The sequence below is a fragment of the Asticcacaulis sp. genome (genome assembly GCF_035497195.1).
Taxonomy (GTDB): Bacteria; Pseudomonadota; Alphaproteobacteria; order Caulobacterales; family Caulobacteraceae; genus Asticcacaulis.
In genome coordinates this window covers 1-57671 of record NZ_DATJDZ010000031.1, presented here as the reverse complement: position 1 = coordinate 57671, position 57671 = coordinate 1, and the positions used below count along the sequence as shown (strand labels likewise).

Below are 57671 nucleotides of genomic sequence, written 5' to 3'. Positions count from 1 at the left end.
CGCTGACGGAGGGGGCGAAAGGACGGCAGTGTTGCCCCCTCCGTCGCGGACTACGCCGCGCCACCTCCCCCGCTTCGCAGGGGAGGAGAATAGTTTACCCCTTCAAACTCGTTGGGCGGCGCTTCTTCCACGACCCTTCGATATGGTCGCGCATGGCCTTGGCCGCTGCATCACCGTCATGTTTCAGGATCGCCTGGTAGACCTCCGTATGCGCGGCATGGGTCTCCTTGATATGCTCGACATTTAGCTTGCCGGAATAGTTCAGGTTTTTCAGCGCCTTGCCCTGAATACTGTTGATAATGGCTTCGCTCAGCCGGTCACCCGAAATCCGCATAATGATGTCGTGGAACTTCACGTCTTCATGGACATAGCCGGCCGGCGTCTGGATCAGGCTTTCCAGTATCTCCATCTGCGTCGTCAGTTCGGCGACCTCTTCAGGCGTCGCCTTCCTGGCCGCCTTGGACGCCATCGAGGCTTCCAGCGTCACACGGATTTCGATCAGGTTGTCGAGATAGCTCAGGCCGTCGTCACGCTGGAAAAGCGCGCCGAGCACCATCGGATCAAGCAGGCTCCAGTGCGACGAATCCTGCACGATCGTGCCGCGCCCCTGCTGCGAGATCACCAGGCCCTTTTCCGTCATGGCGGTGGTCGCCTCGCGGATGACCGTGCGGCTGACCTCGAACATATCGCACAACACATTTTCCGGCGGCAGGGCCGAACCGGCGGGATAGACCTCCGTCACGATGGCGGTCACCAGGTCTTCAACAACGGCCACGGCGAGGCGCGGACGACGGCGGGCATTGCGGGCGGAAAAGGCTACGGTGGTATTCAAGCGTCTTAACCTCAAGAGTCGATTCTGGATGAGCTTATCACGGAATACGGAAAACCGGCATGGCTTTCAATTTTGCCGCGACCCTTCTTAATTGAGAATATGTCATATATTTTCCAGCCTTCTGCAAGTCCTATTACAGCGCTTTTTCAAAGACTTACCTTTTCAAAGGCCTGCCCCCGTCAATTCATCGCTTGCCAAGTGAAAACACCAGTGTTAGATTTCATCATACATATTATAACTTCACATTGCGGGAAGATACCGCTTGTGGAGGCGTTGACGAGAAAGACCCCAGATGAAGATTACCGGCTATCGCAGCCTCACTACGGTTCATGATTGGGGTCGGCCGATCGGCGATGTCAACGGGCTGGTGCGTTCCGGCATTACCGATGTGCCCATCCTTTTACTCGAAACCGACGAAGGCATCACTGGCGTGGGCCTGGGCGCGCACGCCGATATCGCCCGCGTGTTTCCGGCGATCGAAGGCGAAGATCCGCGTGCGGTTTCAGCACTTTACGACCGGATGCTCGCCCATGTGTTCAAGAGCGGCCACGCCGGCGCCACCTATGGCGCCATCGGCGCCGTCGATATGGCCCTGTGGGACCTGAAGGCCAAGATGGCCAATGAACCGCTGTGGCGGACGCTTGGTGGACGCGACCGCTTCGTACCCGGCTATGCCTCCGGCCTGTGCATGGGCCTGGAAGACGACGACCTCTATAAGTTATACGGCGAATGGGCCGATCGCGGCTATACTTCGGCCAAGATCAAGGGGGGGCGCGACATCGACCACGATATCCGCCGGATGCTCGGCGTTCGTGAGGTGCTGAAACGCAATACGCCACGCCCCGCCATCATGTTTGATGTCAACGAGTCGTGGTCGCGCAAACAGGCCGTACGCCATATCGCCGAGATCGAACAGCATCTTGACCTGACCTGGATCGAGGAACCCGTGCGCCGCTGGGATGCCGAAGGCCACGCGGTCATCACCCGCACCAGCAAGTGCGCAGTGGCGACCGGCGAAAACCTGACCGGTCTTGATCAATACCTGCCGCTTTTCACCGCCGGTGCGGTCGATGTGGTCCAGGCCGGCATGGTGTGGGGCATCACCCATTTCAACCGTGTCGCCATGGCGGCTCATGCGCATAATCTGCCCGTTTCGCCGGTCGGCTATAATGGCAATCCGGTGGCCCACGCCGCCGCGGCCGTGCCCAACCTGCTGACCGTCGAGGTCCAGGACTGGAAAATTCCCTATGGCCTGACCGTCGATCAGGAAATCGCTGACGGTGGCATCATACTTGGCGACAAGCCCGGTCTCGGCATTGAGGTCGATGAAACGGCGATTGCCGCCAAACGCCAGTCCGGCCAATGGAATGTCGCCGGCGGCCCGCATGTTCGCCCAAGCCGCGCTGGTCTGCGACTGGTGCCTGAAAGCTAATTCTTCGCTGGCTTCAATAAATATATAAATTTGCAGGACATTATGGAAACCACTCCCCTCGGAACAAACGGTCCGGCCATATCCGCGCTTGCCCTTGGCGCGGCGTCGCTCGGCAGCGTCTATTCCGAAGTCTCACAAACCAATGCCGATGAAACCGTCCAAACGGCGCTGGAACTGGGCGTCAACTTCATCGACGTCGCCCCCTATTACGGCCTGACCAAGGCGGAGACCGCGCTCGGCCATGCCCTGCAAGGCGTACCGCGCGACACCTATGTGCTGGCCACCAAGATCGGCCGTTACGGCGACAAGGACTGGGATTTTTCGCGCGAAGCCACCTTGCGCAGCCTGGATGAAAGCCTTGGCCGTCTGAAATCCGGCCGCATCGATGTGCTGCAATGTCACGATATCGAAATGGGCGACTATCAACAGTTGATCGATGAGGCCATCCCCACCCTGCATGACCTGAAACGCCAGGGCGTTATCGGTTTTGTCGGCATCACCGGCTATGACCTCGCCTTGCTGGAAAAGGTCGCCGTCGAGCAACAGGTCGATACGGTCATGGCCTATTGCACCTACACCTTGCAGGACCAGCGCCTGGCGCCGGTCGCCAAACGCCTGCAAGGCCACGGCATCAGCGTCTTCAATGCCTCGCCGCTCGGCATGGGATTGTTGACGCGCCGCGGTCCGCCTGACTGGCATCCCGGTCATCCATCGGTTCATGCCGCCGCGGCGGAAGCGGCACGAATCTGCGTCGAAGCCGGCACCGACATCTCGAAACTGGCCCTGCAATTTGCCCTGCAAGGGGCGGTGAAAAACGGCATGGCGACGACCGTGATCGGCTCGTCCAGCCCCGCCAATATGCGCGATAACGCCGCTGCGCTCGAAGCCCTGATTGATCAAGAACTTCTGGCGCGGGTCGAGGCCATTCTCGCGCCAGTGCTGGACAAGGGCTGGGATGTGTTGCCCGGAAATGGCGGCAAGGCCGGCAAATGATCGACGCGCATCTGCATTTCTGGAACCCGGAACACCTGACCTACGACTGGCTGCAATATGTGCCGTCGATCAGTGGTCGCATGGGACCGGCAGAATTGGCGGGCGCTGGCGTCGATATTGAAAGCGCGATCTTCATTCAGGCCGATTGCGCCGAGGCACTGGCAGAGGTTGACTGGATCAACAGCCTCAATTTTCCCATTCTCGGTATCGTCGCCTATGCCCCGCTGGAAATAGGGGACACACCGCATATCACGGCACTGAAAGCCAAACCCAATGTCGTCGGCATCCGTCGAAATGCGCAAAATGAACCGGACGGCTTCATGACCTCCGAAGGCTATCTGGCCGGTATGATCGCCGCAGCGCAGGCTGGCTTCAGCCTCGATATGTGCATCCGGGCGCGGCAATTACCGGAATTACGCCAGGCGCTCACGCATCTGTTCGGGGCCGTTCCCGATGCCCGTGTAATTCTGGATCATCTTGGCAAACCAGACATCAGGACGCATCGCGTGGATATTCAGTCCAATGATTGGGCAAATGAAATCAATGCCCTGTCGGACATGCCTAATGTGTTCTGCAAACTCTCCGGCCTGCCGACCGAGGCCGATTGGGAAAACTGGACACCCGAACAGCTCCGTCCCTGGCTCGACCACGCCCTGAAAGCCTTTGGCCCATCGCGCTGCCTGTTCGGCGGCGACTGGCCGGTGGTCGATCTGGCCGGTGGCTATTCACGCTGGCAAGCCGTTGTGACGGCAGCGCTCAGTCATCTGACGGCAGACGAACAAGAACAGGTGTGGTCACGGACCGCCCGGCGCGTTTACTGCGTATAAGAATAACAATAAGAGGAACACATGGATCAGCAACCAACCTTAACCGAAGCACCCGCCGTGGCCTTATCCGGCATTCCTCATGTCGAAGGCGGTCGTCGCTGGCTGCTGCTAATCTCGTTGTTCGTCTGCTTCTTCATGCTGCTGGCGCTCTATTGCGGCGTTCTGGCCGTGCTGCTGCCGAACCAGATCGCCACGCTCGATCCGGCGCACAAGGTCGAGAACCTCGGCCTGATGTTCTTCGTCACCTCGATCTTCTCAACATTGACGACACCGATCGCCGGCGCTTTCTCGGACCGCACCCGTTCGAAATGGGGCCGCCGCACCCCGTGGATCGTCACCGGTTCGGTGATCGGCGCGATTGCCCTGGCCAGCGTGGCCTATATGCCGACCTTCTGGACCATCACCGCCGTCTGGGTCATCGCCGCCATCGCGCTCAATTCGATGCAGCCGGCCCTGACCACCGTGGTCGCCGACCGCTTCCCCGAACACGCGCGTGGCACGGCGTCGGGCTTTGTCGGCGCAGGCATGACGGCGGGCGGCACGGTCGGCATGATCGTCGCCGGCCGGCTGGCTCATAACATGCCACTGGCCTATGCCGTGTTCGCCGCCGCCATCGCCATCTGCTGCATCGCCTTCGTTGTTCTCAATCACGACACCTCATCGAAAGGCGAACCGCTGGCCAAATTCCGCGCCGGTGATTTCGCCAAGGGTTTCTGGATTGATCCCAAGGCCTATCCGGACTTCTGGTGGGCCTTCGCCGGCCGCTTCACCATCTATATGGGCTACCAGGCCATCGTTACCTACCTGCTTTACATCCTCCAGGACTATATTGGCCTCGGCACCGACCAGGCCAATATAGTCATCGGCACAGTCTCGGCCATCACCTTTGTCTGCGTCATGACCTCCTCCTTCCTGTCGGGCGTGCTGTCCGACTGGATCAAGCGCCGCAAACCGTTCGTCTTCGCCTCAAGCCTCATCATGGGCGCCGCCCTGATCGTGCCGCTCATCATGCCGAATCTCGAAGGGATGTATGGCTATGCCGCCCTGATCGGCATCGGGTACGGCGCCTTCATGTCGATCGACATGGCGCTAATGACCCAGGTGCTGCCGAAAGACACCGGCGAGGCCGGCAAAGACCTCGGCCTGCTGACCACCGCCGTCAATATCCCGCAGATCATTTCACCGGTCATGGCGGCGCAACTGCTCAAATATTTCGATGCCGACTATCGCGTCCTGTTCATCGCCGCCCTGGTTTTCGTCTTCGCCGGATCGTTCTTTGTCCTGCCGATCAAGTCAGTGAAATAGCTCTTCTCCCCGCCCTGCTTCCTTGGCCGCTGTCGTTTCACAACAACAGCGGCTTCTTTTTTGCATGACAGATATGCAATTACTCAGACAATAAAATCACCTATAGATCATTTTACATCAATAAATGATGTTTTTTTTAATTTCAAATCACAGATGTGATCATTAAGCCACAATTGCTTTTGAATTCAGATTTGCCACCAGCCTGCGTGCAGCAACACTCGCCATCAATCCGAACCGCCTTATTTACCTGCCCTGCAAGCACATACCCATGTCAGCCCGGACTGGCTTTCAATACCTCTTTTTCAGTCGCCACAATGATGCAAATACGATAATACGAAATGGATCGAACATCGGACCTCTCAGTTACCTGCACCTGACACCACCAGATGCTCACGGTACAGGCGATACAAATCGTCGGAGGCCCGGTTCCAAAATCGATCACACACAACCACCTGGACATAGATCCGGGGCGCAGGGACACGAAAAAGGCTATGTTTCACAACCCATCGACCGCCACACATAAAGGCCCCGTTTTCTTCCGGGCATATTCATGTATATTTAAGGCCGTATTGTCAGACATATGATGATCATTTGACACACGTATTATGATGAAATAGTGTCACGACATCAGCCTCTACATAAGGAGGCGACTAAGGAAGGAAATCATGTCCAGGAAACTCGTATTATTGGCCGCCACAGCCCTCTCCGCCGCCGCGATGATCGCGCCGGCCTTCGCCTTTGCGCAGGACACGGCGCCTGCCGCTGCACCGGCCGTCGATGAATCGCAGGTCGTCGTCGTCCGCGGTATCCGCAAATCGATGAAGGCCGCCATCGATATCAAGAAGGCCGCCATCAATACCGTCGATTCGATCGCCGCCGAGGATCTCGGCAAGCTGCCCGATCAGAACGTCGCCGAATCCCTCCAGCGCATCCCCGGCGTCACCATCGAGCGTAACCGTGGCGAAGGCCGTTATGTCTCGGTTCGCGGCTTCGGACCCAAGTTCAATGCCGTCACCGTCAATGGCCGGACACTCGCCACCGACAACAACGGTCGTGAATTCTCGTTCGACGTCCTGCCGTCCGAGCTGATCGCCGGCGCCGACGTCTACAAGTCGCCCCAGGCCAATATCAACGGCGCGTCGATCGGCGCCACGGTCGATGTCCGCACCCTGCGCCCGCTCGACCAGTCCAAGCCTTTCAGCATCGCCGGTTCGATCGGCAGCCAGCACGCGGAACTCGCCGACAGCAACAATCCGGAAGCTTCAGGCGTCATGACCTGGCGCAATGACGCCCGCACCTTCGGTGTCGCCCTCTCCGCCTCCTATATGGACCAGGAAGTCCGCGACGACGAGTTCACAATCGGCGCGGGTCACGTCTATCGCTCTTCGGGCGACAGCTATTACAATGCCGGCGGCGTCGCCGGCGCGCGCATCGGGCCGGATGTCGCCCCCTTTACCCACATCTCCATGCCGTCGAACCTGTCGCCGTTCTTCTTCGTCCGCAACAAGAAGATGACCGGCCTCAATGGCTCGGTGCAATGGAAGCCCGTCGAAAACCTGACCCTGACCCTCGACACCCTCTATTCCAAGGCGGATATCACCGAAGCTCAGACCGGCCTGGCCTATGACTTCTCCGGCGGCACGCTGGTCGAGCAGGTCGTCCAGGGCAATGAAGCCGTCTACCAGCGCTATACCGGCGGTACGGTCGATGAAATCCTGCAATACGACACCCGCGATGTCACCACCACCATGGTCGGCTTCAACGCCAACTGGAAGGCGACGGACACCCTGACCCTCAGCTTCGACGCCTCGACCTCCAAGGCCCAGCGCCGCGGCAAGGAAAACAGCTATTTCACTACCGTTCGCCGCAAGAACATGGACCTGTGGTTCGACCGCCGCAGCGGCAGCCCGATCTATGATTACGGCTTCTCCTCGCCGACCTACGATAACGCCGCGACCAACCCGCAGGGCATTACCGCCCACTATTACATCTGGGGCGGCGGTTCGGATATCGACGACAAGACCAATGAGTTCAAGATCGATGGCAAGTGGGCGCCGGAAGGTGTTGTCACGCTTTATGCCGGCATCGCCAGCGAACAACGCACCAAGACCATCAACTCGAATTCAACCCCCGGCGGCGAACAATGCGCCTATTGCGGTTCCGATCGTGTTCTGCCGGAATCGCTGTTCAGCAACACCAGCATGGACTTCTTCTCCAGCCACAGCGGCAATATTATCCGCGATTGGGTGAGCTATGATCCGCTGGCCCTCCTCCAGCAGGTCAAGACCTTCGCTGACGCAGACGGCAAGCCCTTCGCACCGGGTCGCTTCGATCCGGCCGGTTCCTCGGTCGTCGAAGAAAAGGTCACCATCGGCTACCTGATGAGCGATATCCGCACCGAAATCGGCGGTATGCCGCTGGCGATCAACGCCGGCGTCCGCGTCGAGGACACTGACTACACCTCTACCGGCGCCTCCCGTACCATCCTGTCCGCCGTCCCCAACGGCGCCGGCCAGAATATCATCACCCTGTCCGATGTTGTGCCAGTCAGCTTCGATGGCCACTATACTGACATCCTGCCGTCGCTGAACGCCAGGCTGAACCTGACGGATGAACTGATCGCCCGCTTCTCCGCTTCCCGCGTCATGACCCGCCCAACGCTTTCCGACTTGTCGCCGAAGCTGTCGATCCAGACCAACCCCGGCAACGAAACGATTAAGCGCGGTAACCCCGACCTGCAACCCTTCCGCGCCTCGCAGATCGAAGGCGGCCTGGAATGGTACTTCGACCGCACGTCATTGTTGTCCTTCAACGCTTTCTACAAGAACATCGACTCCTTCGTGACACTCGGCAATACAACGGAGGTCGTTGGTCCCGTTACTTTCGCGGTCAGCATGCCAATCAACGGCAAGGGCGCCGTGGTCAAGGGCTTCGAATTGGGTTACCGTCAGGTATTTACCGCCCTGCCCTCGCCGTTCGACGGCTTAGGCGCTCAAGTCAGCTACACCTATGCTGATAGCGATGCCAAATACGAAAGCGCCATACCGGGCGTCTTTTATACCCTGGAAGGCCTGTCGAAGGACAGCTACAGCCTCATCGGCTTCTATGAAAAGTACGGCATCCAGGCCCGTATCGCCTACACCTGGCGCGACAAGTTCCTGCAGATCGCTTCGGGCCGTAACGGCGAACCGGAATATTTCGATGCCTATGGCCAACTCGACGCCAGCCTGTCCTATGACGTCACCGACCACTTCACTGTTTATCTCGACGGCCTGAACCTGACTGACGAGAACGAGTTTATCTACTCGGTGACGCCCGACCGGACCAAGGAATACCGCACCACCGGCAAGCGTGTCTCCGCCGGCATCCGCTTCCGTTATTAAGTTTTCTCCCCCGACCTGCTGTCTGTTGCGTATTGTCCGGACCTGTATTCACCCGTTTTACGGGTCCGGTGACAGAGGCCCCTTGGCCCGCCCTTCTTCGGAAGCGGCGGGCTTTTTTTCGTCACGTATTGCGATAGTATGGCGGAAAACAGGGGAAACAGATGTCCATCAAAAGCCTTTTATGCCTGCTCGCTGGCCTGCTGGCGACGCCGGTACTGGCGCAAGGCTGGCAAACCCTGCCGCCGCCCGTGATTGACGACAGCCCCCTCCTCACCAGTCCGATGCGTGGTTTCTACGGCTGGCATGGCGGCATCATGCCCATGCCGCGTTCTCCCACCGAAGGCTATCAACGCTTTGCCTGGGCCGATCTCGAACCGCGCGAAGGCGTCTATGATTTCTCGAAAATCGATGAGGTGCTGGCGCATATGCCGGCGGGTAGCCGTCTCGCCTTCGGCATCCTGATGATGGATACCTGTTGTAGCAGCCATGATGGCGATGATGTGCCGCCATACCTTATGAGGCAGATGCCGAAAGGCTTCCGCATCAAGGCCGATCCCGGTAATTACGGTCATGTCGATACCGTCTATGTGCCCGACTGGAACAGCCCCTACCTGCTGGAGCGCTGGCAAAAGCTATTCGCGGCGCTGGGCAAACGTTTCGACGGCGATCCGCGCATCGCCTGGATAGATCTGCGCGGCTATGGCAACTGGGGCGAAGGCCATCTGGCCGGCGCCAATGCCTATCACGGGACGCAGTTTCCGTATGACGATCCGGCGGTGAACCTGCACAGCGCCGAACCCGGCACGCTGGCCAGCCGTTTCGCGCTGGTGGACGCCGTTGTCGACGCCTTCCCGCACACACAAAAGATCGCCATGACCGACGACAAGGCGGTTCTGGTTCATGCTTTAAAGCGGTCCCCCCTGATCGGGATGCGGCGCGATAGCTGGGGCGCCAATATGTTCGGTGAAAGCCTGCTGGGCGACCTGACCGGCGCCAACCGCGACCTGGCGCTGGCCCGCTGGCAAACTGCGCCGTTCATCGTCGAATCCTATGGCTGGGACAAGGTGTTTGAAGCCGGGCTGGATGGCATCGTCAAGCAGGTCGAAGACTATCACATCAGCGACATCGGCAACGGCAATTTCAATGTCAAACAGTGGAGCGACCTGCCGCCGGAAAAACAGAACGCCCTGCTGCGCTCTGGTGATCGGGCCGGTTACCGCTATGTGCCCGTATCGATCCGGTATCGCCGGACAGCCGCCTGCCCGCTGGAACTGGAGCTTGGCTGGCGCAATGACGGCGTGGCCCCGGCTTATGAACCGTGGCGCGCCCGTCTCCGGCTGTTATCCGCCGACATACACGAAGGCATGGCCGACCTGCCGAAAATCATGCCGGGCGAGACGATTACAAGTGACGCTTGCCTTGGCGACGTTCTGTCGGGCGTCTACATATTACAGGCGCAGGTTATTGATCCAAAGGGCAGCGGACGCACAATGGCGCTGCCTCTGAAAGGCGGCGACAAGGCCGACCTTTACACGCTGGGAACCTTTACGCTTCCCTGATCAATTCTCAGCAAAACCATTGACAGACAGGGTCCGTTTCCCTAAACCAAAAAACATCATACATATTATGTAATGGAGTGAGCTATGGGACGCCTGACAGGCAAGACCGCCTTTATCACCGCTGCCGGCCAGGGCATGGGCCGGGCCGCCGCCGAAGCCTTTATCGCCGAGGGCGCCACCGTCATCGCCACCGATGTGAAACTGGAATTTCTCGACGGCCTGGAGGGCGCGATTTGCCGCCAGCTCGACGCCACCGATCCGGCCGCCATCCGCGCCCTGGCCGCCGAATTCCCGCAGGTTGACGTGTTGTATAATTGCGCCGGTTATGTCCATGCGGGCACCGTGCTAGATACCGATCTCAAGGCTTGGCAGTTCAGCTTCGATATCAATGTCACCGCCATGTTCCACACCATCCAGGCTTTCCTGCCGAAGATGCTGGAGCGCCAGAGCGGCTCGATCATCAACATGGCCTCGGTCGCCGCCTTCAAGGGCGTGGCCAACCGCCTCGCCTACGGCGCCTCGAAAGCCGCTGTCGTTGGCCTGACCAAATCGGTCGCCGCCGACTTCGTGGCCCAGGGAATCCGCTGCAACGCCATCTGCCCCGGCACCATCGACACCCCCTCGCTGCAACAGCGTATGCGCGACACCGGTGATTATGAAAAAGGCCGCGCCACCTTCCTGGCCCGTCAGCCGACCGGCCGCCTCGGCAAGCCGGAAGAACTGGCGGCCTTCGCGGTTTATCTCGCTTCGGACGAATCGAGCTTTACGACCGGGCAGGCGCACATTATCGATGGCGGCTGGTTGAACTAGCAAGGGGCACAGCCCCTTGACCCGTAACTCGACGGTGCCGAACCCGCCACCCCGCCTCTATTTAGGAATCCTCCCATGAAACTCCTCCGCTTCGGCCCGTCGGGCGCTGAAAAACCCGGCCTTCTCGACGCCAACGGCCAGATCCGCGACCTTTCCGGCATGATCGACGACATCGCCGGCGACGTGCTCTCCGATGCCGGCCTGGCGAAGATCGCCGCCATCGATCCGGCCACCCTGCCTCTCGCCCCGGCCGGCTCGCGTTATGGTCCGTGCGTCGCCAAGGTCGGCAAGTTCATCTGCATCGGCCTCAACTATGCCGACCACGCCGCCGAATCCGGCCTGCCGGTGCCAGACGAACCCGTCCTGTTCATGAAGGCGACCTCCGCCATTGTCGGCCCCAACGACGAGGTGCTGAAGCCGCGCGGCTCGACCAAGCTCGACTGGGAAGTCGAACTGGGCCTCGTCATCGGCAAAAAGGCCACCTATGTCTCCGAAGCCGAGGCGCTGGATTACGTGGCCGGATTCTGCACCATCAATGATGTCTCCGAGCGCAACTTCCAGACCGAGCGCGGCGGCACCTGGGACAAGGGCAAGGGCTGCGACACCTTCGGCCCGATCGGTCCGTGGCTGGTGACCAAGGACGAGGCTGGCGACGTCAACAACCTGAAAATGTGGCTCGACGTCAACGGCAAACGCTTCCAGAACGGCACGACCTCGACCATGGTCTTCAAGCCGGCCTTCCTGGTGCATTACGTTTCGCAGTTCATGAGCTTGCATCCAGGCGACGTCATCTCGACCGGCACCCCGCCGGGCGTCGGTCTCGGCCAGAAGCCGGACCCGATCTATCTCAATGTCGGCGATGTCATGGAACTGGGCATCGAAGGCCTGGGAACCCAGAAACAAACAGTGGGCGCCACATAAAACCAAAGGGCTTCCGGAGTGATCCGGAGGCCCTTTTCATTTGACTTTACAAACATACCGGACTTAAATCTTAAAAAACATAATACATCATATAATTTGAGGAAATGCCGGATGACCAACGCTCTAGCCGTACCCGTCTGCCTGCTTGCCACCGCCCTGCTCTTTCATCCCGGCATATCGATGGCAAAGACCGGCACCGCCAGCATCTACGTAACCCCAACCGGCAACGATTCCGGCGATGGCAGCGCCGCGCACCCCTTCAAAACCCTTCCTCGCGCCCAGGCCGCCGTGCGTGCCGTTAATGCCGGCAAGAATGTGACCGTCCTGCTCGACGATGGCATCTATGATCTCAGTCATCCCCTGATCTTCACCGCCGCCGATGGCGGACAGGGCGCGCACAGCGTCATCTGGCGGGCGGCGCCCAAGGCCACTCCCCTGCTCTCCGGCGGTATGACGGTCGGCGGCTTCACCGTCTTTGATAAGGATAAGGAAATCTACGTCGCCGATATCCCCAAGGGCGTCGATTCCCGCCAGCTCTATGTCGATGATATCGCCGCCGAACGCGCTGCCCTGGAGATTCGCTACAGCGACCTCGAATTTACCGCCACCGGCTTTATCGTCAAAAATCCCGACCTGAAATTCATTACGCAGATCAAGCAGCCTGAGCGCCTCGAACTGGAAGCCACCGGCTTCTTCACCGATCACTACGCCCCGGCCAAAAGCGTCTCCGGCGATACCTTCACCATGCAACAGCCGTCATGGGACAACAACACCTGGGGCTACGACACCATCAGCCTGCCGATCTTCCCGCAGGATTCACGCCTGTTCCTGGTCAATGCGCCCGAACTGCTCGGCCGCACCAACGAATGGCACAACGCCACCTACGAATTCTATATCGATCCCGCTGCCGGAAAGCTCTATCTGCGCATTCCAACCAACAGCGACATCAGCAAGCTGAAGGTCATCCTGCCGCGGCTTGAAAGCCTGGTCAGCATCGGCGGCACACTCGATCAGCCTGTGCAGAACCTCACCTTCAAAGGCTTGCGCTTCTCCTACACAAGCTGGATGGGGCCATCGCGGCCTACCGGCTATGCCAGCCAGCAAAGCGGCGCTTTCCTGTCGGAAACGGCCGTTGTCCGTCCGGCTGAGGCCTTCAAAACCTGTAACTGGGGCTGTCCCGAATTCGAGACCATGCGGCAGAAATGGAACCAGACGCCGGCAGCCGTCCAGGTGGCGGCAGCGCGCAACGTCACTTTCGAGGGCAACACCTTCACGCAACTGGGCCAGGTCGGGCTTGGCATAGGCAACGACGCCAACGCCAATCTGAGTGGCGCTCAACTGGCCACCGATGGCATCACCGTGAGCCATAACCGATTCGCCATACTGGCCGGCGGCGCCATCGTGGCCGGCGGAATCCGGCTCGATGCGCACCACCCCTCCGATCCGCGCCTGACCAACAAAAACCTGACCATCCGCAACAATGTCGTCACTCAGGTCAGCCTGAATTACAAGGAAAGCAGCGCCATCCTCAGCACCTATGTCGAGGGCGCCCGCATCCTGCACAATGACGTGTCGGACACCACCTATGACGGCATCGATATCGGCTGGGGCTGGGGCTATAACGACGCCGGCGGCAATCCGAACTACGAGGAAAACCAGAAGGGTTATACGGTCAATCCGAAGTTCGACACGCCGACCACCCTGCGCAATACCGAGGTGGCCTATAACCGCATCCACAGCATCAAGCAGTGGTACATGGACGGCGGCGCCATCTATAACCTGTCGGCCAATCCGGGCGCGCGCATCCATCACAACTATATCTATGATATCGGCGACAAGATCGGCATCTATGTCGATGAAGGCTCGAAGCATGTCCGTATAGACAACAATGTGGTCGAAACGCGCCGCCGCTGGCTGAACGCCAATACGGTCGGCAAGATGTGGGCGCGCAAGATCACCACGGACAATATCGCCACCGGCAACTGGCACAACTCCGCCATGACCAATGGCCAGTGGATCGAAGCGGCTGGCAACGCTATCCTTAACGACCATCTGGTGCCCGACAAGAACTGGCCCTCCGAAGCAAAAGCGATCATCGATCAGGCGGGCGTGGAGAAGTAGCAGCCTTTGTACCTCCCCATCTTTGATGGGGAGGAGGATCGCGCCGATTTATCGTCGTGGTGATGGGGTTTCTTGCTTTCTTATCAAGCCAGCAGATTGCGGTCGATCTCGGCGATGGTCTTGACGCCGGTGAGCGCCATCGCCGTGCGCATTTCCTTCTCGATCAGGCCGAGCAGATTGGTGACGCCCGCTTCGCCATGCGTCGCCAGGGCGTAGATATAGGCCCGGCCCAGCAGCACGCCTTTCGCGCCGAGCGCCAGCATCCGCACCACATCCAGACCGGTGCGGATGCCGGAATCGGCCAGTATGGTCAGGTCGTCCCCCACCGCGTCAGCAATCGCCGGCAGGGCCTTGCAGGTCGACAGCGCACCATCGAGTTGCCGGCCGCCGTGGTTCGACACCACAAGGCCATCGGCGCCGAACTTCACCGCGTCCTTCGCGTCTTCCGGATCGAGGATGCCCTTGATGATCATCGGGCCTTTCCACATGTCGCGGATCCATTCGAGATCGGACCAGTTGATGCTGGGGTCAAAATTAGCGGCCAGCCAGCCGATATAGTCCTCCAGCCCGGTGGCCTTGCCGAGATATTTCGACACATTGCCGAGATCGTGCGGTGTGCCCATGACACCGACATCCCAGGCCCATTCCGGCTTCATCATCGCCTGGACTATACGACGGATCGGGCCGAAATCGCCGCTCATGCCCGAATGTTTGTCGCGGTAACGCGCGCCCGGCACCGGCATATCGACGGTGAAGACCAGCTTGGTGACGCCCAGGGCCTGCGCCCGTTCGAGGGCGTGCTTCATGAAACCACGATCCTTCAGCACATAGAGCTGGAACCAGATATCGCAGCCGGACTTCTCAACGATTTCCTCAAGAGGACAGAGCGAAACCGTTGAAATAATGTAGGGAATGTTCGCCTTCTTCGCGGCCCTGGCCACCTGGACCTCGCCACGACGGGCGTACATGCCGCCGAGGCCCACGGGCGCCAGGCCCACCGGCATGGCCATCTTCTCGCCGAACAGTTCCGTTTCCAGCGACAGATCGGCGACATTCTTCAGCACCCGCTGACGCAGGGCCAGGGAAGACAGGTCGCTGACATTGTTGCGCAGGGTCATCTCGGCATAAGAACCGCCGTCGAGATAATCGAACAGGAAACGCGGCAGTTTGCGTTTGGCGGCTTCGCGGTAATCGGTGGCGGCGGAAATGATCATGTCGGTCTCAATGCAGGCGAAAGGTCAATATATCGGACTTAATTTCATATTCCGAGATGAATCAAGTTGCAAGGTCAGGTCGGCATAGTCGGGCATGGTACGCAGGATATGCCGGGTCAGGCGCTCGTAATACTGAATAAACCGTCCCACCTCATCGTCGCTCATGACCTTCGCGCCGGTCCGGCCTTCGGTTTCCAGACGCTGGCGCAGGGTATTTTCCTGCTCGATACGCCAGTCACGCACAATCTCGAAGCCCGGCGCGGCCAGCAGGATCAGCCGGTCGATATGACCGAACAGGGTAGCATAAGGGCCTTTCAGCGCCTCATTGACCGCCCGTCGCCAAACGCCGTCATCCGCGCCCTCCAGATCATTGACCGGCTCGGTCAGGTCTTCATCGGCCTGCGGGCGCGCCCCGACGCACCAACCCTCGAAAATGATCACATCCGGCGCGGTGATTTCCGGCCAGTCGCTTTCCGATAAGGGCCGGTCATTCGCCTTGTCGAAACGCGGCAGGCGGGTCGGCTGTCCGGCTTTCAGGCCGGCAAAGACACGCTCCCCCAAGGCGACATCATGCGTCCCCGGTACGCCGCGCGTAGCGAACAAAGGCGAGACAGCGACCGCACGGGCTTCCGGTGCGAGATAGAGATCATCGAGCGACAACAGCGCGATGGTCATCCCCTCGTCTTCCAGTCGTTCCGCCAGACCTTCGCTCAAGGTCGATTTGCCTGAACCTTGCGCGCCACAGATGCCGAGCACAAAGGGCTTTTCTGCGCTTTTCAGCCAGTTCCAGACCTCAGTCTCAACGACCTTAAGCGACCCGATCACCGACAGGTTCTCCCGCGAAAAACTGGTCGATATTCTTCGCCGCCCGCATTCCCATTGCTTCGCGGGTTTCGATGGTGGCGCTGCCGAGGTGCGGCAAGAGCACGGCATTATTGAGCGGCAACAGGGCCGGATTGACCACCGGTTCGCGCTCGTAGACATCAAGCCCCGCAGACCAGATGGCGCCGGCCTTCAAAGCCGCCGCCAGATCATCTTCATTGACCACAGAGCCGCGCGCCGTATTGATCAGAATGGCGGTCGGCTTCATCAGGCCCAACAGGCGCGCATTGACCATATGATGCGTTTCAGCCCCGCCCGGCGTATGCAGAGACAGCACATCCGACTGCGCTGCCAGTTCATCGAGGCTGGCGACATAGCGCGCCTCATGATCGGCTTCAATATCCGCGGCGGCCTGACGGCGGCTGAAATAGGCGATCTTCATGCCGAGCGCCAGACGCGCTTTTTGCGCCGTCGCCTGGGCGATGCGCCCAAAACCAACCAGCCCCAAAGTCTTGCCTTCCAGCGATTGCCCCATCAGCGCGGTGGCGCCCCAGCCCTTCCAGCCGCCGGCGCGCAACTGGCGCTCGCCTTCGGACGCGCGGCGCGAGGCCATCAGCATCAGCATCAGGGCGATGTCAGCGGTCGCCTCGGTCAGGACGTCGGGCGTATTGGACACGACGATTCCGGCCTTTTTCGCCGCGTCGACATCGATGTGCTCATAGCCCGCGCCGAAATTACCGATCATCTTCACCCGCGCATTCGGCGTGGCGAAGATTTCCGCCGTCAGCTTATCTGTGACGGTGGGGCAAAGCGCGTCATAGTCCGTCATGGCCGCCTTCAGTTGGTCCGGCGTCAGGGGCTTGCCGCTGTCATTGACCGTCGTGTCGTAATGCGCCTGCATATAGGCTTGCGCCGCTTCGGGCCACGAACGGGTGATCAGGATTTTCGGACGGGTCATAAGGGAATCTCTCGGTTTTCTTCTTCTAGCGCCTGTTGAATACCGGCGCACGTTTTTCCTTGAAGGCGGCGCGGCCTTCGTGGGCATCTTCGGTGGCGAAGCAGATGGTTTGCAGGTCGCGCTCGTATTCTACCGCCTTTTCATAAGGCATGGTGTGGGCGGCGCGCAGGTTGAGCTTGCCGGTTTCGGCGGCGATCGGCGCACGGCTGGCGATGGTTTCGGCGATGGCGCGTGCGCGGGTCATCAGGTCGGCCGGTTCGCAAACCTCGCTGACCAGCCCCCATTGTTCAGCTTTCTGGGCGGTGATGGCATCGCCGGTCAGGATCATCAGTGAGGCGTTCGACGCGCCGATCGAATGGACCAGGCCGGCCGCCATGCCGCCGCCACCGATCCAGCCAAGCTTGATTTCCGGCGCCGCGAACTGCGCGTTCGACGAGGCGATACGGATATCGCAACTCATCGCCGTTTCCAAACCGCCGCCGAAGGCATAGCCATTGACCGCGGCGATGGTCGGCTTGAGGCACAGGCGTATGGCGTCGCAATAGTCGCCGCGATTACGGAAGTCCCACGGCGTGGCGTAGTCGTCGAGCGTGCGGATATCCGATCCGGCGCAGAAGGCGCGCTCACCGGCGCCGGTGACGATCACGCAGCGGATGGTGTTGGATTTATTGCATTCGGCCACGGCGGCTTCGAGCGCATAGGCCATCTCCGGCGTCATCGAATTGAGCTTGGCCGGGCGGTTGATCGTGATGACGGCGACGTGGCCGTCAACTTCAAAGAGGAGTTCTTCAGACATTAACGTTCCGATCCCGGAGCGCGTGTTCCGGCATAGAGGGCTTGCAATTGAATCAACAGTTGATCGTGCGGACGCTGCGCATAAAGCGCGTCGCGGATGGCCTGCGCGGCGGCCGTCTGGAAAGCGATGGCATGGTTGTGGCGCGGACGGACATAGGCGGCTTCCAGTGTATCGAGGGTGTTGCGGTAGAAATTGCCCCACCGCGCATTAACGACGGCATCCTGCCAGGCGGCGCGTAGCGAAGGCTGACCGTCATGCGCCGGAATGAAGGCGATCTGCGCTTGCGGCGACATCAGCCAGCGCAAATGATCGAGCAAGGCCGGCGTGATCTCACAGCGCTTTGAAATGCCGATACCCGTGCCACCGAGCGTGCTCCCGATCCCGCCGGCGCCACGCGGCGCATTGGCGAAGGTCAAGATGTTGGCGTAGTTGACATAGCCATAGATCAATGGACACAGGGCGACATCGCGGTAATCGACCATATGCTGAAGGATGCCGATGGGGTTTTTCTCGCGCACACTGAGCGGGGATTTATCCGTCAGGCGCTGCATGATATCGAGCGCCATCAGCCCGACGGTTTCGCCGATCAGTACGTCGGGATCAGCCGTTGCTGGCCGCTCACCAAGCGCCGCGCAGATCGACTGGAAACTGAGCGCGGCGTGTGGTCCGGCCAGCGACAGCGCCACCGGCCCGTCAAAGGCCAAAACTTCATCCCAGGTCTGCGGAATATCGAATCCGGGTCTGGCGGCCATTACCTGCGTCGCGGCATCAAGCGGTAAGGCCCAATGACGGCCGGCGAAGCGGTAGCTGGCCAGCGACGGTCCGATGCAATCGCGTGCCCAACCGGCGATCTCATCCGGCGTGAAGATATCTTCGAGCGGCCGCAGACAATCACCCGCCACCGCTTCGCCAACATGCGGATGATCGAGCACGATCAGATCGAAGTTCGTGCACAGGTCAGCAATGGGATGCGTCTCGAAACCTTCGAGCGCGTGCATGGCCCACGACAGGCCAAGCTCAGGCGCGGCCTTGGCGGCGGCGTCCAGCGCATTGAACCCGCGTGGATGATCCCATGTAAGTCCCCTAAACATTAGCCTGCTTCACCGCGCCGCTGGCCAGCAGGGCGTCGATCTCCACTTCAGATTTCCCGGCGGCAGCCAGAATTTCGCGCGTGTGTTCACCTATGCGCGGGGCGCCGCGATCAACGGTTGACGGCGTTTTGGAAAACTTGATCGGGAAGCCCGGCGTCTTGACGCGGCCTTCGGTCGGGTGATCATATTCGACAAAGGTGCCGTTGTGCTTGATCTGCGGATCGTTGACGACATCCTCATAGCCATAGACCGGTCCGCACCAGATATCGACCGGGCGGAACAGATCGAGCCATTCCTGCGTCGTCTTCTCTTCCAGCTTGATGCGCGTCATGGCGTAGACTTCATCGCGGTAGGTCCACGAATCCGTCTGGTCTTCGAGATTGAGGAAAAAGGGTTCGCCGATCAGTTCGCCGAGCTTTTTCAGGTTGGCCATGGCGATGGTGATATAGCTGTCCTTCGTCTTGAAGACGCCATAGGGGGCGCGAATATACGAGTGGGCGTGCGGTTCGGCTGAACGCGTCTGCGGCTTCTTGCCGACGGTGAAGACCGACAGTTCCTGCATCTGGATCGTGGTGATGGCGTCGAGCATATTGACCTCAACCTTCTGCCCCTCGCCTGTTCGTTCGCGGTGGAACAGCGCCGCCAGCGCCCCCTCGAAGGCGGTATAGGCGGTGATGGCGTCGACCAGATACTGACCAGCCGGCGACGGTGGCGTATCCTTCGAGCCGGCTGACATCATGGCGCCGGACATGGACTGCAGCAACAGGTCCTGCCCCGGATAGTTCTTGTAAGGGCCGTCCTCGCCATAGCCCGACATCGAGACATAGATCAGCTTCGGATTGATGGCCGAAAGCGTCTCGTAATCGACGCCCAGACGCGCCGCCACACCAGGGCGGTAGTTCTGTAAAAAGACATCGGCCGACTTGACCAGATCGAGCAACAGGGCCTTGCCGTCGGCCGATTTCAGATCGACCGCCAGAGAACGTTTGTTGCGATTCAGCGACAGGAAGGAGACATTGATCTCATTGCCCCAGGCGCCGCCCGCCGGGGCATGGCGCTGCCATTCGCCGGTGGTTGGCTCGACCTTGATGACGTCCGCGCCCATATCGCCCATGCGCTGCGCTGCGAATGGCCCCGCCATGGCGATGGAGCAATCGAGAACGCGAATGCCGCTTAAGATACCCATTTTAATTCAAGTCCTTATGAATCTGTTTTAATCCATCACCCAGCCGCCATTGACGTTCAGCGTCTGGCCGGTGATGAAACCTGTGTCTTCGGAAGCGAGGAAGGCGATGGCATTGGCGATATCGCCGACATGGCCGCGGCGCTTGATTGCCTGCTGGGCCAGGACGTGGCGGTTATAGCCTTCCGGATCGGGATTGATGGCCTCGGCGTCAGTCGGGAAGGCGCCGGGCGAAATGGCATTGACCGTCACGCCATAGGGACCGAATTCGCGTGCCCAGGCATGGGTCAGGCCGATCAGCGCTCCCTTGGAAGCGACATAGGGATAGATGTTGGGCCAGCCGCCGGAAAGCGTGATCGAGGCGATATTGATGATGCGTCCGAAGCCCCTGGCCTTCATCCCCGGCAGGGCTTCCTGCACGGCGACGATACCGGCGTCAACATTGACGCGCTGGACAAGCTGATGGTCCTCGACGGTAAATTCCTCAAAGGGTTTAGACGGATAGATGGCGGCATTATTAATCACCACGTCATAGCCGCCGGTCTCTTGATGCCGGGCGCGGATATCTGCGCGGAAGCCTTCGAGATCGGACATATCCGAGCGCGTCACCAGCAAACGGCCGGTGGAAATGCCGGCAGCCGCAGCAGTCAGGGCGGCGATCTTGGCGTCATCATGATCGACAGCCACGACGGTGGCCCCACGTGTCAGAAAATTGAGCGTGGTTTGCAGGCCGAGGCCGCCGGCCGCGCCGGTATAGAGAACGGTTCTGCCCTGCATATCAGCGCCCTCCGATCGGGAGGAAGTTGCCCGATGGCGCGGGATAGTCTTCTGATGGCTGGAGACTCACGGCTTCGATGCGCTGGACCGCATCGGCCACGGCGGCGCTGTCCGGCAGGATACGGAAGATGCTATCGTAGCGGCGCTCGTCGCCATGTTCGAGCCAGATCAGTTCGCCGCGTTCCTTGGCGAACGGCTTGCCGAAGACATGATTGGAAGACGGCTCGATCCCCAGGGCATAGTGGCCAGCTTGCAGATTTTGCCATTCATACATGGCGGGAAACTGTTCTTTCAGCACCTCAACTTCAAAGCCGAAACCAATGTTTTCATTGACCAAAGCGACATTGACCTTGCCCGCCGCATCCGGCTGCATGTCGTGCTGCCACACCTGCTCATGGAAGTTCATTTTGGGTTCGGACAGGGCGCGATAACCGACGCCCTGCTTCCGGTAATCGTCGACATGGGCCGCCCAGACGACATCGCGGATCGGCGCCACATAGCGCGAACCTTCGGCCAGAACCGGATGGCCGACATTGATATGGTAGCAATACATATGCGGCGTGCGATAAAATCCATGATTGACTATGCGGTCATGCAGATGGATTTCGTCGGAACCGACTTTCGCCTCGATGCGGCGGATCAGATGCAGATCCTCGCCGAAGACGGTAGATTGCTGCACCACGCCCTCGGCCCAAAGCGTACATTCATCGCCGTCCCAGCTTTCGCCATAGCCGGTCAACCGCGCGGGAATCGTGCCGATACGGCCATGCAGGGAAGAAGACACCGTCTTGCGGGCGCTATAGTGATACTGATCCGCCGCATCGTCATCCATGAAGAGGATATGATCAAGCCCGCAGGTCACCATCAGGCCGGAGAAGGAGCGGAACCAACCCAGCCCCCCCTCGCCTTCATAGTCGTGCAGGCCGGGATGCTTGAAACCTGACGGCGAATGCCAGCCGACGGCGCGGCCATTATGCTCGCAATCGGCGATGTCCATCGCGCGATCGACTAGGACGGTGAAGCGCAGGCCGGAACCGGTGCGGAATTCCAGCAGCCGCACGCCACGTTCGACGCCATCACCCAGGGTCATCAGACGCACACCGGCGAACTGTGACAATTGCCCGGTATGCGCCGCCAGATCACGCCGCGAATATGTTTGCTTGAAAAGTTCAGCCATAGGTCCGGCCCAAATCCCTGTACGCGTTTATTTTTTGATAGCGATCAGTCATATACCGATCAGTCATGATGTCAATGCATCATCATACATCATATGTGTAATTTCTTATTTCCATTGGACCAATTAGTATTTACCCTTTTAATATCAGTGTATTAATTTCATCATTGATCAACCAACCGCACATGACGGCAGATCGGCCGCAATAATATTGCTTGACTTGGATAGGTCTTTTCGATGTATTTTGATGTCAAAGGCCGCAATCGTCATCGCCAGTTGCGCGCCGCACAAGGAGGGCGCACCTATGGCCGTGACAAGAGCCACACTGATCGACATTGCCAAACAGTCCGGCGTTTCCACCGCCACCGTGGACCGTGTGCTGAACAAGCGCCCCGGTGTGCGCGAACGCACCCGCGACATCGTTTTCCAGACCGCCTCCCGCCTCGGTTATATCGCCATGCCGGGCGAGGTCTCGATCAACCGGGCGCCGGTCGCGCTCGATTTCATCCTGCCCAATGGCACCAATACTTTCATCCGCAATCTGGCGAAATCGCTGGAAGAGATCAGCGCCGATCGTGGTGATATCGAATTGCGCTTGCACTTTATCGAGGGCTTCGATCCCTACGCCCTCGCCGATAGCTTGCTGAAGCTGGCAGGCCAATCAAAGGCGGTCGCCGTCATTGCGCTCGATCATCCGGTGGTGCGCGAGGCCCTGCGCCAGCTGCGCAATTCCGGCACCATCGTTTTCACCATGATCTCGGATATCTCGAATGTGCCGCGAGAAGGCTATGTCGGCATCGATAACCGCGCCGCCGGCCGTTTGAGCGGCTATCTGCTTGGCCGCCTGCTGCCGAAAGTCCCCGCCAAGCTCGCCCTCTTCGCCGGCTCTCTGTCCTATCGCGGCCACGAAGAACGCGAGATGGGCTTTCGCCATATCCTGCGCGAATCCTATCCGAACCTGTCCGTTGTCGAACTGCGCGAGGTGCAAGACGACGATGATGCCGCCTACCGCGAGGCCCGCGCCCTGCTCCAGCAGTATCCCGACCTGGCGGGCATCTACAATATCGGCGCCGGCAATCGGGGTATCGCCAAGGCCTTGGAAGAATCCGGCCGCGACCAGAAGATCGTCTTTATCGGCCACGAACTGACCGACCACACGCGCAAGTTCCTGCTGTCTGGAATCATGGATGCCGTCATCGACCAGAACGCCCATGTCGAGGCGCGCGAAACGATCGACCAACTGGCCCGCACCGTGCGCGGCGAGGCGATGAAATCCTATATCCCGATCCGCGTGCAGGCGATCTTCAAGGAGAATATCCCGGAATGAAAAAAGTCTTCGCCGTCGATATCCATGCCGAAGGCATCGAGCGCTACAAGGCCTGGCACAAAGCCGGAGGGCCGCCGGCCGCCGTCACCGCCGCCATCCGCGCCGATGATATCCGCGACCTGGAAATCTACCTGGTTGGCGACCGCATGGTGCTGATCATGGAACAGGGGCCGAACTTCGATCCGGAGGCCAAGGCCGAACGCGACGCCGGCAACCCCGATGTCGAGGCCTGGGACGCCCTGATGCGCACCTTCCAGAAGCCTCTGCCCTTCGGCCCGCAAGGCTCGACCTGGCTGGAAATGGAGCGTATCTATTCGCTGGCCGAACAGCCCTGATACCACGTTAAGGTTTCCGAAGAAAAACCGTCACTTAATCGCCAAACGACTGTCATCAAATCACCCTAAGCGCTGGTTTCATCGGAAACAGCGGGAGCCTTATGGGGATGGTCAGCCGCCGGAAAATTTTGTTCGCCGCAGGCACGATTGCCGCCGTGCCCGCCCTTGGCGCCTCCGCCCTTCCTGAAACACCGGCGCAGGTCCGCTTCGAGCATGGCGTCGCTTCCGGCGATCCGCTCCCCGACGCCGTAATCCTGTGGACACGTATCAGCGGCCTGGAACGCGGCGCCGATATCACCTGGCAAATAGCGCAGGATGACAGTTTCACCACCGTCATTGCCGAAGACAAGGTCTTCACTGACGCCGGCCGCGACTATACGGTCAAGGTCGATGTCCGTGGCCTGACACCCGATACGGCCTATGCCTATCGCTTCCTCGCTGGTCCAATCTCCTCGCCTGCGGGCCACACCCGCACCCTGCCGCTGCAAACGGACAAGGTGGTGCTGGCGGTCGTTTCCTGCTCACTGCACCCCAATGGCTATTTCAACGCCTACCGCGCCATCGCCGATCTGGAGCGCGTCGACGCCGTGGTCCATCTCGGTGACTATATATATGAATACGGCGCCGGCCTGACCGATTACGGCATGGGCAATGGCCGGATGCTGATGCGCATCCCTGAGCCGACGCATGAGATCGTCTCTCTGGCCGATTACCGCACGCGCCACGCCCAGTACAAGCGCGACGAAGACCTGCAAGCCGCCCATGCGCGCGCACCGTGGATCTGCGTTTTTGACGATCATGAAATCTGCAATAACCCTTGGCGTGACGGGGCGGAAAATCACAATCCCGGCGAAGGCGACTGGGGCGTGCGCAAGGCGGCGGCGCTCAAGGCGTACAGCGAATGGATGCCGATCCGCGATCCCGCGCCCGGCAAGCTGCGCGAAGCCATTTATCGCAGCTTTCGCTTCGGCAAGCTGGCCGAACTGGTCATGCTGGAGAGCCGCCTGTTGGCGCGCACCAAACAACTCGATTATGCCGAAGACCTGACCTATGCCGACGGCAAGCCCGACAAGGCCGCCTTCCGCGCCAGACTGAACGCACCCGACCGCGAACTATTGGGGGCTGACCAGCGCCAATGGTTGCAAACCACCCTCACCCAGTCAGTACGCGATGGCGTCACCTGGCAGGTGCTTGGTAATCAGATCGTCATGGCGAAAGTCAATGGCCCGGATATCGTCAGGCGGCTGGGACCGGATACCATAGCCGCCATGCGCAACCTGGCGCCGGAAGGCGCGCGCCAGAAACTGGATACCTTCATCGCCCTGTTCGACAGTGCCGATCCGCTGCCGCTCAATCTTGATAGCTGGGACGGCTACCCGACCGAACGTGAACGCCTCTATACCCTGCTCAAGACGGCGCAGGCCCGCACGGTCGTGGTTTCCGGTGACAGCCATTGCGCCTGGGCCAATCAGTTGCATGATGACGTGGGCCAGCCGGTCGCTGTTGAGTTGGGCGTCACCGCCATCAGCAGCCCGACGCGCTGGCTCGATTCGTGGCTGCCGAACCTTAAGTTGGCCGATACGCTCGCCGACCAGAACAGCGAAGTGCTGGCCGCCGATGACGCCTATAACGGCTTTGTTCGCCTGACCCTGACGCCCGATGAGATGACCGGCGAATGGATTGCCGTCAGCACGATCACCTCGCGCCAGTTCACCTGTTTCCCGCAGCGCCGGTTTTCGGCGAAAGCGGATGAGATGATGTTGAAGGTTGGCGTTTAGAAAGCCAGATACCCCACCACCACTCGCTTCGCTCATGGTCCCCGGCACCGGCCGCCCGGCTCCCCGACAAGCCGGGGAGGTATAAGAGTAGGCTTACTTCCCTTCGGCCGGCCCCTCATAGTTCCATACCACACGGTCGTGCAGATCCTTGCCCGCGAAAGCCTCGATAACATTCTCGCCGTCTCGTAGATCGACTTCCCAGATGGCGATGTGGTCGATGACTTTTTGCGCGCCCAAAGCCTCACCGTTCAGCGACAGTCGCACCTCATCCATATTCGAATAGACCTTCACCTTCACATGGCGGATGCGTTTGTGGATATCGCGCGGGCTGGTGATATGAACCATCAGCCTGTCCGACCAGTTGGCCTGATACCAGTAATAAGCATCTTTCTTCGTCTGGCGGTCCTCTGTTACCAGTCCCTTGTCGTTGATGGCCGGGCGATCGCCTTCGTTACGTCGGAAGGACGGAAAATCGAACGCCACCCAGATGAAGTCCGACCACAAATAGGGCCGCGCCTTCAGTTCCCGCCAGTTACCCTCGTGATAGAGCGCCTGATACTGCTCCGGGTGCCAGAAAGCTTGCGGCACCACCGCTTTCGGCGCGTCTTCCTGATGCAGGATGCTGGCCCCGGCGCCATATTCCGACACGCCGAAAATGCGTTTCGGATACTTGGCATGCAGCGCATCGGCCCACTTGCCCATGTCGGCAAAGGTATCTCCGTACCAGCCGAAATAACGGTTATAGGAAATGACATCGCTGTGGTTGGCAATGGCGTCGTCGTCGGCCAGGCAGCAGTGGGCGTAGACCGTCATGCGCGTCGGGTCCATGCTCTTTGCCGTTGTCTGCAAGGCGGCCAGTACCGGATTGGCGTCAGGAACGGTATGGCGAATCTCGTTGCCGATCCCCCACAGCGCCACCGACGGATGGTTGTAGTTCTGGGCGATCAGTTCGCGCATCTGCTGGACGGCGTTGTCCTGGAAAGCCTGTCCGGCGCTGATTTCATCGACCAGCGGCACTTCGGTGGTCAGCAATATACCCATGCGATCGGCGTCGTCATAGACGCGCTGCGTATGCTGCATATGGGCCAGGCGCAGGGCCGTGACGCCCATATCGTCCATGATCTGCATATCCTCGTCGATATCGGCATCGCTGACCGCCGTGCCTTTGCCTTTGCGGCCGGGCTGCTGCATATTGGCGCCATAGATACGGTAAGGCAGGCCATTCAGCAGGAACCCTTTGTCGGGATCGACCGTCACGGTGCGGACGCCGAGCGGCACGGTCACGCGATCATCCCCAGCCTCGACCACCACTGAATAGAGGTAGGCGTCCTTGCGGCCGGCCCACAGGTGCGGACGGCTGACCTTGAGCGCCTGTTCAACCGGCAGGGCCTGACCAGCGGCCAGCGACACGGCTGATTTGACCGAAGCGACCGCCTTGCCATCGGCGTCGAGTATACGCGTGCGCACGGTTATCTTCGCCGCCTGCGCGCTGTCATTCTTCAACAGGATGCGCGCGGCGATATCGGCCTGTAACGCGCTGATCGCCTTCGTTGTCACATAAACGCCTGGTCCGCCGTGATCCATCAGATCAACATGGACGCCACTGGTGGTGATCAGTGAGACATTGCGGTAAAGCCCGCCGAAGACGTTGAAATCACCGGTCAGGGGCGCGACCTGTGGTACGCGCGTATTATCGACCCGCACGGCGATCAAGTTGTCGCCGGCTTTCAGGGCATCGGTGATATCGAAGCGGAAAGCCGCATAGCCGCCCTCATGATGGCCCACGCTTTGCCCATTGACCCAGACATCGGTAACCAAGGCCGCGCCGTCGAATTGCAGGACATAACGCTGGCCGGCGACCGGCGTGATCTCCAGTTGGCGGCGATACCAGCCCGGTCCGCGATAATAGACGCCTTCCCGTTCGCCGCGTGATGTGTCGCCGCCCTGATTGGCGTCGCCGGCGTTGAAGGTGTGCGGCAGGGTGACAGGTTGCCAGCTATTCGCATGGAAGTCCGCCGTTTTCGCTTCCGGCACGTCGGCCTTGATGAACAGCCAATCGCTGTTGAGCGAGGTTTGCTCACGCGCCAGGACCGGCGTGGCTAGAACGAGGGTAAAGGCCAGTAGCAGGCGGACGATAGCTTTCATGACGGCGTTTCCTGTTTATTTGCCGCCACCCTATTCTGACACCGGTATCATGGCAAGGAAATTCATATGATGAATTTTAAAAAGGCGCCGCCGAATGGAAATCGATGTTCTCTCCACTGACCGGATGCGGCAGGGACAGGCGCGCGGCGTGAAGCAGCAGGCGCGGACTTAAGCGCTCGATTTCCGGCGGTGCGTAAAAGACATCACCCAGGATCGGGTGGCCGATCGCCATCATATGGACGCGCAGCTGATGCGACCGCCCCGTCACCGGCTCCAGCTCCACACGCGTCGTCTCTTCTGCGTTTTCCAACACGCGCCAGCGTGTCAGGGACGGCTTGCCGATGTCAGGATCGACCATCTGGCGCGGACGATTGGGCCAGTCGGTGATCAGGGGAAGGTCGACCTCACCGTCGCCGGTCAGTTCGCCCGCCACCACGGCGATATAACGCTTGGACACTTGCCGCTCGGCAAAGGCTTTCGACAGGGTACGGTGCGTCTCCGGCCCGCGCGCGAAGACCATCAGGCCGGAGGTCGCCATATCGAGCCGGTGCACAGTCAGAGCATCCGGATAATCGATCTGCAAACGTGTTATCAGGCAGTCCTTGTTTTCCGGCAGCCTTCCGGGCACGCTCAACAGGCCAGCGGGCTTTTCCGCCACCAGTATATGATCGTCGATATAGATGACAGGTCCTGACATTGCCCTGCCCTACAGAACCGGCCGTGCCAAGGCAAGAGAACCACAATGACATATGTCGCTTTACTTTACAGTATCGTGCTCGGCGAAGGCCGCCGGCTGGTGATGAGCGACCTCAAAGCCATTGCTGCTGGGTTGGGGGTACAAAATCCGCGCACGCTTCTGGCCACCGGCAACCTGATTTTCGAGGCCGAAGAACAGCCGGTTCCAGAGCTGGAAAGCCAACTGGAAAAGGCTTTCGCCAAGGCGATGGGCAGGCATATCGACATCATTATCCGCTCAGCGTCGGACTGGCGAAAGCAGGCGGCGAACCCATTTCCTGACAAATCGGGCGATCAGGTCTGCCTTCGTATCATGCGAGACCCACTGACCGATGCCTGCTGGAATCTGGTGCAGGAAAAGGCCATTGATGATGAGGTGTGCCGGATCAATGGCGATCTGTGGATCGCTTTTTCCGGCAAGCCCAGCGATTCCCGCCTGCTCAGCCATCTGACGACCAAGAAACTCGGTATCGGCACCATACGCAACTGGAATACAGTGCGCCGGATCAGCGAAGCTCTATAACGTCTTGCCCATGCGGACGATCGGCAGGGTCAGGCCATCCGCCATCTGCGCCTCGGTGGCCTCGATCGGTTCATAGCCATAGGCGCGATAAAGCGGAATGCCAGTCAGGGTCGCGCCCAGTTCAAAACGCCGGAAACCGGCCGCCACCGCCGCCGCTTCACAGGCTTTCAGAATTTGCCCGCCAAGCCCGCGTCGCGTCCAGCCGGGTTTGACAAAGAAGGCGCGGATGCGGGCGGCATCGGTGGCCGGATCAAGCCTGTTGTCTTCGCGGCCCGCCAGGGCATCGGCGCCATAAAGCGTCTTGCGAAAGCTCCAGCCGCCGCACGCCACGATCTCGCCGTCAAGTTCGACAACGAAATAGGTCTGGTCGATGATCAGTTGCGTATCGACGCCAAAGACCGTGCCGAGCGCCGCCTGACGTTGCGCCTCGCTGTAATCGAGTTGCAAGACCATGACCGACTCGGCGATCAGGGCTTGCAATGCCGGAATATCCGCCAGTTGGGCGGGTCGCAGCGACATTACAGACTCAAGCGATAGGCCTTGTCGGCCAGGGCTGTGTCTTCGAGTTTAGCATCGGCGATCAGCTTGAAGGCGTCCTTCGCCCGGCCCGCCTCGATGATGCGACGGCCTTCCCGGACACGGGTGCGCGCGCCGGTCTGTTCATAGCCCTGGTCATCCATCAGGAACTGCATGGCGTCGAGATCGGAGATAGCGGCATTGCTGAACAGTTCGAAATTCTTGACGAAACAGGACTTTCCGATGGATTGCAGGCTCTTGGTCAGTTGGTGGTCTTCCATGGTACGCGTCCTTGTTTACGGCAAATGGAGCAGTATCAGAGCCACCAGCGCAGGCAAGGCCTGAATGAACAGGATCGACTTTTTGACGGTGAAGCCACCGTAAAGCCCGGCCACGATCACGCAGGTCAGAAAGAATATCTTGATATAAAAACTGTCATGCCCCGCCAGCAATCCCCAGATCAGGCCGGCGGCGAGAAAGCCGTTATACAGCCCCTGATTGGCGGCCAGTTTGGCGGATTGAACGGCGAACTCCGGCGTCAGTCCGAAGGTTTTGCGGCCAAAGGGCGTCTGCCACAGAAACATCTCCAGGATCAGAAAGCCGATATGAAGCGCCGCGACAAGACCTATGATGATATTGGCGATTGTGTGCATGACCTGGTTCCCGCTGTTGATATATCGTGGCCCTGCCCTTGCCAAAGCGCAATGAAAAAAGCACTCTCCCCCCTTACCAAGGAGCGCCCCATGACCGGTATCTACGATATTCCCCTGAAGCGCATCGACGGCACGCCGACCACGCTGGAAGCCTTCAAGGGCAAGGTGCTGCTGGCGGTTAATGTGGCGTCGAAATGCGGCCTGACCCCGCAGTATGAAAGCCTGGAAGCGCTCTATCGGGAAAAGTCCGGCGACGGATTTGAAATCCTTGGCTTTCCGGCCAACAATTTTCTGGCGCAGGAACCCGGCACCGAAGAAGAGATCGCCAATTTCTGCTCGACCACCTATGACGTCACCTTTCCGATGTTCAGCAAGATCAGCGTGGTCGGCGCCGACAAGCACCCGCTCTATGATGTTTTTACGCGCGCACAGCCCGATGCCGTCAGCGCCGGCCCGATGCGCGAACGCCTGGAAAAGTTCGGCATCCCGGTCAGCCCGAAAGGCGAAGTCCTGTGGAATTTCGAGAAATTCCTGATCGGCAAAAATGGCGAGGTGGTCGAGCGTTTCGCCCCCGATGTCACCGCCGATGATCCGCGCCTCGTCGCTTCCATCGCGCGCGAGCTGGCGAAATAGTCGCGCCATCTGTCGCAAATCATCCAGAATATGCGAATTATTCGCATTATTGATTGACAGGGCGAAACAGCCTGCCTAATACCACCTCATTGAAAATAATTCGCATTATCATTTGAGGTTCCGCATGTCCGTTTCCCGCCCCCGTCTCCGCGCGCTCCTGACGGCGACATCCCTGCTCGCCGTCATGGCCAGCACTGCCGCTTTCGCCGATTCCCCCGCCGCTGACAGTGAGGTCAGGGAAGTTGTCATTATCGGCAAACGCGTGATCAAGGGGTCTGCCGGCGCCACAGGCCTCGACCTGTCCTTGCGCGAAACGCCACAATCCGTCACCGTGGTCACCGCCGCCCAGATCAAGGACTTCGCCCTTTCCGACGCCAACCAGCTTCTGGCCACCATTCCCGGCATCAATGTCGAGGCCGATGAAACTGATCGCACCTATTACAATTCGCGCGGCTTCGATATCCTCAACTTCCAGGTCGATGGCGTCGGCCAGCCGCTGGACTGGGGCCTGCAAGTGGGCGCGCTCGACACCGCCCTGTTCGACCGCATCGAGGCCATTCGCGGCGCCACCGGCATAATGACCGGCACCGGCAATCCGTCGGCCGTCATCAACTATATCCGCAAGCGCCCGACCAGGACCTTCCAGGCCGACGTCACCGCCGGTTACGGCTCGTGGAATAATGTGCGCCTGACCGCCGATGTCTCCGGGCCGCTGAACGCAGACGGCACCGTCGCCGGCCGCTTCGTCTACGCCCGCACCAACACGGACTCCTATCTCGATTATTATGGCGTTGACCGCAGCGTCTATTACGGCGTCCTCTCCTGGGACATCACCCCGAAACTGAAAGCAACAGCCGGCTATTCGCAGCAGGACAACCTGGCCGACGGCGTAAGCTGGGGCGCCCTGCCGCTGAACTTCACCGATGGTACGCCGATCAGTTACCCGGTATCCGCCAGTTCGGCGGCGCCGTGGACCTACTGGAACAGCCATGACCACCAGACCTTCGGTGAACTGTCCTACGCTTTCGATAACGGCTGGACCATCAAGGGCATCTATACGCGCAAATCCTATGATGAAGACGCCAAGCTGCTCTACCCCTGGGGCAGTCCAGACCCGGTGACCGGCCTCGGTGTGCCTGCCTACACCGCAATATATCCGTCGATTCTCAAGCAGGATATGTTCGATGTTGTCGCCAGCGGCGATGTCAGCCTGTTCGGCCGCGAACATCAGGTGGTTTTCGGCGTCAACTCTACCCATTCCTCCGCCTACAAATGGGAAGGCGAAGGCGGCGCAACCTCTTATGCGCCCATACTCGGCGGCAGCATCACGCCGCCAGCAGAACCGGCCTATGGCGCGCTCGTTTTGCAGGAACAGATCAAAACCGACACCACCCGCGCCTATGGCGCCATCCATCTGAATGTCACCGACAAGCTGACCGGCATCGTCGGGTTCAACGCGCTCAATCTGAAGGCCACAGGCATATCTTACGGCGCCGGTCAGGGCCGCTCGGAAGACAAGATCAGCCCCTATGTCGGCGCTGTCTATGACGTAAACGCCAATGTGTCGCTGTACGCCAGCTATTCGGATATCTTCAATCCACAGACCGAATCGGACATCAATCGCGTTCGCCTCGATGCCGCCCAGGGTAAAAGCTACGAAGCGGGCGTCAAATCCGAATGGTTTGACAAGCGCCTTTACGCCACCGCGTCCGTCTTCAAATCCGAGCAGTATGGTCTGGCTGAATGGGCGGGCACCATCCCCAATTCAATTGACAGCTATTATGCCGGTATCGATACCTTCGTCGAAGGTTACGAACTGGAAGTCGCCGGTAAGATTACGCCGAACTGGACCGTCAATGGCGGCTGGACCAGCCTGTCGATCAAGGACCGCGACGGCAATGACGTGCGCACCTATCTGCCGCGCAAGACCTTCAAGCTCTCCACCACCTATGGCATCCAGCAACTGCGCGACCTGAAGCTGGGCGCTGCCTGGCGCTGGCAGAGCGAGGTCTCGACCTACAGCTACGGCCCCTTCACCCAGGACGCCTATTCCGTGGTTGATTTGATGGCCAGTTTCCGCGTGGCGGATCGCATCCGCGCCAGCCTGAACATCAAGAACGCCTTCGATGAGAAGTATTTCGGCGGCCTGCAATGGGATCAGGCCTTCTATGCCGCGCCAACCAGCTACATGCTGACGCTCGACTATATGTTCTGATCATGATCGTGGCGCAGCTTATTGGCAGCCTTCTGTCCCTGTCGGGGCTGCTGGCCATTTTCCTGACCTGGCGGCGCAGGGGCGTCCGCGCCGGCCTGTGGCGCTGGGGGCTGCCCGCCGGCTGGGCGCTGCTTTGCCTCGGCCTCGGCCTCTGGATGGTCAGCACCAACACCGATCAAGGGCTGGCGCTCGGTTCGGTCGTGGTCATGGTCCTCGCCTGCGCCATACTCGCCCGACAGGGTCTTGCCCTACTTGGCAAGCCCGCCAAGGTTCAGCCCGTGCGCGAAACCGAAGCCGACGGGCTGGCGCTCGGCAAGGGATACTGGGGCCGCGCGACCATTCGTCTGGCTGGTTCCCTTCTGGTTGTGCCTGTATTCGGTATGCTGGCGGGCCTTCTATGGCGCGCCTATGTGCCGGGCGATGAGGCTGACCGTCTGATGGGGCTGGCGATTGTCGCCATGCTGGCCATGACGGCCGGTCTGGTTATCCAGCTGGCCAGCCGCCGCCCCTATCGCGCGTTTGGCGGTCTGACGGCGGTCAGCGTCATTGCCGCAGGCCTCATTTTCCTGCCCGGATTGTTTGGATAAGCCAGAATTATCATGACTAAATCGCGCACCCTCTGGCCAAAAGTCTCCGCCGCCTTCGTGGCGCAGAACCTGACAGGCCACAAGATCCTCGGCCTGGCCACCGCTGCTATCCTGTATCTGATCTGCCTGTCAGGCACGGCGACGGTCTTCTACATCGACCTGGAGCGCTGGGAGACGGCCAATGCCGCCGAGAGCCCGGACTTCCGCCCGGAGGCTGTCGCGGCCGCTTTGACGGACATGCGCTCACGTATCCCCAACGATAATAAAGAGACCGAGCTTTATATCACCGCCCCGACACAGGATTATCCGCGACTGGTGCTACAGCGCGGCGAAGCGGATGTGCGCGTCTATGACCAGCAGGGACGCTTCAGCGTGCCGGGCGAACACCCGGCGACGCACGGCATGACCGAGTTGCACGCCCAATTGCACCTGCCAGAAACCCTTGGCCTGATCGTGGTCGGCATCACAGGCATCGCCATGCTGGCCCTGATCATCGGCGGTCTGCTGGCCCATCCGCGCATCCTGAAAGACGCCTTCCTGTGGCGCCTCAACGGCACGCCGCGCGTCAACCGCGGCGACCTGCATAACCGAATCGGTGTCTGGGCGTCGCCGTTTCACATCGTCATCGCCCTGACCGGCGCGCTGATCGGCCTGTCGCAGGTCCTGGTGCTGATCACCGCTCTGACCTTTTACGGCGGCGACACGCTCAAGGCCTTCGCCTCGATCTATCCCGATATTGCCGCCAAGACCGCCGAGGGCCAGGTTTCCGGCGCGGCCTTCATCAAGGCGGTCACGACCCTGCGCCAGGCCCATCCTGACGCACACCCCAACTTCATCAGCATCAACAATCTCAATACCGATCATGAGAGCCTGACCGTCTATGCCGAAATCGAAAACCGGCTGGTCTATGGCGATACCTGGGAATTTGACGGCAAAGGCAATCTTGTCGACCAGCTCCACCTGTCCGATGGCGCCGCCGGCAAGCAGGTTTATGCCAGTATATACCGCCTGCATTTCGGCAATTTCGGCGGCATCTGGGTGCGCTGGGCCTATGTCATTCTCGGCGCCGGGCTTTGCCTGATCTGCACCACCGGCATGGATATCTGGTTGCTCAAATCCGCGCAGAAGGGCCGCCCCTATCCGCGCCTGCACAAGGTCTGGACCGGCTTCGTCTGGGCCGTGCCGACGGCCATGGCCATCGCCACCCTGACGACGATTACCGCCGTCCTCCCCTTCGTGCCGGTCTTCTGGGGCCTGACCGTGGCGCTTTCGCTGGTCGGCTTGCTGGCGACCTCACAAACCCGCCTGTCGGTAATCGGACGCTATGTCTTCGCCGGATCGCTGCTGGCGCTGGTGGCCGGACATGTGGTTCGCTTCGGCGCGGCCTCCTTTTCGCAGACCGCGCTTGGCCTTAACCTGACCCTGCTCATTCTGGCGGCGATTACCGTCAGTCTGACCTGGCGGCAAGGCCGGAAACTCTCTTCAAGTTTATGACTTTATTACAGTTTACTGGCATTTCCGGCATTTAGACCCGATGAAACCTGCCCTATCCCTGAATCAACATTCAATCTTGGGAGGTTCCTATGGGTAAAGGTATTCTGTTGTGGCTGCTGGGGGTTCCTATCCCCGTCATCATTATTCTCGCCCTTCTGTTTCATTGATCCGAGGGCACAGAATGGCACTCCCCGATCCAATCACCCCGACCGATGGCCCCAACCTCGAATCGTCAAAATCCGGCATCCACTGGGCCTCGATCCTCGGCGGCGCCGCGGCGGCAGCCTCGATTTCCGCGATACTGTTGCCGCTTGGCTCGGCGCTAGGTTTCGCCTCCACCTCCGCCTATACGCCCGGCAGCAGTCTGATTACCTTCACCGCCGGGATGGCCATCTGGCTTGTCATCATGCAGTGGGCGTCTTCCGGCGTTGGCGGCTATATAGCCGGCCGGTTACGCGTCAAATGGGCGGATACCCACAGTGATGAAGTCTTCTTCCGCGATACGGCGCATGGCTTCCTCGCCTGGGCCGTCGCCACCCTGTTCACCTTCGCGCTCGCCGCCTGCGTGGCTATGGGCGCGGTAAACGCCGGCGTTCAGGCCGGTGCAACCGTGGCTGCCGCCAGTTCGGATGATCTCGGTTATTACGCCGACACCCTCTACCGTACATCCACGGCCACTACCACGACCGATGTCACCGCCGAAACCACCCGCATCCTGGCCAATGGCGCAAAAACCGGCGTCATTCCGCCATCTGACCGCGCCTATCTGGCCTCACAAGTGGCCGCCCGCACCGGTCTGTCGCAAACCGCCGCCGAGGCCAGAGTCAACACCACTCTGGCTCAGGTCGATGCCGCCAAGGCCAAGGCGCTGGACGCCGCCGAAGCCACCCGCAAGGCGATGGCCGCTTTCCATATGGCCCTGTGCATTTCCCTGCTGGTCGGCGCCTTTATCGCTTCCGTCTCGGCCGCGCTTGGCGGCAGGCTGCGCGACAATTACTAACCTCTCGATCGCCTGCACAATCGCCGGAGCCGGATGGAGACATCCAGTTCCGGCTTTTTTGTTTGATCAGATCAAAACTATGGCATAGGTATGATGTATTATATATAGATCATAAGCAGGAAACACCCGATGCCCAAGCTCAACCGACGTCATTTCCTCGCCGCGACCGGACTGACGGCGGCTGTGGCCACATCGGCATCGGACGCCCTTGCTCAAACCCCGTCAAAAGCCCGCTTTGGCGTCACCGACCTCCGGGCGGAACAGACGACCGAGCTTCTCGGCACACAGATCCGCGAGCCGCGCCTGTCATGGCGGCTGACCGGTCCGGAGCGTGGCCTGATGCAGACGAGCTACCGTATCCGTGCCGCCTCGACACCCGATACCTCAAAGGCCGACCTGTGGGATTCCGGCGTCATCACTGCCAGTGATTGCTTCGATATCGCCTATAAGGGCGCGGCGCTGAAATCGATGCAACGCGTCTGGTGGTCGGTCGAAATCACCGACAATGAAGGCCGCAAAGCTACCGCCGCCACCTGGTTCGAGACCGGCCTGCTCGATCCGGCCGACTGGCGGGCGCAATGGATCATCGCCGAGGACAACCTCGCCGCCGGTGATCGTGCCGCCGCCCTGCAATGGATCTGGTCGCCCAAGGCGCTCGATGACCGGCTGCACGCCTTCCGGCTCGATTTCGATGCGCCGGCCAACCTTACATCCGCTGAGGTATTGATCGCCGGCAAGGACTGGATCAGGGGCGTCTGGGCCAATGAAGAAACCCTACCCCTGCCCGATCAGCCGGTGCCCAACTGGGGGACGCTGGTGCCGGTGCCTGCCAAACTCGCGCCCGGCCGGAATAGCGTCTGCGTGCTGGTCCAGGCCGAGACCACCGGCTTCTTTCCGGTCGATGGCGGCGCCTTTGCGGCGCTGATCCGGCTCCATCTGGCCGATGGCAGCATAAAGCGCTTTGTCAGCGATCTGAACTGGAAGGTGTGCCCCCTGCCACCCAAAGAATGGACACAAGCCGATTTCGACGCCAGCGGCTGGTATCATGCGCAGAAATCCGGCTCCGACGTCCAGAACGATCCGCGTCCGGCCGAGCCCGCCATGTTTTTGCGCACTGGCTTCACGCCGAAAGGCAAGGTTATCAGTGCCCGCCTCTATGCCACGGCGCTAGGCGCCTATGATGCCCATCTCAATGGCGAGCGCGTGTCACCGGCCCGTCTGTCGCCCGAAATTAGCGTGGCCCGCGACCATATCTTCTACCAGACCTTCGATGTCACGAAGCTGATCCGTACCGGTGAAAATGCCTTCGGCGTCACGGTCGGTGATGGCTGGTATGCCGGCGCCTTTGGCTGGCGACTGGAGCGCTACGGCTTTGGCCCCGCACCGCGCCGTCTGCTGGCGCAACTCCGGCTCGACTATGCTGGCGGCACGTCCGAGTGGATCGTGACCGATGAGAACTGGCGCGTGGGACAATCCCCCATCGTCACCTCCGAAATCTATAATGGCGAGGTCTACGATGCCCGTCTGGAAACGCCGGGCTGGGATATGCCCGGCTTCAAACAGACCTGGCCCGCTGTCAGGATCGGCGAAACGCCCAAGACGCGCATCCTTGCCCAGACCAGTCCGCTGCTGGTGCCGGTCGGCAAGCGCCGCGCCACGAAAATCACTCAGCCTAAACCGGGCGTCTACGTCTTCGATTTCGGCCAGAACTTCGCCGGCTGGGCGCGCCTGACCGCCAAAGGCAAGGCCGGCGAGACCATCACCTTGAAATTCGCAGAATACCTCAAGGCCGATGGCGAGGTCGATCAGGCCAATCTGCGCATGGCCAAGTGCCAAGACCACTACATCCTGCGCGGCGATACAGAGGGCGAGACCTACGAGCCGAATTTCACCTATCACGGCTTCCGCTATGTCCAGGTCGAGAACTATCCCGGCGTGCCAAAAGCGGCCGATATCGAGGGCATAGTCATCTCCACGGCCTGCAAAGTGACCGGTGACATGAAGTTCGACTCGGCGCTGATCCAGCAGTTCTGGAATAACGCCATGTGGAGCCAGCGCTCCAACTTCTTCGCCGTGCCGACCGATTGCCCGCAGCGCGACGAGCGCATGGGCTGGATGGGCGATATCCAGGTCTTCCTCGATGCCGCCGCCTTTAATATGGAGGCCGATCCGTTTATCCGCCGCTTCCTCACCGAGGTGCGCGCCGCCCAGACGCCCGAGGGCGCCTACCCGATCGTCGTGCCGCAGCCCCTGTCCTTCCCCGATATCGTGACGGCGGGCTGGTCGGAGGCTGGCGTCATCCTGCCGTGGACCCTGTGGAAGCGCTATGGCGATACCGCCGTGGTCAACGAGAACTGGGGCGCCATGACGGCTTGGATGGATTACCTGCTCAGGCATAATCCGGACTATATCTGGCGTCACGAACGCGGGCTTGATCTCGGCGACTGGCTGTCGGTCGATGCCGTCAAGCCCGACGACGAAACAACGCCGCGCATCCTCTGCGCCACCGCCTACTGGGCCTATTGCGCCGACCTGATGACCGACATGGCCAGGGCGACAGGCCGCACCGATCTGGCGGCGAAATACAGCGACCTGCGCGCCAAAATCGGCGCGGCCTATGCCAGGGAATTTATCGACGCCAACGGCAAGGCCGGCAATGGCAGCCAGACCTCGCAGGTGCTTTCCCTGCATTTCAACCTTGTGCCCGCCGATCGCATCGCCGGCGCCTCGAAAGTGCTGGCCGACGAGATCCGGGGCCGCGGCATGAAGCTTTCGACCGGCTTCCTCGGCACGCCCTACCTGCTCGATGCCCTGGCCGATACCGGCCAGTTGGAAGTCGTCTCCGGGCTTCTGTTGCAAACCGGGAAGCCGTCTTGGGGCTACATGCCATTGCACGGCGCCACCACCATGTGGGAACGCTGGGACGGCGATACCGGCGATCTGGCGATGAACAGCTACAACCACTATGCCTATGGCGCGGTCTGCGGCTTCATGTACCGCCGTCTGGCCGGTTTGACGCCTGCTTCGGCCGGTTTCCGCACCCTGCGCGCCGAACCGATCTATTTACCGAAGGCGGGCACCGTCAGCGCCACCTATGACTCGTGCCTGGGCCGGATGGCCGGGCGCTGTGAAGGCGATGCCGGCGGCCTGAAGCGCTACGACCTGACCGTGCCGCCCAATGCCACGGCCGAGGTCATCCTGCCCGAAGGCATGTGGCGTGAAGGCGGCCAGTTGCTCGATGGTCACGCCGACATCCGCAATCTGCACCGCGACAACGACAAGGTCAGTTTTGAGGTCGGTTCCGGCAGTTATCGCTTCAGAAATGATCGATAGTGAATAATTTTGCGTAAATTTGACTTTTAACGACTGATCTTTAGATATATGCCGTTTAACGCCATATACAGCAGAGGGAGCCGTTCATGTCATATATCAAGCCTATCCGTCGCAAAGCCTTTTCGCTTATGGTTTCAACCGCCTTGTTCGCCCTGACCGCGGGCCTTGGCACAGCTTCGGCCGAAATCCCCGCCCGCCATATGGAAAAACTTGATCGCGGCACAATCGCCGTCAAGGCCGACGGCGGCGTGCTGGTGACCTGGCGGATGGTGGTCAACGATCCGGACGGTACGGCCTTCAATCTTTATCGCGATGGCCGGAAGATAAACGCAACCCCCATCCGGAAGATCAGTAATTTCCTCGACAAGGCGGGCACGGCAAGCTCGACCTACACCGTCTCGACCGTGCTGAATGGCAAGGAAACCAAAAGCGTCCTCGCCCCCGCCAAGGTGTGGGGCAATGGTTACCTGTCAATCCCGCTCGACAAGCCGGCGGACGGCGTGACCCCGGACGGCAAGCCCTATAGCTACACCGCCAATGACGCCAGCGTTGGCGATCTCGACGGAGACGGCCGTTACGAGATCATCCTGAAATGGGACCCGACCAACAGCCACGACAACAGTCAGGGCGGCTATACCGGCCCGGTTTTCCTCGATGCCTACACGCTGGACGGCAAGAAGCTGTGGCGCATCAATATGGGGCCGAATATACGCGCCGGCGCCCACTACACCCAGTTCCAGGTGGCCGATTATGATGGTGACGGCAAGGCCGAGATGATCGTGAAGACCGCCGACGGGACGGTAGACGGCCAGGGCAAGGTCATTGGCGATCCAAAGGCCAACTGGGTCAGCGATGGCGGCGAGACGGAGGTGCGCGACCGCACCGGTTCGGTTCAGACGTCTGACGGCAAGCTGATGGCCCAGCTTCAGGGCCGTATCCTCAAGGGGCCGGAATACTTAAGCGTTTTCAACGGCCAGACCGGCGCCGTCATGGATACCGTGCCCTACTGGCCACCACGCGCCCCCGAAGGGATGCCCGATACGGCGGAGACGATGAAGGCCGTCTGGGACGACGCCTATGGCAACCGCTCGGAGCGCTATATCGCCGGCACCGCCTGGCTCGATGGCGTGCATCCGTCGGCCGTGATGATCCGCGGCTATTACGGCCGCACCACCGAAGCCGCCTACGATTTCCGCGATGGCAAGCTGTCCCTGCGCTGGACCTTCGATTCCAAGGCGGCGGGCGTGCCGGAAGGCTATAGCGGCCAGGGCAACCACCAGGTCAGCATCGCCGATGTCGATGGCGATGGCCGCGATGAAATCATCAACGGGTCTATGGCGCTCGATGATAACGGCAAGCCCTTGTGGACGGCCAAACTGTTCCACGGCGACGCCATGCACGTCGGTGATCTCGATCCCTCGCGCCCCGGTCTGGAGAAGTTCGGCGTCCACGAGGAAATGAAGAACAACGGCAATATCGGATCGGCCCTGCTCGACGCCCGCACCGGCGAAATCCTGTGGGAAAAACACGCCGAAAAGGATACCGGCCGCGGCCTCTCCGCCGATATCGATCCGCGCTATCTCGGTGACGAGGTGTGGGGCAGCAATTCGCCGCAACTCTACAACATCAAGGGCGAAGCCATTGCCGAACGTGGTCCGCGCCAGACCAATTTCGCCGTCTGGTGGGATGGCGACCTGCTACGCGAGCTGCTGGACGGCAACACAATTTCGAAATGGGACTGGCAGACCTCGACGACAAAGCCCTTGCTGGTGGCCGAAGGCATGATGTCCAACAACGGCACGAAGTCGAACCCTACCCTGTCGGCGGATATACTGGGCGACTGGCGCGAAGAAGTCATCTGGCGCAGCGCCGACAGCCGCGAACTGCGCATTTACTCGACGCCGATCCCCACTACCTACGGCGTCGTCACCCTGATGCAGGATCCGCAATATCGCGCCTCGATCGCCTGGCAGAATACGGCCTATAATCAGCCGCCGCATACGGACTTTTACCTGGGCGAAGGCATGACCACGCCCAAAAGGCCAAAGGTCGAGGTCGTCAGCCCGCAGAAATAACGTGATATGACCATCCAACATGCAGCGCCGATCTGATCACATCAGATCGGCGCTTTTTCAGTGGCTGGTTTGGATAGAAGCCATAGCTGCTTTACTGAGCGTTTTCGTCTCCACCACCGAAACCACTGCGTCCACCTCTGCCACGGCCCTGCCATTGCCCGTCTCTGGGCCGGTCACCGGACTGACGCGGCGCGCTCACCGGCCCGAAGGTATAGCGCAGGCCCAGCATGAAGGTGGCCCCGTAATCGAAGCGTTCACTGATCGCCTGGACATTGCTGGTGTTGGTGATGGTGCGCGAGGTGTCGCTGCTCAGCACGTCACGGCCATTAAGATCAAGCACCAGTTTTTGCGGGATCAATTGCCGCTGGTAGGACAGGTTGAGCATAGTCGTGCCGGTGCGATAGCCCTGGGTCGTCAGTTGCCGTCCGCGGTAGCGCACATTGATGCCAAAGGTGTTGCGGGTATCCGGCATGTAGCGGGCGTAGAGATTGGCGTTGGAGTTGCCGCTTTCGCGGTGGACCGGCAAATGCGTGATATAGTCGATGGAGTCCGACACCGCATAGCCCAGCACACCGTTCAAACCGTAACGCAGCTTGCGCTCGATATTGCCGTTGACCGAGAATTGCAGGCCGGTGTCCCTGCGCGACCCCGAATTGGCGCTGGTCGTCAGCAGCACGTCCGGCTGGTTGGGCAGGAAGCTCGAAACTTGCGCGAAATTATCCCGCGTTGTCTTGTAAAACAACGTCCCGGAATAGTTCAGCGCCTGGGCAGTATGGTCATATTCGACCTCATAACTTTCGACCTGCTCCGGATCCAGATAGGGATTGCCGGAACTGATGTTCTGCGCATCGCGGTAATTCAGGAAAGGATTGAGCAGGTTGGCGCCCGGCCGCACGATCTTGTGGCTGTAGCTGGCCTTCAGGCGGTCCTTGTCCGTCAGGTTATACATGGCGAACAGGCTGGGACTCCAGGTGACGTAATCGATCCTGGCCTGGACATCCGAAGTCACCTGATTCAATATTTCATGCAGGTTTTCGACGCGCATCCCGCCCTGGACGCTCAGCTTGCCCCAGGCCTTCTGATAGGTGACATAGGCCGCCGAAATGGTCTGATCGACATTGAACTGGTTGGTATAGACCGGATTGGCCAGTTCGGGCGTACCGGCGGCATGATTGAGTGAGCGGTAGTTGTAGATATCGCTGAGGGTCTTCTCGATGTCCCATCCGGCCTGGATCTGGGTGTCGTTCTTCATCGGATGGGTCCAGTCGCCGCTGAAATCGTCGATGCTGTTGCCGGTGGCGCCACGTCTGGCATAAAGCGACAGGTCACGCTGCGGCAGATGATAGATCTGCTGATAATCCTGATCGTTACTCCGGTCTGACTGGCTGTGACCGAACTGCATCTTGAAGTTTTCACCGTCCTCGACGCCGCGATGCTCCCACGTCAGCTTGGCGCCTGAATTTTCAGTCTGCCCCCCATTGCTGCCCATCTGCGCGTTGTCGGAGGTTATATTTCCGGTAGAATCCAGGTCGTTGTATTCCGTGGCCGTATAACCCGACTGGGTGCGCCGGGAGTAGTTGAGTTCGCCGGTCAGGGTGTCGTTGTCGGTCAGGTCGTAATCGCCGGTCAGATTAGCGGAGATATTGCTGTTGCGCGTGTTGCTGAGATTATCCTGCGTGCTGCGGCGGGTATTGCCAGTCAGCGGATCGATACGCGTGCGGTCGCTGAACGAACCGGATTTGCGGCTGTCATTGCGGATATTCACACTGCCATTGAGCGTCAGCTTGCCGATATTGGTGCCGGAGCGGAAGCCGATTCCGCTGCGCCCCTCATTGCCCAAATTGACATTGATCGAGGTCTTCGGCCTGATATGCCGGCCCTTCTTCAGCACGATATTGATGATGCCGCCGCCGGTATCGGAACCGAACGCCGCCGACGGATTGGTCATGACCTCGATCGAATCGATGTCGTCGGCCGACATGCTCTGCAATTGCGGCCCACGGTTATCGCCCTGCATCTGGGCGTTGGGCTTGCCGTTGACATAGACCTGGACGTTGGAATTGCCGCGCAGGGACACCGTGCCATCGGAATCGACCGTCACGGCGGGCACATTGTTCATCACATCGCTGGCCGTGCCGGTTGCGGCATCCGGGTCCTGCGTCACGTCATAAACATCACGGTCAACCTTGTGCTGGATTGGCGGCTTCTGGCCTGTCACCGTGATAACGGTCGTTTCGCTGTCTGTGCCGCCAGATTGAGCTGGCGTGGTGCTTGCCCCTGCTTTTGCCGGTTCGGCCGTTTTTGGCTGGGTGGCGGGATCGGTCGAGGTCTGCGCGTGAACGGCTGGCGCCAAAATCGCCGCGATGGCCAGCACCACTGGGCTGACATGGCACAGATGGCGAGACGGCGAAGACAGGGGGAACATTTATGACATTTCCTGATTGAAATTTATCGTTATGCGTATGTGTCTTTCACGCAGCCGCCGAAAGCTTCCGTTGGCATTTGTTCGATTTAATGATCAAACGCAGCCAATAGACGGATTTTGTTGCAAAAAAGTCGCAGCATTCCCGCACGAAATACTATTTCCGTATAAACAAAATGATCAAATTTGATCAAATCAGTTACGCCGGCGGTTTCAGGATCGCATCAGCCCTGGCGCGGTCATCGGGGGTGAGCTTCGTTTCAAGCGCAGCCGCCGCCGGGCCGGCCTTGTCGACGCCGCTTTCCTGCGCCAGCTTCAGCCACACGTAGCCCAGCATCAGATTTCTACCTCCGCCCTGCCCGTTGGCCAGCATGGCGCCGAGATTGAACATGGCGTCGCCATTGCCTTGACGGGCGGACAGATCGAACCATTTGCGCGCCGCCGCCAAATCCTGCCCGACTCCTTCGCCGGTATAGAACATCAGTCCGATGGCGTCCTGCGCATCCGCCTGCCCCTTGAGCGCCGCCTTCTTGTAATAGACTACCGCCTTCTGCGCATCATGCGGCAGCACACCGCCGAGATCGTACATATTACCGACGGCATAGAGCGCATCGGCATGGCCGCGTTTCGCCGCTTCCAGCAACCATTGCGCTCCCAGTTTCGGGTCCGCCGTCACGCCGCCGCCGCCACTGAGATAGAGTTCGCCGACTTCATACATCGAAGGCGCATAGCCGGCGATCGCCGCCTTCCTGTAATAGGGCACAGCCCTGGACAGGCTCTTCTCACCGGCATAACCAAATTCATATATCTGCCCCACCGTATGGGTGGCGGGCATATAGCCGAAGTCATCGGCTTTCATATACCAGCGCCGGGCCGCCTGCGGGTCGCGCGCGCCCCCCAAACCAACCGTGTAGATTTTGGCCAGGGTCATGGCGGCGTCGACGCGTGTATTCATATAGGTCGGATCATCCGGATTGAACCGCAAAATATCCAATGGACCGAAACGCGCGTCGGTCACCTTGCGCAGCCAGAAAATGGCCTGCGCCGTATCGGCCTTCGTGCCCATGCCGGCCAGGTACATCTTGCCTTCCATCAGGGCGGCGGAATCGTAGCCCATCTTGGTGTAGGACTTATGGAACAGATCGAGCGCCTTCGGGTAATCCCTGGCGTCGAACGCGGCGAAGGCCTCTTTCAGCGACGTGTCCCGGCGGGCGATAAAATTGCGCCCGGCCGCGAACGCCTTGTCGGACGGCCCGCACGGCCCGGCCTGATCGGGGATATTGGCCGCGCCGCCGGCGCCGACCTGCATACCCGGCAGGGTGTTGGTATTGGCGGCATTATCCTGCGACGCATCACCAAATGGCGCCGTGTCCTTGAAGTGATTGCCGGGCAGGTTCGGATCGGTCTGGTCGGTATCGGGCGCCTGGTTGGCGTTGTCATCCGTGCCATAGAAGGATTGCAGGTAGTCCTGAACCACATCGTCATTGACCGGATCGTAGCCGTTCATGAAACCGCAGGACTCCGCAGACCGGTTATCAAGCTGGGTGCGGGTCGGATCGCCAGGCCGGCGCCTCTTGCCGAAGATGGTGACGGTCTGCGACGGCGGCGCGTTATCGGCAGCCGGCGGGACTGTCGTCTGTTGCGGCGTCTGGCCATAACTGACGCCACCGCCCGACAACGCCAGTACAAGGATCAGACTGCCGATCCGTCGCCTGAATTTTGCCGATGTCATGAATATCCCCTCTGTTAAGATTACATATCCGGCAATGGCGCACGGTTATTGCTGTCGGTAACTTCCGCCGGATCGCCATCGAGCGTCAGGCGCACACGTGCGACTTTCGCGGGCAGATCAGCCGTGATCGTGGCTGTCTTCGGCATAAGATCGAGCGGCGCGGCCAGGCCGGGGAAAGACACGCTGGCAAGGCTATTACCGGCCGCGTCCTCTATCAACGCCTTGCCGGCGGGCGTCGGTCTGGCGCCCAGGCTATGCACGGTGATCGTCAGGCGATTGCCCTTTATGACGATATCATCAGTGGACAGGCCGATATCGGCCCGCGTCGAAGGCGCATCGCCCGGCGTTGTCAGGCTGAGATCGAACGTCATCGTCTGATGCGGCGGCAGGTCGAGATCGACCGTCCTGCCACGTTCGAGATTGACCTGACGCGTGCCCGCCGGGCCGGTCAGCGTCCAGACGCCCGCCGCCAGTTGCGCACCGGTCATACGGGCGGTTACGGGCGTATCGGTCAGGTTACAGGCGATGACCTTGAACGCCTTCGGATCGCCTTTCGGGATCAGAATAGCGACGTTCTCGCCATCGACAGGCCCGGCCCCGGACGTAAACCGCCAGTTCACCAGATTGCCGGGGTAGTAAGTATTGCGCCGGTGCGCCACGCCGCCCAGACGGGTCCGTTGCAGCAGGTCGCTCGGTACACTGACGCGATCCACCCACAGTTCGGCGGTTGTCAGCACCGGCATTCGTTGCGTGACCGCTTCGATCTCCTTGCCATACAGATCGGCCAGAATCGTGTTGTCGCCGGTCCGCTGCCAGCGCACGAACCGGGCGAAATCCCTGTCGGTGATGCCGCCGAGATTGCGATCGATCGCGCCACCTGCCGCGGCCACTTCACCACCGGCCACCTTTTGCGCCAGAGCTTCACCGCCCGGCATCCGGGTCAGCAGGTCGGCGTTGAGGTCCGCCAGTCCTCCCAGATTTCCGCGCGTGATATCGCCCTGCAACGGCCGCAGATATTTATTGTCGCCGGTCCAGGTCCAGGCCGCCCAGAAATTGCTGGCGGCGCTGTCGACGCCATTGTCGCGCGCTGCGTCAGTTGCCCATTCGATATCACGCGGGAAACGCCAGTTGCCATGCGCATCCTGCGTACCGTGCGCCATCCAGCCATCAAGCAGGCCGAGCAGCAGCGATTTTGTCTGCGGCGCGCCATTATAATCCACCAGCAGCAGACCCGGATGGGTGACCAGCAGGCTGTAGGGATGCTGCCAGCCGAGATTGTCATCGCGGTCGATATCGCTGCCGGAATAATAGCTCGAAACGAAGTGCAGATGCCCGGCGGCATTGGCCTGGATCAGGCGCGGGTAGTTGCGCGCCACGGCCATGCCGCGTTCGATCGCCTGCGGGTTGCCCCAGTCGATCTGCATCGCCTGCGCCACGGCGTTGATGCCCTCCTCGTAGGAATGCAGTTCGTCGGCGCGAATCCGGCCAAGGCCATCAGTCCACATGCCATTGGCGAAGGTGGCGTCGAGCACGGCGCGCTGTGACCGGATCAGCCTGTCCGGCTCAACCCCCATCAGGGCCAGCGGCACCCACTGATTGACGAGATCGGTGTCATCGGACAGGCCGCCGCCAAATTCACCGTTTTCGATCTGGCGGTTATCGATCCACCAGTCAACGAACTGGCGGTAAAGCTTCAGGTCTTCGCTCTGGCGAAAGGCCCATAGCGGCACACCTTCCGGCGGCGTTTTTTGCGTGAACGGGCCATAGGGCTGCTCCGGATTTTTCTCGACCCAGTAGGCGCGCGCGTCTTTATTATCGGGATCTATGCGCAGCACATCGGAGATATCGCGCTCGAAGCGGCCCCATAACGGATAGAGACGGATATTGGGCTGTTCCTCGACCAGGAAGGACAGGTTATCGCGCGCCTGTTCCATCCGGTCGGCGATGTGTTCCGGCTTGGCCGCTTCGGCCGGCTTGAAGATCAGCCGCACCGCCATGCCGTTCAGCGCCCTGGCGTCAAAACCACCGGAAGCCGCGGCGATGGTCAGGTAGAGGTTCGTGCCCGCCGGCAGCAGGCGGTCACGCGTATCGAGCCACAGGGTCCGCGCTTCATCGGGCTTCACCGAGACATTGATGTCAAGCAGGTCACGGTCGGGCCAGGTCGGATCCTTGACGCGGATATTGAGCGGGATCAAGCCCTTGTGGGTCGCCGGTAAATTTAGAGCCGGCAGGTCGATGGCGATGCCGTCCAGCCCGGCATTGAGGTTTTCCCAGCCGTAGGAAAAGCGCGTTGGCGGACTGCCCGGCAAAGGCGAGCGGAAATCGCCGGGGATCAGCACATGAACAATCGGCAGGGTAGCCGCACCCGCGTCAGTCTCCGGCCGGCGCGGCGCGCCTTTCGGCAGGGCCACCACTTCGGCGCGTTCGGCGGGCAAAAAGCGCCCGCCGATATGATCGCGCAGGTCCGTCAGCGCCGGATAAAAGCCCGGATCGGCCTGCGCATCGACCGTATAGCTCAGGATCGCGTAGCCCTCCGGCACGGCGCCAGCCTGGATATCATAGGCGCCGATTTCTTCGATGGGCGTTTCCTGGGCCGTGTTGACGAATTCAATCTCACCACCGCGCAGCGGGCTTTTCAGAGTGTTTGACGTGCGTTCCTGCCCCTGCTGACGGGTGAACAGCACGCCCTGACCATCGCCCGCTGTGCGCCTGACCTCGCCATAGGCAGGGCCGTTGATTTCCAGGTGGTTCCACGGTTCGTCCGGCAGGGTGAGCGTGTAAGTCTTGCCGCCCTCTGAATAAACATTCCAGTCAGGCAGTTCGAAATAGTCATGCCGTCCCGGCAGGCGCGACCGGTTGTAGACGCCGGGCCAGGTGGTTTCGCGGATGCCATCGGCGCCCTTGAAATTCTTTTCCTTCAGGTCGCGCGTATGGCTGAATTCGACCTTGCGGATAGCCGTAACCGGATCGGAGAGATAGCGCGGCGCGTCACCCGGCCGGTTCCAGCCGTAGCGCAGATACCAGTCGTCACGCACCTTGGGATCGTCAAACGTCGTAGCCTGCGCCGCTGTTTGCGGGGCCTGATGCGCCGCCAGAGCGGCGGCATCGGCATCGCTGACCATATGGTCGTAGATGCGCAGTTCGTCGATATCGCCGGAGCGGCGGTAATTATACATCGAATGCACCTGCCAGGGCGCTATGATGCGCTGGAATGGCCCGAAGCCCCACAGGCCCTGATCGTACACTGCCTTTTTATCGAGTTTTGCCGCCGGCTTGCCGTTGATCCACAGCCGTACGCCGCGGGTTTCATCCCAGGCGAAAGCGATATGCACCCATTCGTCCGCCGCCGGAATGGTATCCATGCGGAACGACACACGAGATCGCGCCAGGCCGGTATCGGTGACAAAGGCGTCGAAGCCGTGACCGTTCCAGTCAATGCGCAGGAACTGCATGTCCCAGCTCGTGCCGTCGGCCGCGCCGACGCGAAAAACCGGAATCGGCGTATGGCCCAGGGGGGCGCGTGACCGGAAGAAGAAGGACAGCGTACCACGCTGGGCATAGATATTACCCGCCGCCGGCCAGGCCAGCGCCAGATTGTCATCGAGCGACAGGTATTTGCCTGTTTCACCATCGGCTATTTTCGCGCCTGAAGCGAATACTGGTCCGGCTTGCCCGCCAGAGATTTCCGCCTCAAGCCCCTTGTCGCCCGACAGGGAAAACAACAGGCCATCCGGTCCGGCGGCGTGAGTGACCCCGGCGAACCCGAAAGCCAGACCTGACACAGCGGTCAGGGTGAGGAGAAGGCGGCGCGAACGCATCGTCATGGCAAATCCTGAACGTTTCCCCGCGCCCGCTCCCCGGCCGGTGCGCTCTTATTTGACAGCGATGTTTAACCCAGCTTTGGCAAAGCGCAAGAGCGCGGCGCCATTTTTGCTCAATTTCGATCATATTTACGCATTATGACGCAGTTCAGTCTTGCCGATGCCGTGAGCCGCGGTTAAGACTCACCGCAATCATAAATTCACAGGGGTTGGACGAATGCGTAAATTCTGGCTGACCGGCGCCGCGGCCGCCGTTCTTTTCTGGGCCGGCATCGCAAGCGCCGCCACCGAAAACTTCGACGCCGGCTGGCTGTTCCACAAGGGCGATACCGGTGCGGCTTCACAGATCGCGGTGGATGACGCCGGCTGGATCAAGGTCGACCTGCCCAACGACTGGGCAATCAGCGGACCGTTCGACCAGGCCGCGCCTTCCACCGGCTCCGGGGGCTGGCTGCCGACCGGCGTGGTGTGGTATCGCAAGCATTTCATCCGGCCGGCGGGCCAGCAGGTATCCGTGCGCTTTGATGGCGTGATGGAACGATCCGGCGTCTGGATCAACGGCCATCACCTCGGCTTCCGGCCATCGGGCTACACCGCCTTCGAGTACGACCTGACACCTTATCTGCAAGACGGCGACAACGTTATCGCCGTGCGCGCCGATACATCCGCTCAGCCGGCGTCACGTTGGTACGCTGGCGGCGGCATCTACCGCCATGTCCATTTGATCACACAGAACGACGTCCATATCGCCGCCGATGGCGCTTTTATCACCACACCGAAAGTCACCACCGACCAGGCGGAAATCGCGCTTCAGGTGCGAACCGAGAATCAATCCAGCGAAGTGCGCAACGTCTATGTCGAGGCCACCCTGACCGGTCCGGACGGCAAGGTCGCCGCCACACTCAAAAGCGATCCGATCACCATCGCCGCCGGTCAGTCCGGCGATCTGAAACTGACGGGCACGCTTGCCCGCCCGCATCTATGGAACCTCGACGATCCGGCGCTGTACACCGCCCACCTGCGTATCGTCGCAGGCAACGATGCGCAGGACGAAACCGATCAGACCTTCGGCATCCGCGAGGCACACTTCGAGGCGGCGTCCGGCTTCTGGCTCAATGGCCGCAATCTCAAGCTCAAGGGCGTCGCCATCCATGCCGATGGCAGCGCGTTCGGCATGGCCGTGCCTTTGTCGGTTTATGAACGCCGCCTGACCATCCTGAAAAGCCTCGGTGTCAACGCCATCCGCACGGCGCACCATCCGTTCAGCCCGGAATTCCTCGACCTGTGCGACCGCATGGGCTTTATCGTCATGGACGAAGCCTTCGATATATGGACCGTGGCGAAAAACCCGCAGGACTACCACCAGTTCTTCAGCGACTGGTCTTCGCAGGACGCCCGTGATTTCGTTCGCCGGGACCGCAATCATCCCTCGGTCGTCATCTGGTCGATAGGCAACGAGATCCACGATACGCCCGATACCGTCAGCGCCAAGGCAACCCTGGCCCGCTTGCGCGATGTCTTCCACGCCGAAGACGCGTCGCGCCCCGTCACCCAGGCGCTGTTCCGCCCCAATGTCAGCCATGACTATGATAACGGCCTGGCCGACATGCTCGATGTGGTCGGACAGAATTATCGTGAAAATGAGCTGGCCAAGGCGCACGCCGATAATCCGGCGCGCAAGATCATCGGCACCGAGAACACCAAGGATCGCGGACCGTGGGTATCTGTACGCGACAACCCGGCCTACAGCGGCATGTTCCTGTGGACCGGCATCGATTATCTCGGTGAGGCCGACCGCGCCGGCTGGCCCTATATCTCCAATCCCTCCGGCCTGATCGACCGCGACGGCGTGGTCAAGCCGGTGGGCTGGGAGCGGGCCTCATGGTGGTCGGAACAGCCGGTGATCCGCATGGCCCGTCGCGTGGCGAAAACAAAGGACAATGCCGGCGCGGTCGGCGCTGAGATTACTCAGGCCGCAAGCCGCGCCACGCCGGGCGCCTTCGCCGACTGGACGCCGGCCAATGGCGAGGCGCACAGCGAAACGGTTGAGGTCTATTCCAACGCGCCAGAGGCCGAACTGTTCCTCAATGGCAAGTCTCTGGGCCGCAAGCCGATCAACGCCAACGCTTCGGCGCGGGTGTGGCAGGTGGACTATGCACCGGGCACGCTCAAGGCCGTGGCCTATAACGCCGGCGGAAAAAAGATCGCCGAAAACGTCCTGCAAACCGCCGGCGTACCGGTATCGGTACGGCTTGTCGCGGAAACGAAAATCCTGGCGCCGGGCTTCGACCATATCGGCTTCGTGCGCGCTGAGTTAGTGGATGCGAAGGGCGTGATCGTGCCCAATGCCGGCGTGCCGCTTTCGGTGACCGTGACCGGCGCGGGCGATCTGGCCGCGCTCGATAACGGTGATCCGACCGACCATACGGCCTTCGCTTCCCCTGAGCGCAAGAGCTGGAATGGCCAGGCCCTGATCATGGTGCGCGCCAATAAAACCAGCGGCGCGATCACCGTCACCGCTGGCGCGCCGGGCCTGAAATCCGGTACGGCGGCATTCACGGCCTCACCAAAATGATCAAGTATAGTCAAAAATAACATCTAATTATCACTTTCGATCACTTTTACCTTGACAATTGTCATACTTTTCCCTTAAAAAGAGATCTCCCGTTGTTCTTCGTTCCTCTTTCCCTGAATGGAACATTGGCCGTTTTGCCCCTTCCGCAAAACGGCCGCTTTTTTTTGCCGGCGCGTGGAGAAAGGCGTCACCACATGATCCGCTTCATTGCTCCTGCCCTCCTTTTCTCGCTTGGACTGGCCGGCGCGGCGAATGCCCGCTGCATACTGACTGTATCCGATTTCGGCGTCATGGCGTCAGGCGAAAAGGTCCAGGCCTATCGTTTCGATGATGGCGATCTGGCCGTCACAGTTCTCAGTCTCGGCGGCATTATCCACGATATCGACGCGCCGGATAGCAAAGGCCACCGGATCAATGTTGTGCGCAATCTGGAAAACCTCGCCGCCTATGAACAGCGTGACAATTTCTCAAGCCTGATCGGCCGCTTCGCCAATCGCCTGGGCAGCGGCGGAATCACGATCGACGGCCAGACCTATCCCCTGCCCGGCAATGCGCGTGGCGTCACCATGCACGGCGGCGCGAAAAGCTTCGGCAGCCGCCTGTGGTCGGTGAGACCTTTGGGTTCAGAGGCCTGCGGGGTGGAGCTTTCGCTGGTCAGTCCCGATGGCGACAATGGTTTTCCCGGCGCTTTAGGTGTCACCGTGCGCTATACCCTGAGCCAGAACCGCCTGACTCTGACCTATACGGCGCGCACGACCAGGCCGACAGTCATCAACCTGACGCACCACGCCTATTTCAATCTGGCCGGCAACGGGGATGTCTACGGCCATACCTTGCGGCTGAACGCCAGCCACTACCTGCCGGTCGATAAGTTGCGCCTGCCGACCGGTGAACTGGCCCCTGTGGGCGGCACGGAACAGGACTGGCGCAAGACCCGGCCGATCAGCAATGGCGGTCAGGCGCTCGATGAAACCTTCGTGCTGGATGGAAAACCGGCGGCAGTGCTGCACGATCCGGTAAGCGGCCGCACCCTGACTGTTTCGACCACCGAACCGGGCCTGATCGCCTATACGGCTGGCGGGTTCGACGGCTCGCTGATCGATGCCCGTCATCGTCACCTGCCAGCCGGCGCCGGCATCGCGCTGGAAGCCCAACATTTTCCCGATAGCCCGCATCATGACAATTTCCCGCCAACCGTTCTGCGTCCTGGCGAAACGTGGCGATCGGAAACGACCTACGCGTTCGACATGAGATAATTCCGGAGTACGGATATCTGTGGATACCCTTCCTTCCCTGCCCCCTATCAATCGCCCGTGATTTGACGCAAAGGTTTACGCGGGCGTAAATAACCTGACGCTTGACCTGAGTGGTTTCAATTGATACCTCTCGGAAAACAGACAGGGAAATTTCTATGACGATTGCTTCCGCGGGCGCGAAATTCCGGGCGGCCCTTGCCGCTGAAAAGCCCTTGCAGGTCATAGGCGCCATCAACGCCAACCACGCCCTGCTGGCCAAACGCGCCGGCTACAAGGCTATCTATCTCAGCGGTGGTGGTGTGGCCGCCGGATCGCTGGGGATGCCCGATCTCGGCATAAACACGCTCGATGACGTGCTGATCGATATCCGCCGCATCACCGATGTCTGCGATCTGCCCCTGATGGTCGATATTGATACCGGTTTCGGGCCGTCCGCCTTCAATATCGAACGTACGGTCAAGTCGCTGATCAAGTTCGGCGCCGCCGCCTGCCATATCGAGGATCAGGTCGGCGCCAAACGCTGCGGCCATCGCCCCGGCAAGGAAATCGTATCGACCGCCGAAATGGTCGATCGCGTGAAAGCGGCCGCCGACGCCAAGACCGATCCCGATTTCTTCCTGATCGCCCGCACCGACGCCATTGCCGTCGATGGGATTGATGCCGCCATCGACCGCGCCGTCAAATGTGTCGAGGCCGGCGCCGACGGCATCTTCGCCGAAGCCGCCTATGATCTGGAGACCTATCGCCGTTTCGTCGATGCCGTGAAGGTGCCGGTACTGGCCAATATCACCGAATTCGGCAAGACGCCTTTGTTCACGCGCGAAGAACTGGCCTCGGCCGGAGTCGCTATCCAGCTTTATCCGCTGTCGGCCTTCCGCGCCATGAACAAGGCGGCGGAAAACGTCTACGAAGCCATCCGCCGTGACGGTCACCAGAAGAACGTGCTCGATACCATGCAGACGCGCGAGGAACTGTATGACCGCATCGGCTACTACGCTTTTGAAGAGCGCCTCGACGCGCTGTTCAACACAAATAGAACAATCGGATAAGGAAATGCCTCATGGACGGAGATACACCGACTGGCTTTAAGCCCAAGAAATCCGTGGCGCTTTCCGGCCAGATCGCCGGCAATACCGCCCTGTGCACGGTCGGCCGCACCGGCAATGACCTGGCCTATCGCGGTTATGACATTCTCGACCTGGCGGCGACCTCGGAATTCGAGGAAATCGCCTACCTGCTGATCCACGGCAAGCTGCCCAATATCAGCGAGTTGGCGGCTTACAAGACTAAATTGAAGTCGCTGCGCGGCCTGCCCGCCACGCTCAAGGCTGTGCTGGAAAGCCTGCCCTATTCCACCCATCCGATGGACGTGTTGCGCACCGGCGTTTCCGTGCTCGGCTGCCAGTCGGCAGAGCGCGAGGATCACAACCATCCGGGCGCGCGCGATATCGCCGACAAACTGCTGGCCAGCTTAGGCTCCATGCTGCTCTACTGGTATCAGTTCAGCCATAATGGCAAGCGCATCGAGGTCGAGACCGACGACAACTCGATCGGCGGCCACTTCCTGCACATGCTGCATGGCAAGCCACCGCCGGAGAGCTGGGTGCGCGCCATGCACACCTCGCTGATCCTCTACGCCGAGCACGAATTCAATGCCTCGACCTTTGCCGCCCGCGTGATCGCCGGCACCGGCTCGGACTTTTATTCGTGCATCATCGGCGGTATCGGCGCTCTGCGCGGCCCCAAGCACGGCGGCGCCAACGAGGTCGCCTTCGAAATCCAAAAGCGCTACGACAACCCGGACGAGGCCGAGGCCGATATCCGCGCCCGCGTCGAACGCAAGGAGGTCATCATCGGCTTCGGTCACCCCGTTTATACGGTTTCCGACCCGCGCAATGTGGTGATCAAGGAAGTGGCGCGCCGTCTCTCCGTCGAACAGAACTCTATGAAAATGTTCAACATCGCCGAACGGCTGGAAAGCGTGATGCGGGATGCGAAAAAGATGTTCCCCAATCTCGACTGGTTCTCGGCGGTCAGTTACCACATGATGGGCGTGCCGACCGAGATGTTCACACCCCTGTTCGTCATTTCGCGCACTGCCGGCTGGTCGGCCCATATTATCGAACAGCGCCAGGACGGCAAGATCATCCGCCCCAATGCCAACTATACCGGCCCCGAAGATCGCCCCTTCGTCGCCCTGAAAGACCGTCCGTAAATCTTTCTCCTCCCCTGCAAAGCGGGGGAGGTGCCGAGCAAGCGGAGCCATCAGGCGAAGCGCGTCGAGGCGGAGGGGGCCTTGCTCCATCCGTATTGCCCCCTCCGGCCAGACAAGCTGGCCACCTCCCCCGCTTCGCCAAGCGGCTTGCAAGGGAGGAGAAACAGGAAACATTCATGTCCGCCCACATCCCGAACGAACGTCCCGCTCCCGATACCGTCCTCACCGATATCGTCGATTATGTCCTGAACTATGAAATCACTTCCAGCCTCGCCTATGAAACGGCACGCAACTGCCTGATCGATACGCTGGGCTGTGGGCTGGAAGCGCTCGACTATCCCGCCTGTACCAAGCTGCTGGGACCGATCGTGCCCGGCACCATCGTGCCTAACGGCGCAAAAGTTCCCGGCACGCAATTCCAGCTCGATCCGGTCCAGGCCGCCTTCAATATCGGCGCCATGATCCGCTGGCTCGATTTCAACGACACCTGGCTGGCGGCCGAATGGGGCCATCCGTCGGATAATCTTGGCGGCATTCTCGCCGTCGCCGACTGGCTGTCACGCACGGCCGTCGCCAATGGCCGCGCGCCGCTCACCATGAAGGCGGTACTGACCGCCATGATCAAGGCGCACGAAATCCAGGGCTGTCTGGCGCTGGAAAACAGCTTCAATCGCGTCGGTCTCGATCATGTGGTGCTGGTCAAGGTCGCTTCCACCGCCGTGGTGGCGCAGATGCTGGGCCTGACACGCGACGAGATCATCAACGCCGTGTCGCTGGCCTGGGTCGATGGCCAGTCTCTGCGCACCTATCGCCATTCGCCCAATACCGGATCGCGTAAAAGCTGGGCCGCCGGTGACGCCACCAGCCGAGCCGTCCGGTTGGCGCTGATGGCGCAAAAAGGCGAGATGGGCTATCCGTCGGTGCTGACGGCCAAGACCTGGGGCTTCTATGATGTCCTGTTCAAGGGCCAGCCATTCAAATTCCAGCGGCCCTATGGCTCTTACGTCATGGAGCAGATCCTGTTCAAGATCAGTTTCCCGGCAGAATTCCACAGCCAGACCGCCGTTGAAGCCGCCATGATGTTGCATCACAAGTTGGCGGCACTTGGCAAGACGACAGAAGATATCAGCCGCGTCACTATTCGCACGCACGAAGCCTGCATTCGCATCATCGATAAAAAGGGCCCGCTCGATAACCCGGCCGACCGCGATCACTGCATCCAGTATATGGTCGCTGTGCCGCTGATCTTCGGTCGTCTGACCGCCGCCGATTATGAAGATGCGGTCGCCGCTGATCCACGCATCGATATCCTGCGCGACAAGATCACCTGCGTCGAGGATACCGCCTTCACCGCCGATTACCACGATCCCGACAAACGCAGTATCGCCAATGCCCTGGCCGTGGAACTGAACGACGGCACGGTGCTGGACGAGATCGTGGTCGAATACCCGATCGGCCACAAGCGCCGCCGCGCCGACGGCATCCCCTTGCTGGAAGCCAAGTTCCGCACCAATCTGGCGCGTCGTTTTCCGGCGAAGCAGCAGGCGGCCATTCTAAAGGTTAGCCTCGATCAGCAGGCGCTGGAGGCCATGCCGGTCAATGACTATGTCGATCTGTACGTTATCTGAATCTTTCTTATACCTCCCCACCTCTGGTGGGGAGGTATAAATTCATTTCCCCCAGTTCAGCGGCATGGCAAAGACCTGCGTCCAGTAGGCTCCGTCCTCATCCACCTGGTACATCGCGATTCCGGTTTCCTTGAAGGCACACATCAGGATATTTTGCCGGTGACCTGGGCTGTTCATCCAGGTCGACACCACCGCTTCCGGATCGTCGGAATTGATCTCGATATTTTCGCCGACCATCTGATAGACATAGCCGGTATCCTTCACCCGCTTGCCGGGCGTCGAGCCATCCGGCGCATTGTGGCTGAAATAATGGCGCTCCGCCATGCCACGGCTTTGGCGCTCGGCGGCTTCCGACAAACGTGCCTCGACCCGCAGAGGTTTGCAGCCGTGCTGCACTCGCTCGGCATTGATCATGGCCAGCACATCGGCCTCCGGGCCGCGTGGGGCAGCCTCCGGAGAGGTGGCAAGGAGGCCC

The 57671-nt window shown here is 60.4% G+C and carries 43 protein-coding genes; 25 read left to right on the top strand and 18 right to left on the bottom strand.

The genetic code is table 11. The annotated features are described in order from the left end of the window. Positions 1-94 precede the first annotated feature (94 nt). Positions 95-832, bottom strand: a complete 738-nt coding sequence (locus VL130_RS17880; RefSeq protein WP_325365076.1) for a FadR/GntR family transcriptional regulator — start codon at positions 830-832, stop codon at positions 95-97. 292 nt (positions 833-1124) lie between these two features. Between VL130_RS17880 and VL130_RS17875 the strand changes: the two genes are divergently transcribed. The 9 genes from VL130_RS17875 (at position 1125) to VL130_RS17835 (ending at position 14183) form a co-directional block, all read left to right on the top strand. Then, positions 1125-2264, top strand: coding sequence for a mandelate racemase/muconate lactonizing enzyme family protein (locus VL130_RS17875; RefSeq protein WP_325365074.1), 1140 nt, complete (start codon positions 1125-1127; stop codon positions 2262-2264). Positions 2265-2306: 42 nt separating this feature from the next. Next, positions 2307-3257, top strand: a complete 951-nt coding sequence (locus tag VL130_RS17870; protein ID WP_325365072.1) for an aldo/keto reductase — start codon at positions 2307-2309, stop codon at positions 3255-3257. Next, positions 3254-4084 (top strand): amidohydrolase family protein, encoded by an 831-nt coding sequence (locus tag VL130_RS17865; RefSeq protein WP_325365070.1) that lies wholly within the window; start codon positions 3254-3256, stop codon positions 4082-4084. Before VL130_RS17870 ends, VL130_RS17865 begins: the two co-directional genes overlap by 4 nt. Before the next feature lie 21 nt (positions 4085-4105). Next, positions 4106-5389: an MFS transporter gene (locus tag VL130_RS17860; protein WP_325365068.1), complete on the top strand. Its 1284-nt coding sequence runs from the start codon at positions 4106-4108 to the stop codon at positions 5387-5389. Between the two features lie 665 nt (positions 5390-6054). Further along, positions 6055-8772 carry a TonB-dependent receptor gene (locus VL130_RS17855; RefSeq protein WP_325365066.1) on the top strand — a complete coding sequence of 906 codons (2718 nt, stop codon included), beginning with the start codon at positions 6055-6057 and terminating at the stop codon, positions 8770-8772. Between the two features lie 161 nt (positions 8773-8933). Further along, entirely contained in the window at positions 8934-10331 is a 1398-nt protein-coding gene (locus tag VL130_RS17850) for a beta-galactosidase (RefSeq protein ID WP_325365064.1), read from the top strand. An 84-nt stretch (positions 10332-10415) separates the two neighbouring features. Continuing rightward, on the top strand, positions 10416-11141 hold the full coding sequence (locus VL130_RS17845; RefSeq protein WP_325365061.1) for an SDR family oxidoreductase: 726 nt from the start codon (positions 10416-10418) through the stop codon (positions 11139-11141). Between the two features lie 75 nt (positions 11142-11216). Then, on the top strand, positions 11217-12062 hold the full coding sequence (locus VL130_RS17840; RefSeq protein WP_325365059.1) for a fumarylacetoacetate hydrolase family protein: 846 nt from the start codon (positions 11217-11219) through the stop codon (positions 12060-12062). Between the two features lie 111 nt (positions 12063-12173). Beyond that, the gene (locus VL130_RS17835; RefSeq protein ID WP_325365057.1) at positions 12174-14183 is read left to right on the top strand and encodes a right-handed parallel beta-helix repeat-containing protein; all 2010 of its coding nucleotides are present in this window, start codon (positions 12174-12176) and stop codon (positions 14181-14183) included. Between the two features lie 83 nt (positions 14184-14266). On the opposite strand, the gene lldD is transcribed toward VL130_RS17835, so the two are convergent. The 8 genes from lldD to VL130_RS17795 are packed head-to-tail and all read right to left on the bottom strand — an operon-like array spanning position 14267 to position 22201. Then, on the bottom strand, positions 14267-15397 hold the full coding sequence (gene lldD, locus VL130_RS17830; RefSeq protein WP_325365055.1) for an FMN-dependent L-lactate dehydrogenase LldD: 1131 nt from the start codon (positions 15395-15397) through the stop codon (positions 14267-14269). Positions 15398-15421: 24 nt separating this feature from the next. Next, on the bottom strand, positions 15422-16222 hold the full coding sequence (locus tag VL130_RS17825; protein ID WP_325365053.1) for a kinase: 801 nt from the start codon (positions 16220-16222) through the stop codon (positions 15422-15424). Beyond that, a complete protein-coding gene (locus VL130_RS17820) occupies positions 16206-17177 on the bottom strand; it encodes a D-glycerate dehydrogenase (protein WP_325365051.1) in 972 nt (323 codons plus the stop codon). The genes VL130_RS17825 and VL130_RS17820 overlap by 17 nt, the downstream gene beginning before the upstream one ends. Before the next feature lie 25 nt (positions 17178-17202). Next, on the bottom strand, positions 17203-17973 hold the full coding sequence (locus VL130_RS17815; RefSeq protein ID WP_325365049.1) for an enoyl-CoA hydratase/isomerase family protein: 771 nt from the start codon (positions 17971-17973) through the stop codon (positions 17203-17205). After that, a complete protein-coding gene (locus VL130_RS17810) occupies positions 17973-19064 on the bottom strand; it encodes a carbohydrate ABC transporter substrate-binding protein (protein ID WP_325365047.1) in 1092 nt (363 codons plus the stop codon). The genes VL130_RS17815 and VL130_RS17810 overlap by 1 nt, the downstream gene beginning before the upstream one ends. Then, complete coding sequence (locus tag VL130_RS17805) at positions 19057-20250, bottom strand: CoA transferase (RefSeq protein WP_325365045.1); 1194 nt, start codon at positions 20248-20250, stop codon at positions 19057-19059. Before VL130_RS17805 ends, VL130_RS17810 begins: the two co-directional genes overlap by 8 nt. 27 nt (positions 20251-20277) lie before the next feature. Beyond that, positions 20278-21024 (bottom strand): SDR family NAD(P)-dependent oxidoreductase, encoded by a 747-nt coding sequence (locus tag VL130_RS17800; protein ID WP_325365043.1) that lies wholly within the window; start codon positions 21022-21024, stop codon positions 20278-20280. 1 nt (position 21025) lies between these two features. After that, entirely contained in the window at positions 21026-22201 is a 1176-nt protein-coding gene (locus tag VL130_RS17795) for an aldose 1-epimerase family protein (RefSeq protein WP_325365041.1), read from the bottom strand. Positions 22202-22445: 244 nt separating this feature from the next. Between VL130_RS17795 and VL130_RS17790 the strand changes: the two genes are divergently transcribed. The 3 genes from VL130_RS17790 to VL130_RS17780 all read left to right on the top strand — a co-directional run bounded on the left by VL130_RS17790 (position 22446) and on the right by VL130_RS17780 (position 25638). Beyond that, the gene (locus VL130_RS17790) at positions 22446-23525 is read left to right on the top strand and encodes a LacI family DNA-binding transcriptional regulator (RefSeq protein ID WP_325365039.1); all 1080 of its coding nucleotides are present in this window, start codon (positions 22446-22448) and stop codon (positions 23523-23525) included. Then, complete coding sequence (locus VL130_RS17785) at positions 23522-23860, top strand: L-rhamnose mutarotase (RefSeq protein WP_325365037.1); 339 nt, start codon at positions 23522-23524, stop codon at positions 23858-23860. Before VL130_RS17790 ends, VL130_RS17785 begins: the two co-directional genes overlap by 4 nt. 101 nt (positions 23861-23961) lie before the next feature. Continuing rightward, complete coding sequence (locus VL130_RS17780; protein WP_325365035.1) at positions 23962-25638, top strand: alkaline phosphatase D family protein; 1677 nt, start codon at positions 23962-23964, stop codon at positions 25636-25638. Positions 25639-25731: 93 nt separating this feature from the next. Here VL130_RS17780 and VL130_RS17775 read toward each other — a convergent pair whose 3' ends face one another. Together VL130_RS17775 and VL130_RS17770 are read right to left on the bottom strand one after the other, a co-directional pair. After that, entirely contained in the window at positions 25732-27783 is a 2052-nt protein-coding gene (locus VL130_RS17775; protein ID WP_325365033.1) for a glycoside hydrolase family 2 protein, read from the bottom strand. A 76-nt stretch (positions 27784-27859) separates the two neighbouring features. Next, positions 27860-28480: a pseudouridine synthase gene (locus tag VL130_RS17770; RefSeq protein WP_325365031.1), complete on the bottom strand. Its 621-nt coding sequence runs from the start codon at positions 28478-28480 to the stop codon at positions 27860-27862. Positions 28481-28525: 45 nt separating this feature from the next. On the opposite strand from VL130_RS17770, the gene VL130_RS17765 reads away from it, so the two are divergent. Continuing rightward, the gene (locus VL130_RS17765; protein ID WP_325365030.1) at positions 28526-29041 is read left to right on the top strand and encodes a DUF1697 domain-containing protein; all 516 of its coding nucleotides are present in this window, start codon (positions 28526-28528) and stop codon (positions 29039-29041) included. Here the strand turns inward: VL130_RS17765 and VL130_RS17760 are convergent. Genes VL130_RS17760 through VL130_RS17750 form a run of 3 tightly spaced genes read right to left on the bottom strand, consistent with a single transcriptional unit; the run spans position 29036 to position 30210 of the window. Then, entirely contained in the window at positions 29036-29560 is a 525-nt protein-coding gene (locus VL130_RS17760) for a GNAT family N-acetyltransferase (protein WP_325365029.1), read from the bottom strand. The genes VL130_RS17765 and VL130_RS17760 overlap by 6 nt on opposite strands. Further along, on the bottom strand, positions 29560-29838 hold the full coding sequence (locus tag VL130_RS17755) for a hypothetical protein (RefSeq protein WP_325365028.1): 279 nt from the start codon (positions 29836-29838) through the stop codon (positions 29560-29562). The genes VL130_RS17760 and VL130_RS17755 overlap by 1 nt, the downstream gene beginning before the upstream one ends. 15 nt (positions 29839-29853) lie before the next feature. Next, positions 29854-30210: a DUF1304 domain-containing protein gene (locus VL130_RS17750; RefSeq protein ID WP_325365026.1), complete on the bottom strand. Its 357-nt coding sequence runs from the start codon at positions 30208-30210 to the stop codon at positions 29854-29856. 90 nt (positions 30211-30300) lie between these two features. Between VL130_RS17750 and VL130_RS17745 the strand changes: the two genes are divergently transcribed. From VL130_RS17745 to VL130_RS17715, 7 genes are all read left to right on the top strand, one after another. Further along, the gene (locus tag VL130_RS17745) at positions 30301-30843 is read left to right on the top strand and encodes a glutathione peroxidase (protein ID WP_325365024.1); all 543 of its coding nucleotides are present in this window, start codon (positions 30301-30303) and stop codon (positions 30841-30843) included. Positions 30844-30967: 124 nt separating this feature from the next. Then, a complete protein-coding gene (locus VL130_RS17740; RefSeq protein ID WP_325365022.1) occupies positions 30968-33058 on the top strand; it encodes a TonB-dependent siderophore receptor in 2091 nt (696 codons plus the stop codon). A gap of 8 nt (positions 33059-33066) precedes the next feature. Continuing rightward, positions 33067-33645: a hypothetical protein gene (locus tag VL130_RS17735; RefSeq protein WP_325365020.1), complete on the top strand. Its 579-nt coding sequence runs from the start codon at positions 33067-33069 to the stop codon at positions 33643-33645. 12 nt (positions 33646-33657) lie between these two features. Beyond that, positions 33658-35139, top strand: a complete 1482-nt coding sequence (locus tag VL130_RS17730; protein ID WP_325365018.1) for a PepSY-associated TM helix domain-containing protein — start codon at positions 33658-33660, stop codon at positions 35137-35139. Between the two features lie 181 nt (positions 35140-35320). Then, on the top strand, positions 35321-36139 hold the full coding sequence (locus VL130_RS17725; RefSeq protein WP_325365016.1) for a hypothetical protein: 819 nt from the start codon (positions 35321-35323) through the stop codon (positions 36137-36139). 129 nt (positions 36140-36268) lie between these two features. Continuing rightward, positions 36269-39472 (top strand): family 78 glycoside hydrolase catalytic domain, encoded by a 3204-nt coding sequence (locus tag VL130_RS17720; protein WP_325365014.1) that lies wholly within the window; start codon positions 36269-36271, stop codon positions 39470-39472. Positions 39473-39558: 86 nt separating this feature from the next. Continuing rightward, entirely contained in the window at positions 39559-41547 is a 1989-nt protein-coding gene (locus VL130_RS17715; RefSeq protein ID WP_325365012.1) for a rhamnogalacturonan lyase, read from the top strand. A gap of 91 nt (positions 41548-41638) precedes the next feature. On the opposite strand, the gene VL130_RS17710 is transcribed toward VL130_RS17715, so the two are convergent. From VL130_RS17710 to VL130_RS17700, 3 genes are all read right to left on the bottom strand, one after another. Continuing rightward, positions 41639-43972: a TonB-dependent receptor gene (locus tag VL130_RS17710; RefSeq protein WP_325365010.1), complete on the bottom strand. Its 2334-nt coding sequence runs from the start codon at positions 43970-43972 to the stop codon at positions 41639-41641. Between the two features lie 196 nt (positions 43973-44168). Next, complete coding sequence (locus VL130_RS17705; protein WP_325365008.1) at positions 44169-45701, bottom strand: tetratricopeptide repeat protein; 1533 nt, start codon at positions 45699-45701, stop codon at positions 44169-44171. Between the two features lie 20 nt (positions 45702-45721). After that, on the bottom strand, positions 45722-49525 hold the full coding sequence (locus tag VL130_RS17700; RefSeq protein WP_325365006.1) for a LamG-like jellyroll fold domain-containing protein: 3804 nt from the start codon (positions 49523-49525) through the stop codon (positions 45722-45724). A gap of 214 nt (positions 49526-49739) precedes the next feature. Between VL130_RS17700 and VL130_RS17695 the strand changes: the two genes are divergently transcribed. The 5 genes from VL130_RS17695 to VL130_RS17675 all read left to right on the top strand — a co-directional run bounded on the left by VL130_RS17695 (position 49740) and on the right by VL130_RS17675 (position 57196). Further along, positions 49740-52097 (top strand): glycoside hydrolase family 2 protein, encoded by a 2358-nt coding sequence (locus tag VL130_RS17695; RefSeq protein WP_325365004.1) that lies wholly within the window; start codon positions 49740-49742, stop codon positions 52095-52097. Between the two features lie 194 nt (positions 52098-52291). Next, positions 52292-53353 (top strand): aldose epimerase family protein, encoded by a 1062-nt coding sequence (locus VL130_RS17690; protein ID WP_325365002.1) that lies wholly within the window; start codon positions 52292-52294, stop codon positions 53351-53353. 155 nt (positions 53354-53508) lie between these two features. Continuing rightward, a complete protein-coding gene (gene prpB / locus VL130_RS17685; RefSeq protein ID WP_325365000.1) occupies positions 53509-54402 on the top strand; it encodes a methylisocitrate lyase in 894 nt (297 codons plus the stop codon). A gap of 11 nt (positions 54403-54413) precedes the next feature. Beyond that, on the top strand, positions 54414-55568 hold the full coding sequence (gene prpC, locus VL130_RS17680; RefSeq protein ID WP_325364998.1) for a bifunctional 2-methylcitrate synthase/citrate synthase: 1155 nt from the start codon (positions 54414-54416) through the stop codon (positions 55566-55568). A gap of 176 nt (positions 55569-55744) precedes the next feature. Next, positions 55745-57196: a bifunctional 2-methylcitrate dehydratase/aconitate hydratase gene (locus tag VL130_RS17675; protein ID WP_325364996.1), complete on the top strand. Its 1452-nt coding sequence runs from the start codon at positions 55745-55747 to the stop codon at positions 57194-57196. Between the two features lie 42 nt (positions 57197-57238). On the opposite strand, the gene VL130_RS17670 is transcribed toward VL130_RS17675, so the two are convergent. After that, the coding region (locus VL130_RS17670) for a CAP domain-containing protein (protein ID WP_325364994.1) at positions 57239-57671 on the bottom strand (433 nt) is incomplete at its 5' end.

What these genes read in the sequence shown, in the direction of transcription:
- VL130_RS17755 (WP_325365028.1), bottom strand. Translation starts at nt 29,838, where the DNA reads ATGGAAGACCACCAACTGACCAAGAGCCTGCAATCCATCGGAAAGTCC.
- VL130_RS17775 (WP_325365033.1), bottom strand. Translation starts at nt 27,783, where the DNA reads ATGAAAGCTATCGTCCGCCTGCTACTGGCCTTTACCCTCGTTCTAGCC.
- VL130_RS17695 (WP_325365004.1), top strand. Translation starts at nt 49,740, where the DNA reads ATGCGTAAATTCTGGCTGACCGGCGCCGCGGCCGCCGTTCTTTTCTGG.
- VL130_RS17840 (WP_325365059.1), top strand. Translation starts at nt 11,217, where the DNA reads ATGAAACTCCTCCGCTTCGGCCCGTCGGGCGCTGAAAAACCCGGCCTT.
- prpB (WP_325365000.1), top strand. Translation starts at nt 53,509, where the DNA reads ATGACGATTGCTTCCGCGGGCGCGAAATTCCGGGCGGCCCTTGCCGCT.
- VL130_RS17865 (WP_325365070.1), top strand. Translation starts at nt 3,254, where the DNA reads ATGATCGACGCGCATCTGCATTTCTGGAACCCGGAACACCTGACCTAC.
- VL130_RS17725 (WP_325365016.1), top strand. Translation starts at nt 35,321, where the DNA reads ATGGCACTCCCCGATCCAATCACCCCGACCGATGGCCCCAACCTCGAA.
- VL130_RS17740 (WP_325365022.1), top strand. Translation starts at nt 30,968, where the DNA reads ATGTCCGTTTCCCGCCCCCGTCTCCGCGCGCTCCTGACGGCGACATCC.
- VL130_RS17710 (WP_325365010.1), bottom strand. Translation starts at nt 43,972, where the DNA reads ATGTTCCCCCTGTCTTCGCCGTCTCGCCATCTGTGCCATGTCAGCCCA.
- VL130_RS17795 (WP_325365041.1), bottom strand. Translation starts at nt 22,201, where the DNA reads ATGGCTGAACTTTTCAAGCAAACATATTCGCGGCGTGATCTGGCGGCG.
- VL130_RS17750 (WP_325365026.1), bottom strand. Translation starts at nt 30,210, where the DNA reads ATGCACACAATCGCCAATATCATCATAGGTCTTGTCGCGGCGCTTCAT.
- VL130_RS17705 (WP_325365008.1), bottom strand. Translation starts at nt 45,701, where the DNA reads ATGACATCGGCAAAATTCAGGCGACGGATCGGCAGTCTGATCCTTGTA.
- VL130_RS17675 (WP_325364996.1), top strand. Translation starts at nt 55,745, where the DNA reads ATGTCCGCCCACATCCCGAACGAACGTCCCGCTCCCGATACCGTCCTC.
- VL130_RS17770 (WP_325365031.1), bottom strand. Translation starts at nt 28,480, where the DNA reads ATGTCAGGACCTGTCATCTATATCGACGATCATATACTGGTGGCGGAA.
- VL130_RS17790 (WP_325365039.1), top strand. Translation starts at nt 22,446, where the DNA reads ATGTCAAAGGCCGCAATCGTCATCGCCAGTTGCGCGCCGCACAAGGAG.
- VL130_RS17715 (WP_325365012.1), top strand. Translation starts at nt 39,559, where the DNA reads ATGTCATATATCAAGCCTATCCGTCGCAAAGCCTTTTCGCTTATGGTT.
- VL130_RS17785 (WP_325365037.1), top strand. Translation starts at nt 23,522, where the DNA reads ATGAAAAAAGTCTTCGCCGTCGATATCCATGCCGAAGGCATCGAGCGC.
- VL130_RS17875 (WP_325365074.1), top strand. Translation starts at nt 1,125, where the DNA reads ATGAAGATTACCGGCTATCGCAGCCTCACTACGGTTCATGATTGGGGT.
- VL130_RS17690 (WP_325365002.1), top strand. Translation starts at nt 52,292, where the DNA reads ATGATCCGCTTCATTGCTCCTGCCCTCCTTTTCTCGCTTGGACTGGCC.
- VL130_RS17800 (WP_325365043.1), bottom strand. Translation starts at nt 21,024, where the DNA reads ATGCAGGGCAGAACCGTTCTCTATACCGGCGCGGCCGGCGGCCTCGGC.
- VL130_RS17760 (WP_325365029.1), bottom strand. Translation starts at nt 29,560, where the DNA reads ATGTCGCTGCGACCCGCCCAACTGGCGGATATTCCGGCATTGCAAGCC.
- VL130_RS17700 (WP_325365006.1), bottom strand. Translation starts at nt 49,525, where the DNA reads ATGACGATGCGTTCGCGCCGCCTTCTCCTCACCCTGACCGCTGTGTCA.
- VL130_RS17780 (WP_325365035.1), top strand. Translation starts at nt 23,962, where the DNA reads ATGGGGATGGTCAGCCGCCGGAAAATTTTGTTCGCCGCAGGCACGATT.
- lldD (WP_325365055.1), bottom strand. Translation starts at nt 15,397, where the DNA reads ATGATCATTTCCGCCGCCACCGATTACCGCGAAGCCGCCAAACGCAAA.
- prpC (WP_325364998.1), top strand. Translation starts at nt 54,414, where the DNA reads ATGGACGGAGATACACCGACTGGCTTTAAGCCCAAGAAATCCGTGGCG.
- VL130_RS17815 (WP_325365049.1), bottom strand. Translation starts at nt 17,973, where the DNA reads ATGTCTGAAGAACTCCTCTTTGAAGTTGACGGCCACGTCGCCGTCATC.
- VL130_RS17820 (WP_325365051.1), bottom strand. Translation starts at nt 17,177, where the DNA reads ATGACCCGTCCGAAAATCCTGATCACCCGTTCGTGGCCCGAAGCGGCG.
- VL130_RS17730 (WP_325365018.1), top strand. Translation starts at nt 33,658, where the DNA reads ATGACTAAATCGCGCACCCTCTGGCCAAAAGTCTCCGCCGCCTTCGTG.
- VL130_RS17745 (WP_325365024.1), top strand. Translation starts at nt 30,301, where the DNA reads ATGACCGGTATCTACGATATTCCCCTGAAGCGCATCGACGGCACGCCG.
- VL130_RS17860 (WP_325365068.1), top strand. Translation starts at nt 4,106, where the DNA reads ATGGATCAGCAACCAACCTTAACCGAAGCACCCGCCGTGGCCTTATCC.
- VL130_RS17805 (WP_325365045.1), bottom strand. Translation starts at nt 20,250, where the DNA reads ATGGGTATCTTAAGCGGCATTCGCGTTCTCGATTGCTCCATCGCCATG.
- VL130_RS17870 (WP_325365072.1), top strand. Translation starts at nt 2,307, where the DNA reads ATGGAAACCACTCCCCTCGGAACAAACGGTCCGGCCATATCCGCGCTT.
- VL130_RS17810 (WP_325365047.1), bottom strand. Translation starts at nt 19,064, where the DNA reads ATGTTTAGGGGACTTACATGGGATCATCCACGCGGGTTCAATGCGCTG.
- VL130_RS17855 (WP_325365066.1), top strand. Translation starts at nt 6,055, where the DNA reads ATGTCCAGGAAACTCGTATTATTGGCCGCCACAGCCCTCTCCGCCGCC.
- VL130_RS17720 (WP_325365014.1), top strand. Translation starts at nt 36,269, where the DNA reads ATGCCCAAGCTCAACCGACGTCATTTCCTCGCCGCGACCGGACTGACG.
- VL130_RS17850 (WP_325365064.1), top strand. Translation starts at nt 8,934, where the DNA reads ATGTCCATCAAAAGCCTTTTATGCCTGCTCGCTGGCCTGCTGGCGACG.
- VL130_RS17765 (WP_325365030.1), top strand. Translation starts at nt 28,526, where the DNA reads ATGACATATGTCGCTTTACTTTACAGTATCGTGCTCGGCGAAGGCCGC.
- VL130_RS17835 (WP_325365057.1), top strand. Translation starts at nt 12,174, where the DNA reads ATGACCAACGCTCTAGCCGTACCCGTCTGCCTGCTTGCCACCGCCCTG.
- VL130_RS17845 (WP_325365061.1), top strand. Translation starts at nt 10,416, where the DNA reads ATGGGACGCCTGACAGGCAAGACCGCCTTTATCACCGCTGCCGGCCAG.